Origin of the sequence: Thermus tenuipuniceus (genome assembly GCF_002964845.1) — a bacterium.
In the GTDB taxonomy this organism is placed as follows: domain Bacteria; phylum Deinococcota; class Deinococci; order Deinococcales; family Thermaceae; genus Thermus; species Thermus tenuipuniceus.
Map to the genome: position 1 here is coordinate 1 of NZ_PRDA01000019.1, position 54,548 is coordinate 54,548.

54 protein-coding genes, 5 tRNA genes and 2 pseudogenes are annotated in these 54,548 nt (G+C 64.2%); 15 read left to right on the top strand and 46 right to left on the bottom strand.

Annotated features, from left to right (window positions below):
• Positions 1-111 precede the first annotated feature (111 nt).
• A tRNA-Cys gene (locus C2847_RS08260) sits at positions 112-186 on the top strand.
• A 7-nt stretch (positions 187-193) separates the two neighbouring features.
• Positions 194-270: transfer RNA gene (locus C2847_RS08265), tRNA-Val, on the top strand.
• A gap of 32 nt (positions 271-302) precedes the next feature.
• Here C2847_RS08265 and ttuA read toward each other — a convergent pair.
• From ttuA to C2847_RS08310, 9 genes are all read right to left on the bottom strand, one after another.
• Positions 303-1,268 carry a tRNA-5-methyluridine(54) 2-sulfurtransferase gene (ttuA, locus tag C2847_RS08270; RefSeq protein ID WP_105317951.1) on the bottom strand — a complete coding sequence of 322 codons (966 nt, stop codon included), beginning with the start codon at positions 1,266-1,268 and terminating at the stop codon, positions 303-305.
• Position 1,269: 1 nt separating this feature from the next.
• A complete protein-coding gene (ttuB, locus tag C2847_RS08275; protein ID WP_038041666.1) occupies positions 1,270-1,467 on the bottom strand; it encodes a sulfur carrier protein TtuB in 198 nt (65 codons plus the stop codon).
• 4 nt (positions 1,468-1,471) lie between these two features.
• Positions 1,472-2,599 carry an acetoin utilization protein AcuC gene (locus C2847_RS08280; RefSeq protein WP_105317952.1) on the bottom strand — a complete coding sequence of 376 codons (1,128 nt, stop codon included), beginning with the start codon at positions 2,597-2,599 and terminating at the stop codon, positions 1,472-1,474.
• Positions 2,593-3,219, bottom strand: a complete 627-nt coding sequence (locus tag C2847_RS08285; protein WP_105317953.1) for a CBS and ACT domain-containing protein — start codon at positions 3,217-3,219, stop codon at positions 2,593-2,595. The genes C2847_RS08280 and C2847_RS08285 overlap by 7 nt, the downstream gene beginning before the upstream one ends.
• 47 nt (positions 3,220-3,266) lie before the next feature.
• On the bottom strand, positions 3,267-4,250 hold the full coding sequence (locus tag C2847_RS08290; RefSeq protein WP_105317954.1) for an ABC transporter ATP-binding protein: 984 nt from the start codon (positions 4,248-4,250) through the stop codon (positions 3,267-3,269).
• Positions 4,247-5,266 (bottom strand): ABC transporter ATP-binding protein, encoded by a 1,020-nt coding sequence (locus C2847_RS08295; protein WP_105317955.1) that lies wholly within the window; start codon positions 5,264-5,266, stop codon positions 4,247-4,249. The genes C2847_RS08290 and C2847_RS08295 overlap by 4 nt, the downstream gene beginning before the upstream one ends.
• 72 nt (positions 5,267-5,338) lie before the next feature.
• Positions 5,339-6,697 (bottom strand): ABC transporter permease, encoded by a 1,359-nt coding sequence (locus C2847_RS08300; RefSeq protein ID WP_105317956.1) that lies wholly within the window; start codon positions 6,695-6,697, stop codon positions 5,339-5,341.
• 9 nt (positions 6,698-6,706) lie between these two features.
• Complete coding sequence (locus C2847_RS08305; protein WP_105317957.1) at positions 6,707-7,690, bottom strand: ABC transporter permease; 984 nt, start codon at positions 7,688-7,690, stop codon at positions 6,707-6,709.
• A gap of 55 nt (positions 7,691-7,745) precedes the next feature.
• Positions 7,746-9,497, bottom strand: a complete 1,752-nt coding sequence (locus tag C2847_RS08310) for an ABC transporter substrate-binding protein (protein ID WP_105317958.1) — start codon at positions 9,495-9,497, stop codon at positions 7,746-7,748.
• A gap of 457 nt (positions 9,498-9,954) precedes the next feature.
• On the opposite strand from C2847_RS08310, the gene C2847_RS08315 reads away from it, so the two are divergent.
• From C2847_RS08315 to C2847_RS08330, 4 genes are all read left to right on the top strand, one after another.
• Positions 9,955-11,022 carry a zinc-binding dehydrogenase gene (locus tag C2847_RS08315; RefSeq protein ID WP_105317998.1) on the top strand — a complete coding sequence of 356 codons (1,068 nt, stop codon included), beginning with the start codon at positions 9,955-9,957 and terminating at the stop codon, positions 11,020-11,022.
• Between the two features lie 115 nt (positions 11,023-11,137).
• Positions 11,138-12,151, top strand: coding sequence for an NAD(P)/FAD-dependent oxidoreductase (locus C2847_RS08320; RefSeq protein ID WP_105317959.1), 1,014 nt, complete (start codon positions 11,138-11,140; stop codon positions 12,149-12,151).
• Positions 12,152-12,219: 68 nt separating this feature from the next.
• A complete protein-coding gene (locus tag C2847_RS08325) occupies positions 12,220-12,768 on the top strand; it encodes a LabA-like NYN domain-containing protein (RefSeq protein WP_105317960.1) in 549 nt (182 codons plus the stop codon).
• Positions 12,769-12,771: 3 nt separating this feature from the next.
• Positions 12,772-13,791: a hypothetical protein gene (locus C2847_RS08330; protein WP_105317961.1), complete on the top strand. Its 1,020-nt coding sequence runs from the start codon at positions 12,772-12,774 to the stop codon at positions 13,789-13,791.
• Here the strand turns inward: C2847_RS08330 and C2847_RS08335 are convergent.
• Both C2847_RS08335 and C2847_RS08340 read right to left on the bottom strand, forming a co-directional pair.
• The gene (locus tag C2847_RS08335; protein WP_105317962.1) at positions 13,788-14,312 is read right to left on the bottom strand and encodes a DUF402 domain-containing protein; all 525 of its coding nucleotides are present in this window, start codon (positions 14,310-14,312) and stop codon (positions 13,788-13,790) included. The genes C2847_RS08330 and C2847_RS08335 overlap by 4 nt on opposite strands.
• Positions 14,309-14,500, bottom strand: coding sequence for a YgaP family membrane protein (locus C2847_RS08340; protein WP_038045571.1), 192 nt, complete (start codon positions 14,498-14,500; stop codon positions 14,309-14,311). Before C2847_RS08340 ends, C2847_RS08335 begins: the two co-directional genes overlap by 4 nt.
• Before the next feature lie 188 nt (positions 14,501-14,688).
• Here C2847_RS08340 and C2847_RS08345 point away from each other — a divergent pair.
• Together C2847_RS08345 and C2847_RS08350 are read left to right on the top strand one after the other, a co-directional pair.
• Positions 14,689-14,765, top strand: a tRNA-Ile gene (locus C2847_RS08345).
• Between the two features lie 87 nt (positions 14,766-14,852).
• A complete protein-coding gene (locus tag C2847_RS08350; protein ID WP_105317963.1) occupies positions 14,853-15,182 on the top strand; it encodes a tRNA-binding protein in 330 nt (109 codons plus the stop codon).
• A 23-nt stretch (positions 15,183-15,205) separates the two neighbouring features.
• On the opposite strand, the gene C2847_RS08355 is transcribed toward C2847_RS08350, so the two are convergent.
• Positions 15,206-16,237 carry an SIS domain-containing protein gene (locus C2847_RS08355; protein ID WP_164835681.1) on the bottom strand — a complete coding sequence of 344 codons (1,032 nt, stop codon included), beginning with the start codon at positions 16,235-16,237 and terminating at the stop codon, positions 15,206-15,208.
• Between the two features lie 75 nt (positions 16,238-16,312).
• Here C2847_RS08355 and uvrA point away from each other — a divergent pair, with 75 nt between their 5' ends.
• Positions 16,313-19,171 (top strand): excinuclease ABC subunit UvrA, encoded by a 2,859-nt coding sequence (gene uvrA / locus C2847_RS08360; protein WP_105317965.1) that lies wholly within the window; start codon positions 16,313-16,315, stop codon positions 19,169-19,171.
• On the opposite strand, the gene C2847_RS08365 is transcribed toward uvrA, so the two are convergent.
• The 4 genes from C2847_RS08365 to C2847_RS08380 are packed head-to-tail and all read right to left on the bottom strand — an operon-like array spanning position 19,168 to position 22,945.
• Positions 19,168-19,806, bottom strand: coding sequence for a TetR/AcrR family transcriptional regulator (locus tag C2847_RS08365; protein WP_105317966.1), 639 nt, complete (start codon positions 19,804-19,806; stop codon positions 19,168-19,170). The two genes, uvrA and C2847_RS08365, sit on opposite strands and share 4 nt — an antisense overlap.
• A 25-nt stretch (positions 19,807-19,831) precedes the next feature.
• A complete protein-coding gene (locus tag C2847_RS08370) occupies positions 19,832-20,326 on the bottom strand; it encodes a DJ-1/PfpI family protein (protein ID WP_038032190.1) in 495 nt (164 codons plus the stop codon).
• Between the two features lie 9 nt (positions 20,327-20,335).
• A complete protein-coding gene (locus tag C2847_RS08375) occupies positions 20,336-22,063 on the bottom strand; it encodes an FAD-dependent oxidoreductase (protein WP_105317967.1) in 1,728 nt (575 codons plus the stop codon).
• Between the two features lie 27 nt (positions 22,064-22,090).
• Positions 22,091-22,945, bottom strand: coding sequence for an NAD(P)H-dependent flavin oxidoreductase (locus tag C2847_RS08380; RefSeq protein WP_105317999.1), 855 nt, complete (start codon positions 22,943-22,945; stop codon positions 22,091-22,093).
• 36 nt (positions 22,946-22,981) lie between these two features.
• Here C2847_RS08380 and C2847_RS08385 point away from each other — a divergent pair, with 36 nt between their 5' ends.
• Positions 22,982-24,154, top strand: coding sequence for an MFS transporter (locus tag C2847_RS08385; protein ID WP_105317968.1), 1,173 nt, complete (start codon positions 22,982-22,984; stop codon positions 24,152-24,154).
• Here the strand turns inward: C2847_RS08385 and C2847_RS08390 are convergent.
• Genes C2847_RS08390 through C2847_RS08410 form a run of 5 tightly spaced genes read right to left on the bottom strand, consistent with a single transcriptional unit; the run spans position 24,140 to position 29,572 of the window.
• Entirely contained in the window at positions 24,140-25,546 is a 1,407-nt protein-coding gene (locus tag C2847_RS08390; RefSeq protein ID WP_105317969.1) for a glycosyltransferase family 2 protein, read from the bottom strand. The genes C2847_RS08385 and C2847_RS08390 overlap by 15 nt on opposite strands.
• Positions 25,543-26,682, bottom strand: a complete 1,140-nt coding sequence (locus C2847_RS08395; RefSeq protein ID WP_105317970.1) for a HEAT repeat domain-containing protein — start codon at positions 26,680-26,682, stop codon at positions 25,543-25,545. The genes C2847_RS08390 and C2847_RS08395 overlap by 4 nt, the downstream gene beginning before the upstream one ends.
• Complete coding sequence (locus tag C2847_RS08400) at positions 26,666-27,028, bottom strand: response regulator transcription factor (RefSeq protein ID WP_105317971.1); 363 nt, start codon at positions 27,026-27,028, stop codon at positions 26,666-26,668. The genes C2847_RS08395 and C2847_RS08400 overlap by 17 nt, the downstream gene beginning before the upstream one ends.
• A gap of 9 nt (positions 27,029-27,037) precedes the next feature.
• Positions 27,038-29,212, bottom strand: coding sequence for an ATP-binding protein (locus tag C2847_RS12840; RefSeq protein ID WP_105317972.1), 2,175 nt, complete (start codon positions 29,210-29,212; stop codon positions 27,038-27,040).
• A gap of 42 nt (positions 29,213-29,254) precedes the next feature.
• Positions 29,255-29,572: a cupin domain-containing protein gene (locus tag C2847_RS08410; RefSeq protein ID WP_105317973.1), complete on the bottom strand. Its 318-nt coding sequence runs from the start codon at positions 29,570-29,572 to the stop codon at positions 29,255-29,257.
• A 57-nt stretch (positions 29,573-29,629) separates the two neighbouring features.
• Here C2847_RS08410 and C2847_RS08415 point away from each other — a divergent pair.
• Positions 29,630-29,706, top strand: a tRNA-Pro gene (locus tag C2847_RS08415).
• Positions 29,707-29,777: 71 nt separating this feature from the next.
• On the opposite strand, the gene fba is transcribed toward C2847_RS08415, so the two are convergent.
• From fba to glpX, 7 genes are read right to left on the bottom strand one after another with little or no spacing between them, the layout of a single operon-like run.
• On the bottom strand, positions 29,778-30,701 hold the full coding sequence (gene fba, locus C2847_RS08420; RefSeq protein ID WP_105317974.1) for a class II fructose-1,6-bisphosphate aldolase: 924 nt from the start codon (positions 30,699-30,701) through the stop codon (positions 29,778-29,780).
• A complete protein-coding gene (rpe, locus tag C2847_RS08425; RefSeq protein WP_105317975.1) occupies positions 30,682-31,350 on the bottom strand; it encodes a ribulose-phosphate 3-epimerase in 669 nt (222 codons plus the stop codon). The genes fba and rpe overlap by 20 nt, the downstream gene beginning before the upstream one ends.
• A 9-nt stretch (positions 31,351-31,359) precedes the next feature.
• A complete protein-coding gene (locus C2847_RS08430; RefSeq protein ID WP_105317976.1) occupies positions 31,360-32,325 on the bottom strand; it encodes a phosphoribulokinase in 966 nt (321 codons plus the stop codon).
• Positions 32,315-33,199 (bottom strand): AAA family ATPase, encoded by an 885-nt coding sequence (locus tag C2847_RS08435; protein ID WP_105317977.1) that lies wholly within the window; start codon positions 33,197-33,199, stop codon positions 32,315-32,317. Before C2847_RS08435 ends, C2847_RS08430 begins: the two co-directional genes overlap by 11 nt.
• A 60-nt stretch (positions 33,200-33,259) precedes the next feature.
• On the bottom strand, positions 33,260-33,685 hold the full coding sequence (locus C2847_RS08440; RefSeq protein ID WP_105317978.1) for a ribulose bisphosphate carboxylase small subunit: 426 nt from the start codon (positions 33,683-33,685) through the stop codon (positions 33,260-33,262).
• Between the two features lie 17 nt (positions 33,686-33,702).
• Complete coding sequence (locus tag C2847_RS08445) at positions 33,703-35,151, bottom strand: form I ribulose bisphosphate carboxylase large subunit (protein ID WP_105317979.1); 1,449 nt, start codon at positions 35,149-35,151, stop codon at positions 33,703-33,705.
• An 11-nt stretch (positions 35,152-35,162) separates the two neighbouring features.
• The gene (gene glpX, locus C2847_RS08450; protein WP_105317980.1) at positions 35,163-36,137 is read right to left on the bottom strand and encodes a class II fructose-bisphosphatase; all 975 of its coding nucleotides are present in this window, start codon (positions 36,135-36,137) and stop codon (positions 35,163-35,165) included.
• A gap of 70 nt (positions 36,138-36,207) precedes the next feature.
• Between glpX and C2847_RS08455 the strand changes: the two genes are divergently transcribed.
• Positions 36,208-37,113: a LysR family transcriptional regulator gene (locus C2847_RS08455; protein ID WP_105317981.1), complete on the top strand. Its 906-nt coding sequence runs from the start codon at positions 36,208-36,210 to the stop codon at positions 37,111-37,113.
• On the opposite strand, the gene C2847_RS08460 is transcribed toward C2847_RS08455, so the two are convergent.
• From C2847_RS08460 to C2847_RS08505, 9 genes are all read right to left on the bottom strand, one after another.
• A complete protein-coding gene (locus C2847_RS08460) occupies positions 37,091-37,531 on the bottom strand; it encodes a phosphate-starvation-inducible PsiE family protein (RefSeq protein WP_105317982.1) in 441 nt (146 codons plus the stop codon). The genes C2847_RS08455 and C2847_RS08460 overlap by 23 nt on opposite strands.
• Positions 37,532-37,535: 4 nt before the next feature.
• Positions 37,536-37,805, bottom strand: a complete 270-nt coding sequence (locus tag C2847_RS08465) for a hypothetical protein (RefSeq protein ID WP_105317983.1) — start codon at positions 37,803-37,805, stop codon at positions 37,536-37,538.
• Between the two features lie 9 nt (positions 37,806-37,814).
• Positions 37,815-38,087, bottom strand: coding sequence for an annexin VII (locus C2847_RS08470; RefSeq protein WP_105317984.1), 273 nt, complete (start codon positions 38,085-38,087; stop codon positions 37,815-37,817).
• A complete protein-coding gene (locus C2847_RS08475) occupies positions 38,075-38,383 on the bottom strand; it encodes a Dabb family protein (protein WP_105317985.1) in 309 nt (102 codons plus the stop codon). Before C2847_RS08475 ends, C2847_RS08470 begins: the two co-directional genes overlap by 13 nt.
• Positions 38,368-39,123 carry an HAD-IA family hydrolase gene (locus C2847_RS08480; protein ID WP_105317986.1) on the bottom strand — a complete coding sequence of 252 codons (756 nt, stop codon included), beginning with the start codon at positions 39,121-39,123 and terminating at the stop codon, positions 38,368-38,370. The genes C2847_RS08475 and C2847_RS08480 overlap by 16 nt, the downstream gene beginning before the upstream one ends.
• Positions 39,108-39,917 carry a class II fructose-bisphosphate aldolase gene (locus C2847_RS08485; RefSeq protein ID WP_105317987.1) on the bottom strand — a complete coding sequence of 270 codons (810 nt, stop codon included), beginning with the start codon at positions 39,915-39,917 and terminating at the stop codon, positions 39,108-39,110. The genes C2847_RS08480 and C2847_RS08485 overlap by 16 nt, the downstream gene beginning before the upstream one ends.
• 9 nt (positions 39,918-39,926) lie before the next feature.
• A complete protein-coding gene (locus tag C2847_RS08490) occupies positions 39,927-40,616 on the bottom strand; it encodes a 2-phosphosulfolactate phosphatase (RefSeq protein ID WP_105317988.1) in 690 nt (229 codons plus the stop codon).
• On the bottom strand, positions 40,613-42,568 hold the full coding sequence (gene tkt / locus C2847_RS08495) for a transketolase (protein ID WP_105317989.1): 1,956 nt from the start codon (positions 42,566-42,568) through the stop codon (positions 40,613-40,615). The genes C2847_RS08490 and tkt overlap by 4 nt, the downstream gene beginning before the upstream one ends.
• Before the next feature lie 592 nt (positions 42,569-43,160).
• Positions 43,161-43,397: a DUF433 domain-containing protein gene (locus C2847_RS08505; protein ID WP_341865803.1), complete on the bottom strand. Its 237-nt coding sequence runs from the start codon at positions 43,395-43,397 to the stop codon at positions 43,161-43,163.
• A 129-nt stretch (positions 43,398-43,526) separates the two neighbouring features.
• Between C2847_RS08505 and C2847_RS08510 the strand changes: the two genes are divergently transcribed.
• Positions 43,527-43,603: transfer RNA gene (locus C2847_RS08510), tRNA-Arg, on the top strand.
• A 56-nt stretch (positions 43,604-43,659) separates the two neighbouring features.
• Here the strand turns inward: C2847_RS08510 and C2847_RS08515 are convergent.
• The 4 genes from C2847_RS08515 to nth all read right to left on the bottom strand — a co-directional run bounded on the left by C2847_RS08515 (position 43,660) and on the right by nth (position 48,366).
• Positions 43,660-45,198 (bottom strand): DEAD/DEAH box helicase, encoded by a 1,539-nt coding sequence (locus tag C2847_RS08515; RefSeq protein ID WP_105317990.1) that lies wholly within the window; start codon positions 45,196-45,198, stop codon positions 43,660-43,662.
• Between the two features lie 75 nt (positions 45,199-45,273).
• Positions 45,274-46,488, bottom strand: a complete 1,215-nt coding sequence (locus tag C2847_RS08520; protein ID WP_105317991.1) for a molybdopterin molybdotransferase MoeA — start codon at positions 46,486-46,488, stop codon at positions 45,274-45,276.
• Between the two features lie 29 nt (positions 46,489-46,517).
• Positions 46,518-47,672, bottom strand: a complete 1,155-nt coding sequence (locus C2847_RS08525) for an MFS transporter (RefSeq protein WP_164835682.1) — start codon at positions 47,670-47,672, stop codon at positions 46,518-46,520.
• Between the two features lie 40 nt (positions 47,673-47,712).
• The gene (gene nth, locus C2847_RS08530) at positions 47,713-48,366 is read right to left on the bottom strand and encodes an endonuclease III (protein ID WP_105317992.1); all 654 of its coding nucleotides are present in this window, start codon (positions 48,364-48,366) and stop codon (positions 47,713-47,715) included.
• 23 nt (positions 48,367-48,389) lie between these two features.
• On the opposite strand from nth, the pseudogene C2847_RS12945 reads away from it, so the two are divergent.
• Positions 48,390-48,756, top strand: a pseudogene (locus C2847_RS12945) (ASCH domain-containing protein).
• Here C2847_RS12945 and C2847_RS08540 read toward each other — a convergent pair.
• Together C2847_RS08540 and proS are read right to left on the bottom strand one after the other, a co-directional pair.
• Positions 48,722-50,139, bottom strand: a pseudogene (locus C2847_RS08540) (GNAT family N-acetyltransferase). The pseudogenes C2847_RS12945 and C2847_RS08540 sit on opposite strands and share 35 nt — an antisense overlap.
• A gap of 5 nt (positions 50,140-50,144) precedes the next feature.
• Positions 50,145-51,578 (bottom strand): proline--tRNA ligase, encoded by a 1,434-nt coding sequence (proS, locus tag C2847_RS08545; protein ID WP_105317993.1) that lies wholly within the window; start codon positions 51,576-51,578, stop codon positions 50,145-50,147.
• 54 nt (positions 51,579-51,632) lie between these two features.
• On the opposite strand from proS, the gene C2847_RS08550 reads away from it, so the two are divergent.
• Positions 51,633-52,853, top strand: coding sequence for a 2,3-bisphosphoglycerate-independent phosphoglycerate mutase (locus tag C2847_RS08550; RefSeq protein ID WP_105317994.1), 1,221 nt, complete (start codon positions 51,633-51,635; stop codon positions 52,851-52,853).
• 38 nt (positions 52,854-52,891) lie between these two features.
• On the opposite strand, the gene C2847_RS08555 is transcribed toward C2847_RS08550, so the two are convergent.
• Genes C2847_RS08555 through C2847_RS08565 form a run of 3 tightly spaced genes read right to left on the bottom strand, consistent with a single transcriptional unit; the run spans position 52,892 to position 54,528 of the window.
• Entirely contained in the window at positions 52,892-53,869 is a 978-nt protein-coding gene (locus C2847_RS08555) for a DHH family phosphoesterase (RefSeq protein WP_105317995.1), read from the bottom strand.
• Between the two features lie 13 nt (positions 53,870-53,882).
• Entirely contained in the window at positions 53,883-54,281 is a 399-nt protein-coding gene (locus C2847_RS08560) for a PIN domain-containing protein (protein ID WP_244187389.1), read from the bottom strand.
• A 4-nt stretch (positions 54,282-54,285) separates the two neighbouring features.
• Positions 54,286-54,528, bottom strand: a complete 243-nt coding sequence (locus C2847_RS08565) for a YlcI/YnfO family protein (RefSeq protein WP_105317997.1) — start codon at positions 54,526-54,528, stop codon at positions 54,286-54,288.
• Positions 54,529-54,548: the final 20 nt, after the last annotated feature.

Here is a 54,548-nt window from a genome sequence, read left to right on the forward strand (position 1 = left end):
TTTCTGGCTAGGATGCAGGAGGGGTCGGTTCCCCAAGGTGTCTCAAATGTGGTGGCCAATTACACATTCTTGACAGACTTTTTCCCAGCGTGCTATCCTGACTTACGGCTTGGCGCCGTAGCCAAGTGGTAAGGCAGAGGTCTGCAAAACCTCCATTCGCCGGTTCGAATCCGGCCGGCGCCTCCAAAACCTTGGGCGCGTAGCTCAGGTGGCCAGAGCACTACCTTGACACGGTAGGGGTCGGTGGTTCAAGTCCACTCGCGCCCACCAAGAACCCCCGGGGCCAGCCCCGGGGGATTTCCTCATCCCAGGCGCGCCACCGGCGCCAGGGGGTGGAACTCGACCTCCTCCGGGAGAAGGCGCCGCTTCTTGGCCCGGCGGTACACCGCATCCCACATCCGGCAGAAGGAACACACCGCCCCCGTGGTGGGGTAGCCGCAGCGCTCGCATTCCCGCAGCTGCACTTCCTCGGCTACCTGCATGCGAGGTTGGATTCTATCCAAAAAACCCTCCAGGAAGCGCAGCTTGGCCCCGGGCATCTCCCGCTCCACCAGGTTTAGGGCCTCCTTGTAAAGGAGGCTCTTGGCCCCCTTGGCGTTGGGGCACTCCTCGTGCAGGTAACGGATCCCCCTCAAAAGGGTATAGGAGAGCACCTCCCGCTCGCTAAAGCGGTAAAAGGGCTTGACCCGGGCCGCTAGGCCCGGCTTCTCGGGCAGCACCGGCTCCTGGCGGACCAAGGCGTCCTCCTGGGGGTTCAGGAGGTTGCCGAAGAGGACCGCCGCCTCGTCATCCAGGTTGTGGCCGGTGGCCACCACCCTAAAGCCCCCCTCCACCGCCACCTGGTTGATGATGTAACGCTTGGAAAGCCCGCAGGCAGAGCAGGCTACCCGCCCCGAAAGCTGGGCCAGCTCCGGCACCCCGAAGCCGTAAGCTTGGCGGAGGTCCACCACCAGGAGTTCTAGGCCCCGCTCCCGGGCGAAGGCCTGGGTGACCTCGAGGCTCCTCTCCGAATACTCCCCGATGCCCAGCTGCAGGTGGAGGCCCACCGCTTGGTACCCGAGGCGGTGGAGCACGTCCCAAAGGGCCAGGGAATCCTTGCCCCCGGAAACCGCCACCAAAACCCGCTCGCCCGGTTGGAGCATCCTGTAACGGCGGATGGCCCTCTCGGTCTCTCTTACGAACCAGTCCAGATAGTGCGCCTTGCAGAGGGCAAAGCCCCGGGCGCGGAGTTCCACCTGCGCCTTCTCCCCGCAGACCTTGCAGACCATCCTAACCCCCAGAGATGGCGGAGAGGACCTCGAGGGTCTCCCCTTCCCCCACCCTCTCATCCAGGGTGAGGAGCTCCTCCCCCCGGATCACCACCACCGTCTCCGGATTCAAACCCAGCTCCAGGAGGATCTCCTTTAGGGGCCTATCCCCTTTTACCTCCACCTCCTTGCGCTCGGGCAGGCGCAACACCAGCTTCATCCCGCTAGTGTACCAGGTGGGGGCGCACCAACTCCATGAGCCTTTCCAGGGTAAGGCGGTTCCGCTTCTCTATCTCCTGCCTCCTGGGAATCTCCGGGTAAGGCGCTTCAGGATCGTGCAGGGTGGGGGTAAGGGGTTTGTCGAGCCTCGCCTCCCACTCCCGAAGCCACCCCTCCGGCAGGCGCTCGGGAAGGGGAAGGCCATGGAAGACGTGGTAGAGGAGGGCCCAGATCCGCACGGTGGCGTCCAGGCTGTACCCGCCCCCCAGGGTGACAAGCACCCTCCCCCCCGCATAGGCCTCGGCGTACTCCAGGATGAGGGGGAAGATGCGGGCATAGGCCCGGGTGGTGAGGAGAAGGTCGGCCAGGGGGTCCAAGAAGTGGGCATCGGCCCCGGCCTGCACCACCAGCACATCCGGGCGGAAGGCCCCAAGAGCCCAAGGCACCAGGGCCTCAAAGACCTCCAGGTAGCTTTCGTCCTCGGTGAAGGGCTCCAGGGGCAGGTTGAGCTTCCTCCCCACCCCCTCTCCCCGCCCGATCTCGTGCACGTGGCCCGTTCCGGGGAAAAGGTACCGCCCCGACTCGTGGAAGCTCAGGGTCAGGACCTCCTTCTCCTCGTAGTGGATCCACTGCACCCCATCCCCATGGTGGACGTCTATATCCAAGTAAGCCACGCGAAGCCCAGCGCGGGTCAGGTGGCGGATGGCCACGGATAGGTCGTTGTACACGCAAAAGCCGCTGGAGCGGTCGTACTGGGCGTGATGTAGACCCCCACCCAGCTGGAGCACCCGCTTCTCCCCCGCCAGGATCCGCCGGGCTCCCTCCAGGGTGCCCCCCACCAGGATCCTGGCTGCCCGGTCCATGCCGGGAAAGACCGGGGTGTCCCCCGTGCCCAAACCATAGTGCTCCAAATCGGGCACCCCCTCCCCCCGGCTTGCCGCCTCCACCCGCCGCACCAAGCGCTCGGAATGTACGGAAAGCACGTCCTCCCGGGTGGCCTCTTTTGGAACCAGGGGTTCGCGCCACACCCCCAGGGCTTGAAGAAGGGAGGTGAGCATCTCCAGGCGCACCGGGCTGAAGGGGTGGCTGGGACCGAAGTTGTACAGGCGGTACTCGTCCCGGTAGATCACCATGGCTTCTTGGGGGGCCAGAGCACCTCAAACCCCTCCTGGCGTAGCCCCTCCGCAAGAAGGTGGGTTTCCAAGGTATTCACCCGCACCACCGCCCGCACCCTATCCCCATCCTCTGGATACGAGAGGAGGGAGTGGATGTTGATCCCCCGGCCCGCCAAAAACCCCGTGAGCCGGGCCAGTTCCCCCACGCGGTCGGGGAGGCGCACCTCGAGGCGGCCCGAGGGCTCCGTGACCCCGGTGAGCTTAAGGAGCGCGTCCAGAAGGTCAATCCCCGTGACGATCCCCACCAAAGCGCCATCCTCCAGCACGGGCAGGCAGCCGATCTTCCTTTCCCGCATCACCCGGGCGGCCTCTTCCACGGGATCCAGAGGGTGGGCGGTGACCACCTCCTGGGTCATCACCTCCGCCACGCGGGCGCACCCGGGGCAAGGCCCCTTGGGGTTCAGGTGGCTGGTGGCCAGGCGGATATCCCGGTCGGTGATGATCCCCACCAGCCTTCCCTCCTCCATCACCGGCAGGTGACGGATGCCCTTCTCCAAAAGGAGGCGGTAGGCCTCCTCGAGGGTCACCCCGGGCTCCACCGTGATCACGGGGAAGCGCATCACGTCCTGGACCAACATGAAAAAAGTATACCCCGGCGGGATCGCCGGGGCCTTGTCCCCAACACCTACAAGATATCGTCCCGGATGCAGGCCTTGAAGTGGCCGGGGGCCACCTCCTTAAGCTCCGGCACCACCTGGGCGCACTCGGGGAGGGCGTAGCGGCAGCGGGTGCGGAACACGCATCCGGAGGGTGGATTGATGGGCGAAGGGATATCCCCCTGGAGGACGATTCTCTCCCGCTTCACTGTGGGGTCGGGGATGGGTACCGCCGAGAGCAGGGCCTCGGTGTAGGGGTGCTTGGGATTGCGGTAAAGCTCCTTCGAGGAGGCGATCTCCATCACCTTGCCCAGGTACATCACCGCCACCCGGTCGGAGATGTACTCCACCACCGCCAGGTCGTGGGCGATGAAGAGGAGGGTCAGGCCCAGCTCCTCCTTAAGGTCCTGGAGGAGGTTCACCACCTGGGCCTGGATGGACACATCCAAAGCGGAAACCGGCTCGTCGGCCACGATGAAGTCCGGGGCCACCGCAAGGGCGCGGGCGATGCCGATCCTTTGCCTCTGGCCTCCCGAGAACTCATGGGGGTAGCGGCGCATGTGGTCCGGGGAAAGCCCCACCAGCTTAAGAAGCTCTGCCACCCTTTCCGTGCGTTCCTGGGGCGTCTTGCCGATTCCGTGGATGATGAGGGGCTCGGCGATGATGTCCCCCACGGTCATGCGGGGGTTCAAGGAGCTGAAGGGATCCTGGAAGATGATCTGCATGCGGCGGCGGTAGGGGCGAAGTTTGTCCTTGGGCAGGTCCGTGATGTCCTGTCCCTCAAAGAGGATACGCCCCCCCGTGGGCTCGATGAGGCGGAGCAGGGTCCGGCCCACCGTGGTCTTACCGCTTCCCGACTCCCCCACCAGGCCAAGGACCTCCCCTTTCTTAATGGCAAAGGAAACCCCGTCCACCGCCTTCACGCTCCCCACCACCCGGGAAAGGATCCCGCCGCGGATGGGGAAGTGCTTCTTAAGGTCCCGGATTTCCAGGAGGACATGGTTTTCCCTCATGCCCGCACCTCCCGGATCTCCCGCCAGCGCACGCACCGCACCTGGCGGCCGTCACCCGTGTCCTCCAGGGGTGGCACCTCCCGGTCGCAAAGGCCCTCCACGTAGTGCTTGCACCGGGGATGGAAGGCGCATCCCGGGGGCAGGTACAAGGGGTTGGGCACATTGCCGGGGATGGCCTCGAGGCGCTCCCTCCGCTCCGCCGCCAGGTCCAGCCGGGGCACAGAGTGCAGAAGCCCCCGGGTGTAGGGGTGCAGGGGCTCTTTGAAAAGGGGCACCACGTCCGCCTCCTCCACCGCCCGCCCCGCGTACATCACCACCACCCGGTCCGCCATCTCCGCCACCACCCCCAGATTGTGGGTGATGAAGAGGATGCTCATACCGATCTCCTCCTGGAGCTTCTTCATGAGCTCCAGGATCTGGGCCTGGATGGTCACGTCCAAAGCCGTGGTGGGCTCGTCGGCGATGAGGAGGGAGGGATTGCAGGAAAGGGCCATGGCGATCATCACCCTTTGCCGCATCCCTCCGGACATCTGGTGGGGGTAGTTGGCAAGCCGCTTCTTGGGCTCAGGGATCCCCACCAGGTCCAGCATGTGGGCCGCCAGCTCCATGGCCTCTTTGCGGCTTTTCCCCTGGTGGAGCATAATGGCCTCGGCGATCTGGTCCCCCACCGTGTACACGGGGTTTAAGGAGGTCATGGGCTCCTGGAAGATCATGGCGATGTCGTTGCCCCTGATCCTCCGCATCTCCACCTCAGATAGCTTGGTCAGGTCCCGGAGCTCCCCATCCTTGCCGCGGAAAAGGATCTCCCCGGCCACGATCCTACCCGGAGGCGTGGGAATGAGCCGCATGATGGAGAGGGCCGTCACGCTCTTCCCGGAACCCGACTCCCCCACCACCGCCAGGGTTTCCCCTTTGTGCACATGGAAGGAAACCCCGTCCACCGCCTTCACCACCCCATCATCGGTGAAGAAGTGGACTTTAAGGTCTCTCACCTCCAGTAACCGCTTTTCGTCCATGCGTACTCCTTTGGGCACTGCCGTCTAAACACCTCATCCGTTATACGCCATACTAGGTCAAAAGAGAAGAGCCTACTGCCTCCGCCTGGGATCCAAGGCATCCCGCAGGCCATCGCCCAGGAAGTTCCAGGACAGCACGGAAAGGAAGATGAAGAACCCGGGCCATAGCACCCAGGGGCGATCGGTGAAGGAGGCAAACCCCCCCTGCTGGGCCGCCTGCAGGAGAAGGCCCCAGCTGGTGTAGGGCTCCGTGACCCCAAGCCCCAGGAAGGAAAGCCCACTTTCCCCCAGGATGAAGCCGGGAATGGTCAGGGAAAGGCTCACGATCACGTAGCTGGCGGTGGCAGGCAGGATATGGCGGGCGATGATGCGCCCATCCGAAGCCCCCAAGGCCCTGGCGGCCTGCACGTAGTCCATCTCCCGCACGGAGAGGACGATCCCCCGCACCACCCGGGCCAACCCCCCCCAGCCGATGAAACCCAAAAGCCCCACCACCAGGTAAAAGGTGAAGAGGGGATCGATGTTGGTGGGAAATACCGCCCTCAAGGAGATGAGGAGGAAAAGGCTGGGGATGGCGGCGATGATCTCCACGGTGCGCATGATGAGGTCGTCAGGATCGAGCCTTAAGGGCTCCCGGAAAACCTTCCACAGGATAAGAAGGGCCCCCCCCAAACCCAGGGCCAGGACGAACCCATCCACCACAAGGGAAAAGACACCCTTGCCGGGGCTGAGCCGCACAAAGGACCAGGCTAAGAAAAGAACGCCAGCGGCCACAGCCAGCCAGAGAAGAAGGCCCACAAGCCCAAGCGCCCACCTCCAGCCGCGCCAGGCTCGAGGGGGGAGGGAAAGGGCAAAGGGCCGCCCCGAAAAGTAGCCGGCGATGCCCCCCAGCAAGAGCCCCAGGGCGAAAGAAACCAAAGCGGAAAGGATACCGATGGTAAGGGATACCTGCCCCCCGTAGACGATCCGGCTGAACAGGTCCCGGCCAAAGTTATCCGTACCCATCAGGAAGATGCGCCCCGGGGGATCCACCCCAAAGAGCCTGAGGTCGGAGCGGAACACCTTGAAGACGGTGTAAGGCTGGTCGGGGGTTCGCACGAAAAAGCGCAGGTAGAACTTGCCCTGCGATGGATCCTCCTCGTAACGGGGCTGGAGGGTTACCGGATCAATGCTGCGTTTGGTGGCGTAGACAAAAGGCCAACTGAGCCTTCCCGTCTCGGGGTCCACAAAGTGGACCCGCGTGGGCGGGTGGTTTCCCTTGGGGGGATAGAGCTCATAGTAGTTGGGATCGTAGGGGCTGAAAAAGCCGGCGAAGGCGGCCATGAGGTAAAGCACCAGAAGTATGCGCCCGCCCCAGACCGCCAGGCGGTGCTTGCGAAACTGGCGCAAAACCAGCTGGGTTCGGGTGGGAGAAGGCGAAAGGCGTTCCACAACTCACCCCTATTCGTAGCGGATCCTGGGGTCCACCCAGGCCAGGAGGAGATCGGAGATGAGGTTGCCGATCATCAAGAGGACCAGGCTCACCGTGAGAAAACCGGCGATCACGTAAAGGTCCTGGTTGGCGATGGCGTCCAGGAAAAAGGGGGTAATACCCGGCCAGGCCATAACCACCTCCACGAACCCCGCTCCCGAGATCAAGCTGGGAAGAAGCCCACCCAAGGTGGCCACAAAGGGAATCACCGCGTTGCGAAAGGCATGCTTGTAAAGGACCACCCGCTCAGCCAAGCCCTTGGCCCGGGCCGTGCGGATATAGTCCTGGGATAGGACCTCCAGCATCTGTCCCCGCATGAGGCGGGAAAGCCCGGCGATATCGTTGGCGGTGGCCACCAGCACGGGTACCACCGCATGCCAGGCGATGTCCAGGATCTGGCGCAAGGGCGGCATCTGCTCAAAGCCGCTGCTGGTCATGCCGGAAACCGGAAAGATAAGGGTACCCGTGCGGAACTTTATCTGGAGAAGCACGTAGATGGCGATGAGCGCCAGGAAAAAGCTGGGCACGGAAAGCCCGATATACGCCAGAAAGGAAAGGATCCTGTCCCCCAAGGAGTACTGGCGCACCGCCCCGTAGACCCCGATGGGAATGGCTACCAAGTACAGAAGAAGGGTGGAGGGGATGACGATCACCATGGAGTTCACCACTCGAGGCCAGATCACCTCCAGCACCGGTGCCTGATAGGCAAAGGAATATCCCAGGTTCAGGTGCAACAGGTTATCCATCCAAAGAAGGTACTGCTCGTAGATGGGGCGATCCAGGCCGAACTGGGCCCTAAGGCGGGCGATGGTCTCCGGGGTTATCTTGGGATCCAGTTCCAGCTGGGTCAGGTAATCCCCCGGGGCCAGCTGGATGATGAGGAAGGCCAAGAAGGTAGCCCCGAAGAAGGTGGGGATCAGGTACAGGATACGGCGAAGGATGTATGCGGTCATGGCTTCCCAAAGTATCCCCGGGGCCGATAGACCCCGGGGATACCCTACGGCTAGCTCATTTCTTGATGAAGGTCAGCTCCAGTTCCCGCTGGCCCCAGATGCTGCTGATGATGGCATCGGGGTGCTCCCCACCCAGGCGGTTGTTCCAGGCGGGGTGGTAGTTGGGCCCGGCGATGTAGATGACGGGGAGGAGCTGGGCCTCGATCTCCTGCATGCGGTAGCCGATCTCCACCCGCTTCTTGAAGTCCAGCTCGGTGCGGCCACGGGAGTAAAGGGCATCCAGCTGGGTTTCCCTGGGATCCAGGCACTGGCCCGACTTGTTCCACATGTGCAGGTTGCCCTTGCAGGGCACCACGTTGGAACCGAAGGGCCAATCAAGACCGCCGCCGGAGAGGCCGATGATGATGGCGTCAAAGGGCCGGTCGGGGCCAGAGGACAGGAGCTGGCCCACCAAAGTGTTGAAGTCGATGGCGGTGAAGTTCACCTTCACCCCCACCTTCTTGGCCTCGTCCACGATCAGCTTGGCAATCTGCTCCCGCTGGGCGTTCCCGGCATTGGTAGAAAGGTTGAACTCAAGCCTCCGGCCCTTGGAGTCTACCAGGTAACCGTCCTTATCCTTCTTGGTGAAGCCCAGCTCCGCCAGGAGTTTGGCCGCCTGCTGCAGGTTGTACTCGTACTTGGGCACCTTGGGATTAATCCACTGGGTGAGCACGGGGTAGACGCTGCTGTACATGGGGGTGCCCAGGCCGCCGTAGACGATGTCCACCACCGCCTGGCGGTTCACGATGTGGCTCATGGCCCGGCGGAACTTGTCGGACCGGAAGAGGCTTTGCTTGAAGGGGTCCGAGGCCTTGTTCCAGTTGAAGACCATGAACTGGCTGGAGGCCACCGGGGAGGCGTTCACCTTGATGGTGGCGTCCAGGCGGCCCTGCTGGATGGCCTGGCGGATCTGGGAGATGTGGTCCACGGTGGCAGGGGCCATGAGGTCGATGTTCCCCGCCAGGAACTCCGCCAGCTGGGCGTTGGTGTCCTTGACGATCTTGATCTCGTAGCGGTCCAGGTAGGGCAAAGGGTTGCCCGCCTCGTCCTTGTTCCACTCCCCAAAGGCGGGGTTGCGCTTCAGGACCAGGCGCTCACCCGGGCGGTAGCTTTCGATGAGCCAGGGTCCGCCGGAGACGATGTTTTCCGGCTTCTCGTTCAAGGTCCACATCTTCTTGATGCCCTCGGCCCCATCCTTCTGATAGACGGGCCCAAAGATGTGGGCTGGCCAGGGCTCAAAGCTGGCCACGGCAAAGGCTTCCGCATCCGTCTTGGGGTAGATGAAGCGGAGGGTGTAGTCGTCAATCTTCTTAAGGGTGATGGGCTTGCCGTCGATGAAGAAGGAGTCGTAGCTGTTGGACCCCACCGCTTTATCCGTGTGGATGCGCCAGGTCATGATCCAGTCGTCGGCGGTGATGGGTTTGCCATCGGACCACTTCATGCCCTTGCGGATCTTGAAGGTGATCTCCAGCTTGTTGGGGCTAATGGTCCAGGACTCAGCCATATAGGGAATCCAATCCCCGGTGGTGGGATCGCGGGTCACCAGGCCCCTACCACCGGAGATGATCTCCGGAACGTTCCCTGCCTCTGCGGTGATAAAGGGGTTAAAGGTGCGGTAGTCGGAGATAACCGCCGCCCGTAGGGTACCGCCCCGCTTGACCTCAGAGGGTTTGGCCACCGTCCACTTCTGGGGCCAAACGAAGGGCTGGGCGCTGGCCACTCCTGCCAGGGCTATAAGACCCACCAAAACTGCTAAGGTTCTTCTCATATCGTCTGCCTCCTCTGCTGCCTTACGCTGGACAGGGTACCCGGTTATTCTGGACTCTGTCAAGGGTGTTCCCCCTAAGCCCCGGTAGGTTTCACCACCACGGCACTCAGGTGGTTTCACCCCTGAATCATCAGTATTAAATACGCATGCATAGTCTGTCAAGAAAATCATGCACTATCCTCCAGAATGCGTCGGACGTTACGCACCTATTTGGCGATAAAGGTAACTTACTGACATGATAGTAACGGACATATAGTCACCCTATACTTTACACACTGTATCCGGACCAGATCTCCCCACCTCCCATGGCAAGGAATTCAAACAGATTCTTAGAACAGGTGTTGTGTCTAGCCTTGAGGGGGGTTGAGCGGTGTGAAGGTGACCTTCTGGTGGAAAGGTACCTACCTTGACCCCCGGTGCCAGCACGTGAAAAAATCCCCTCTATAAGGGGGTGATGATGAAAGCAGTGGTCATGGAGGCTCGAGGGGGTCCAGAGGTCTTAAAGGTAGCCGAAGTGCCCACCCCTGAACCCGGCCCCAAGGAAGTAAGGATCCGCGTCAAAGCCGCAGCCCTCAACCACCTGGACATCTGGGTCAGAAAGGGAGTGGCCAGCCCCAAGCTTCCCTTACCCCACATCCTGGGAGCCGATGCCTCGGGGGTGGTGGACGCAGTTGGGCCTGGGGTAACGGGCTTTGTCCCCGGGGACGAGGTGGTGGTCAACCCCGGCCTTTCCTGTGGCCACTGCGAGCGGTGCCTGGCGGGAGAGGATAACCTCTGCCCCAAATACGAGATACTGGGCGAACACCGCTTTGGAGCTTACGCCGAGTACCTGGTGGTACCCGAGGTGAACCTCCTCAAGAAGCCACCCAACCTTTCCTTTGAAGAGGCCGCCGCCATCCCCCTGACCTTCCTCACCGCCTGGCAGATGGTGGTGGACAAACTCCAGGTGCGGCCTGGCGAGGATGTTCTGGTCATGGCGGCGGGTAGTGGGGTGAGTGTGGCCGCCATTCAGATCGCCAAGCTCTTCGGGGCTCGGGTCATCGCCACCGCAGGCTCGGAGGAAAAGCTCAGGAAGGCCAAGGAGCTGGGAGCCGATGAAACCGTGAACTACACCCACCCCGACTGGCCCAAGGAGGTGCGCCGCCTAACCAGCGGGAAAGGCGCCGACAAGGTGGTTGACCACACGGGGGCCCTTTACTTTGAAGGGGTGATCCGGGCCACCGCCAATGGCGGCAGGATTGCCATCGCAGGGGCTTCCTCGGGATACGAAGGCACCCTCCCCTTCGCCCACGTGTTCTTCCGGCAACTTTCCATCCTGGGCTCCACCATGGGCTCCAAAAGCCGCCTTTTCCCCATCCTGCGCTTCGTGGAACAGGGAAGGCTAAAGCCCGTGGTGGGGCAGGTACTTCCCCTCGAGGAGGCTGCGGAGGGACACCGCCTCCTGGAGGAGCGGCGCATCTTCGGCAAAGTAGTGCTACGGGTGGACCAGTCCTCTCCAGGCGAGAGCAAGACCCCACCTCAATAGCAGGCTGGCGGACCATAGGGCGAAGATTAAGGATGGGGTCAAGACCTTTGTCCCTAACCGGAAGCCGCCGCCCATAGGGTTTCCTTAAGGGTAGAATGCAGGTCGAGGTGAGGCTATGGAGCACACCGACGTGATCATCATCGGGGCGGGCCCCGCTGGGCTTTTTGCGGGCTTCTACGTGGGCATGCGGGGGCTTTCCTTCCGCTTCATCGACCCCTTGCCCGAGCCTGGGGGGCAACTTTCCGCTTTGTATCCGGAGAAATACATCTACGACGTGGCGGGCTTTCCCAAGGTGTACGCCAAAGACCTGGTGAAAGGGTTGGTGGAGCAGGTGGCTCCCTTCAACCCCATCTACAGCCTGGGGGAGCGGGCGGAAACCCTAGAAAAGGAAGGGGACCACTTCAAGGTGACCACCTCCTCCGGGAACGCCTACACCGCAAAGGCGGTAATCATTGCCGCCGGGGTGGGTGCCTTTGAACCCAGGCGCCTGGGTGCCCCGGGGGAAAAGGAGCTGGAGGGCAAGGGCATCTACTATGCGGTGAAGACCAAGGCCGAGTTCCAGGGCAAGCGGGTCCTCATTGTGGGAGGTGGGGATAGCGCCGTGGACTGGGCCTTGAACCTTCTGGGCACCGCTAAGGAGATTACCCTGATCCACAGGAGGCCCCAGTTCCGGGCCCACGAGGCTAGCGTGAAGGAGCTCTTCAAAGCCCATGAGGAAGGGCGCCTTACCGTGCTCACCCCCTACGAGGTACGGCGGATTGAAATTGAAGGGGATACCCAGGTGCGCAGGGCGGTGATCTTCCACAACGGGACCCAGGAGGAAAAGGAACTCGAGGTGGACGCCGTGCTGATCCTGGCGGGCTACCTCACCAAGCTGGGGCCCTTGGCCAACTGGGGGCTGGAGTTGGAAAAGAACAGGATCAAAGTGGACACCACCATGGCCACCAGCGTCCCCGGGGTCTACGCCTGCGGCGACATCGTCACCTACCCGGGGAAGCTTCCCCTGATCGTGCTGGGTTTTGGCGAAGCCGCCATCGCCGCCAACCACGCCGCCGCCTACGCCAACCCTGCCCTCAAGGTGAACCCTGGCCACTCCTCGGAAAAGGCCGAGGAGAAAGCACCGGCCTGAGATTCCTCCCCGCCTTTCACGGGCCCTAGGGTAGCCCGGGGCCTGGCTTTGTCCTAAGATGGGGGCATATGCGGGTTGCCCTTTTCATTGACGGATCCTACATGTACCTGGCCACCAAGCGCCTGGGTTGGAACGTGGACCACCGCCGGGTCCTGACCCAGTTCGCCACCCCGGAGCAGCTTTACAACGCCTTCTACTACGTGCCCATCACCGATCCCGAGGACGAGCGTCAGCAGCGCTTCATCGACGCCTTGGTCTTCATGGGCTACACGGTGCGAAGCCGCTTGGTCCGGGGGGAAGCCCGGTTCGAGGCCATGATGGCCACGGACCTGCTCACCACCGCCCCCCGCTGGGACCGGGCCATCGTGGCCAGCGGCTCGGGGGAGCTGGCCCACACCTTTGCCGCCTTACGGGCCTTGGGGAAGGAGATCCATCTCCTGGGCGTCCACGAGCTGGCGGACCTCGAGCTTCGCAACCAGGCGGACCGCTTCCTAAACCTCCCCGAGTGGCGGGAGGTGCTGGAGAGAACCCTGGGGGGCCGCCGCACCTACGCGGGCTACCCCGTGGAGGCCACGGTGGAGGTGCCCCCCACCCCGGTGGAAGACGCCCAGCCCTGACCTATGCCCCCGGGCCCCTGGCTGGTGCTGCTGGCAGCGGGCCTTTTCTACCTGGCCCTTCCCATCCCCCCTACCCTACCCCCCTCCCCAAGCCTCAGGGACCTTCTCCCCTACCCAAAGGAAGAGCGGGAGGCTTGGGTGAGCTTCCACCTGAGTTTGAAGGCCAGCCTACACCTGCTCTTGGGGGAGAAAGCGGCCCGGGCCTACGACCGCCTGCTGCGCCTCGAGCTCAAAAACCAGCGCTCCGGCAAGCGCGCCGCCTACCCAGAGCCCAAAAGCGCCCTCCTGGCGGCCAAGCGCTGGGTGGAGGCCATCGGCCAGGCCAAGCGGGGCCAGAAGGTGGACCTCGAGGGCCTGCCCACCGCCCCCCACCACGTGCTTCCCTACGCCCGGGAGATCCGCGCCGCCGCCTCTGCCCTCGGCATTCCTTATGGGGTGCTGGCCGCCATTGTGGATAACGAACAGTACGGGGGGGACAAGGCCTTGGGGCTTTCCCGGGGGGTGCGGGAGGTGGCGGACGGCTTAGCCCAGGGCCTGGCCGAGGTTCAAGGCCACGCCCCCTTGAGCCGTAGCCTGGGTTTAGCCCAGATGAGCTGGGAGGACACCCTCAAGCAGCAGGAACGTTTACGCCTCTTTGGGGCCTGGGACCCAGCCAGACCCTTCCCCAAGACCGAGACCGAGGCCAGGAAGGCCCTCGAGGATCCCTACTTAAACCTCCTCTTCACCGCAAGCCGGCTTCGAGGCTACTTCAACGCCCTTCTCGGCCTCCCCCCAGGAGATACCCGCCTTCTGGATGACCCCTGGCTCTACTACCTGGGCCCCGCCTGGCACAACTACCCCTTGCGGGCCCAGAACCTGGAAACCTGGGAGGATAGCTTCCACGGCTTTTTCAAGGGCCTCCTCTACCAGGTGGTCCTGGAAGGACGCTGGCACCTCGAGGGGCACATCCTTATTCCCCTTAAAGCCTGGGGGTCTGGAGCACAGGATCCCGCTCCCTCTTCCCTCCCCATCCTCACACCCTAGATTCGTTCCATCCAGGGAAGGGGCTCCCCGGGAGGCAGCACCGGCCACCTTCCCTGCTGCACGTGGTGAAGGATGGCCTCCACTGCCTTTTCCGCCTCCTCCACCCAATGCCTGGGGTAAAGGGAACGTTTGGCCAAAAACTCCTCCCGGTCGAAGACCTGGCAGACGTGGTCGGCCCGGCACCTCACATCCAGCTCGAGGTCATACTGGCGAAACCCCTTTCCCGTCCACTCCGCCGGGGTTTGCACGTTCCAGTAATACTCCAGTACCCGCCCCTCCCTCACGTCCGGCCCCCCGGAGTACCAGGCCCCAGGAAAGAAGGCCACATAGGCATCGTGGTCCAGCGCCACCACTTTCCCCTTGGCCACGTGGTGAAAGGTTCCGCCTTGCGGCAAAAGGGTCAAGACCCCTTCGGGCCTCACCTCCACCACCTTGGCCTCCCAGAAGTAATGCAGGCTATCCCCCGGGAACTTCCAAAACTCCACCCGCACGGTGTCCCCGGGGAACAAGGGCCAGGTCACTTCTTGGTGCTGATGCCCAGAACCTTATAGAGGGCGCAGAAGCCGGTGATGGCCGTGAAAAGCAAAACCACCCCCACGATGCCCAGAATCCAGTTCCAAGGCGAGGCCGACTGGAAGGCGAAGTAGAAGAGGACCAAGGCCAGGACGAAACGGATGACCCGGTCGGTGGTGCTCTCGTTCACCGCCATGTTCCACCTCCACCTTCTAGTCTATACCCAAGGCCAGCCGTACACCTGGATCTAGGTACCCCGTTGGGGCTTGCGCCCCGACGGGGACCCCAAAAAGGCCACGGAAAAGCCGCATCCGCCCTTGCCGACGGAGCAACCTTCATGCAGGGGCACTTAGGCCACCTTGTGCTACAATGGGCCTTTGGCTAGGGCCGTTAGCTCAATCGGTCAGAGCGGCCGGCTCATAACCGGTTGGTTGCAGGTTCAAGTCCTGCACGGCCCACCAGCTCCAGAACGGTAAAAACCCCGCCTCCTTGCGGAAGCGGGGAAGCTTTTTCCCAATGAGAAAAGCTTTTCCTGCCAGAATCTAGATATGGAGGCCCTGCACGCCTTCCAAACCCTGGACCTGCGCATCGGCCGTATCCTGAAAGCGGAACCCCACGAGAAGGCCCGCAAGCCCAGCTACAAGCTTTGGATTGACCTAGGACCTTTGGGGATCAAACAAAGCTCCGCTCAGATCACCGAGCTCTACCGCCCAGAGGACCTGGTGGGCCGCCTGGTGGTGTGCGCGGTGAACCTGGGAACCCGCTCCATCGCAGGCTTCCCCTCCGAGGTGTTGGTCCTGGGAGCTAAGGATGCGGAGGGCCGGGTGGTCCTCCTCACCGTGGAACGGGAGGTGCCCCTGGGAGAAAAGGTCTTTTAACGGGCCCTGGGAGAAAAGGTCTTTTAACGGGTCCGGGTCACCTTGGTGAGGTTCCGGGGCCGGTCCGGGTCCAGACCTCGGGCCCGGGCCAGGGCCTCCGTCTTAGGGTAGAAGGCCTGGGCCAGGAGGAGAGGGGTGGTTTCGGGCTCAGAGGCCACGGGAAGCGCCAGGGGGGAATCCGCCAGGGCCAGGGCGTCGGGTTCAGGGGAGAGGACGAGAAGATGAGCCCCTTTCGCCTTTAACCCCTCCAGGGTGGAAAGAAATGCATCCAAAGCCTCATCCCCTTGCACCAAGGCCAGCACCGGAAAGCCAGCCTCCAATAGCGCTTGGGGCCCATGGAGAAACTCCGCCGCCGAAAACCCCTCCGCATGAAGCCCCGCCACCTCCTTCAGCTTCAAGGCCGCCTCGAGGGCCACAGGGTACGTGAACCCCCGCCCCAGGACGAAAAGATTTTCCGCATCCTCCAAGTAGTCCAGTTCCCCTGAGGTTTCCCAGGCCCGGTGCAGGGCCTCGGGTAAGGTGGGAAGGGCCTGGCGCAGGCGGGGTTCCTCCACCAGGTGGGCCAAGAGGTGGAGGGTGGCGGCCAGCATAGCAAGAAAGCTCTTGGTGGCGGCCACCACCTTCTCCTCCCCGGCATGAAGGGGAAGGACCACCTCGGCTATTTGGGCCAGGGGGCTCTCCTCCCGGTTCACCAGGGCCACGGTGAGAACCCCCTGGGACCGGTAGGCGCTTACCGCCTCCAAAAGGTCGGGGCTTTCCCCGCTTTGGCTAAAGGCGAGAAGCAAAGAGGGGAAAGGCACCCGGGGCCTGGCTCGGTAAAGGGTGAGGACAGAAGGGGCCAAGGAGAGAACCGGCCACTCCAATCGGGCTTCGAGAAGGTATTTGGCAAAAAGGGCCGCATGGTCGGAACTCCCCCGGGCCACGGTCAGGGTGAAGGCCGGGGGGCGCTTCCTCAGGAAGCTGGCCAGGCTCCGCACCTCCCCCTCGTTCTCCCTAAGGAGGCGCTCTATGACTTTGGGAGCCTCCTCCGCCTCGGTACGCATCCAAGAGGCCATAGGTTCACTATAGGGCACGGAAAGCCCCCTCCTGCCACCTGGTCCTTCCCAGAAGGTAGTGGTATACTTCCACGGATGGACCGCATCGTCATCCGGGGGGCACGGGAGCACAACCTCAAAAACATCAGCCTGGAGCTCCCGCGGGGCAAGTTCATCGTCATCACCGGGGTTTCCGGCTCGGGCAAGAGCACCCTGGCCTTTGACACCCTCTACGCGGAGGGGCAGCGGCGCTATGTGGAAAGCCTCTCCAGCTACGCCCGCCAGTTTCTGGGGGTCATGGACAAGCCCGAGGTGGAAAGCATCGAGGGCCTCTCCCCCGCCATCTCCATTGACCAGAAGACCACCAGCCACAACCCCCGCTCCACCGTGGGCACGGTGACGGAGATCCACGACTACCTCCGCCTCCTCTATGCCCGCATCGGCACCGCCTACTGCCCGGAGTGCGGCCGCCCCATTGAGAAGCAGTCCGCCAGCGAGATCACCGACCGCCTCCTGAAGAACCCCCCGGGCACCCGGGCCATCCTCATGGCTCCGTTGGTGCGGGGGAGGAAGGGAGAGTACCGCAAGCTTTTCCAGCAACTCATGAAGGAAGGCTACGCTCGGGTGCGGGTGGACGGGGTCATCTACCTCCTGGAGGAGGCCCAGAACCTCAACCTGGAAAAGTACGAGAAGCACGACATTGACCTGGTGATCGACCGGGTGGTCCTTAAGGAGGAGGAACGCCCCCGCATCGCCGAGGCGGTGGAGCTTGCCCTCCTTAGGGGCGAGGGACTCATGCGGGTCCTTTACCCGGATTCCGGCCAGGAGGAGCTTTTCTCCGAGAAGTTTGCCTGTCCCGAGCACGGAAGCGTCCTGGAGGAGCTGGAGCCCCGCATCTTCTCCTTCAACGCCCCCTACGGGGCCTGCCCTGCCTGCTCGGGCCTGGGTTACAAGCAGGAGTTCGACCCCGAGCTCATCGTGAACCCCGAGCTTTCCCTGGCCGAGGGGGCCATCCTGCCCTGGGCCCGGGGTAGGGACACGGGGCGGAGCTACCTTTGGGACCGGCTCAGGGCCCTGGCGGAGCACCTGGGCTTTGACCTCAAAACCCCCTTTAAGGACCTGCCGGAGGAGGCCAAGCAAGCCGTCCTCTACGGCCTTCCCGAGCCCTTTGAGGTGGTCTTTCGCCGGGGAGGCAAGGAAACCTTCCGGGTGGAGGTCCACTACGAGGGGGTCATCCCCTGGCTGCAGAAGCGGTACCAGGAGGCGGAGTCCGAAGGGGTCAAGGAGGCGCTGGAAGGCTTCATGTCGCAAAAGCCCTGCCCGGTGTGCGGGGGCACCCGCTACAAGAAGGAGGTGCTCTCCGTAAGGGTGGCGGGCAAGAACATCGCCGAGGTTTCGGCCCTGCCCGTTCGCGAGGCCCTGGAGTTTTTCCGGGACCTCGAGGCCCATCTCTCCCCCTTCCAGGCCCAGATCGCCCGCCCCATCCTGCGGGAGATCGTGGAGAGGCTGGGCTTTTTGGTAGGGGTGGGGCTGGACTACCTCACCCTGGACCGAGCGGCCAACACCCTCTCCGGGGGTGAGGCCCAGCGGATCCGCCTGGCCACCCAGGTGGGGTCGGGGCTCACCGGGGTGCTTTACGTGCTGGACGAACCCAGCATCGGCCTCCACCCCAAGGACAACCAGCGCCTCATCCAGACCCTCAAGCGGCTCCAAAGCTTGGGCAACACCCTGATCGTGGTGGAGCACGACGAGGAGACCATGCGGGCCGCGGACTGGATCGTGGACATGGGACCGGGGGCCGGGATCCACGGGGGGGAGGTGGTGGCCCAAGGTCCCTTGGAAGAAATCCTGCGAAACCCCAGAAGCCTCACCGGGGCCTACCTAAGGGGAGAGAAGAAGATCCCCGTGCCCAAGGAACGCCGCAAGGGGAACGGAAAGTGGCTGGTCCTCCGGGGGGCCCGGGAGCACAACCTGAAAGACGTCACCTTGAAAATCCCCCTGGGCCGCTTCGTGGCCGTCACCGGCCCCTCGGGCTCGGGGAAGAGCACCCTGATCCACGACGTCCTTTACGCCGCCTTGGCGCAAAGGCTCATGCGGGCCAAGACCACCCCAGGGGCCTTTGACTCCCTGGAGGGCCTCGAGCACCTGGACAAGGTGATCGAGATCGACCAATCCCCCATCGGCCGCACCCCCCGCTCCAACCCGGCCACCTACACCGGGATCTTTGACGAGATCCGGGACCTCTTTGCCAAGACCCCGGAGGCCAGGAAGAGGGGGTATGGTCCAGGCCGCTTCTCCTTCAACGTGAAGGGGGGGCGGTGCGAGGCCTGCGGTGGGGACGGCACGGTGAAGATCGAGATGCTCTTTTTGCCCGACCTCTACGTGCCCTGCGAGGTGTGCAAGGGCAAGCGCTACAACAAGGAGACCCTCGAGGTGAAGCTCAGGGGCAAGAGCATCGCCGACGTCCTGGACATGACCGCCGAGGAAGCCCTGGAGTTTTTCCAGAACGTGCCCACCATCGCCCGCAAGCTCCAGCTCATGGTGGATGTGGGCCTGGGGTACATGCGCCTGGGCCAGCCCTCCCCCACCCTTTCCGGGGGCGAGGCCCAGCGGATCAAGCTGGCCACGGAGCTGGGCCGCAAGGCCACGGGCCGCACCCTCTACATCCTGGACGAGCCCACCACCGGCCTTCACTTTGACGATGTGGCCAAGCTTCTCAACGTGCTCCACCGCCTGGTGGACGCCGGCAACACCGTGGTGGTCATCGAGCACAACCTGGACGTGGTGAAGACCGCAGACTGGGCGATCGACCTGGGCCCCGAGGGGGGCGACCGGGGCGGGGAGATCGTGGCCGAGGGTACCCCGGAGGAGGTGGCCCTCACGGGCAGCCCCACAGGGGTCTTTTTGGCCAGAATCCCCGAAATCGCCGAGCGGCTGAAGGTGGCCGCGGACTAAGCCTTGGCTTTGGCGGATTTCCTGGAAACCTGGGCGGGCTGGCTTCGGGCTAGAATCCCTTCCAGAGCTAAGGACAGGGATTTTTCCACCTCCTCCCCGAAATCCCGGTTAGGGGTATAGGCCGCCCAGCGCAAGGCGGCGAGGAAGTAAAGGTCGGCCAAGGTGCGGCCCATGCGCTCCAGGGAAAGGTCCTGCCGCACCACCCCCTTTTCCCGCAAGGGCTTCAGGACCTCGGCGATCAAGTCCCCCAAAGGCAGGGCCAGGAAGGCGGCCTTGGCCCGGACCGGGTCGGGGTTTAAAAGCTCGTAGAGAAGAGGTAAAAGAAGGTCCTTCTCCGCCTGGGTAAAGGCGGCAAGCCTCTGGAAGAGGAAGCGGAGGAGGGCCATGGGATCCTCTTCCTGGTCCAGGCGCCGCCTTACCTCCTCTCTGAAGCCCGCCAGAAGCAGGCTTCCGTATTCCAGGAGCACGGCTTCCTTATAGGGGTAGTAGTTGAAGAAGGTACCCCGGGACACGTGGGCGGCCTTGGCGATATCGGTGGCGGTGGTTTCCCGGAAACCCTGCTGACGGAAAAGGGCCATGGCTGTCTGGAAGATGCGCTCCCGGCGCCGCTTTTTCTGATACTCCCTCACGGCCATGGGGGTAGTGTACTACCGTATAAACTTAAAGTTCAATCGCTTTTTGCGCCCAGTCCTCTAAAGCCTTAAGCAGGGATAACCCCCCCAGGGTGGTATAGACCTTGGCCTCCCGGTGGAAGGAACCATCCGCCACCTGGTAGCCCTGCTTGGCCAAGGCCTGGGCCACCTCCCCTGGGGCCGCCACCCGGGAAGGAAGCCTGCCCACCTCGGCCAGGAAGAGATGGGCGTTGAAACCCAGAAACACCGCCTCTAACCCCTCCCATACCTCCTCCACGAAGGCCACATAGGAGGGATCCCGGGCCATCCGGCCCGGCCTTTTAGCCCCCGGGATGAGGAGGGCTTCCGGGGGCGGGGCCGCGGGAAAGGCGTAGGTGGGGGTCCAGACGGAGCCCGCCAGGGCCGGGGTTCCCTTGCGGCCCTTGGCCACGGTATAGGCGGGAAGCCCCAGGCGCTTGGCCGCCTCGAGGGCTAGGGCCGCCTCCAGCTCGGAGAACTCGGGGAGGAGCAAGATGGCTAGCACTTTAGACCATTATGGCAGAAGCCGGTAGAGGAGAAGCGCCGCCTCCCCCCGGGTCACGGGATCGGCACCCGAAAGCTTGCCCTCCCCCAGCGCCTGCAAGATCTGGTTCAGGGTGAACCGCTTCAACGGCTTTTGCAGTTCCTCCCGGAAAAGCTCCCTGGCCTTTAGCACCACCCTAAGGCGTTCCTCAGGCCCTTTTACCCGGTAGTAGTGCTCCAGGTTGGCCAAAAAATCCCCCAGGAGGATGGGTTCGGAAAGGCCCAGGGAACCCTTTAGGTAATAGGGGCCAGCGAACAGCCCCCGCCTCAGGAGGGCCACCGCCTCCCGATACCCTGGCCTTTCCCTTTCCGCCTCCACCCGGCTTCCCTCGGGGGAGGAAAGCCTGGCCCCCCTTTGGGCAAGCCGCTTGCGCAGGGCCTCGAGGGCCTGCCTGCTTGCGGCCAACTCGTGAAAATCCGCCAGGGGCACCTTCATAAGCCCTGCTTGCGGGGCCCTCCGCAGGAGGGCCACCGCCACCCCTGCCGCTTCCCCCAAGGCCATCTGCAAGGGAACCACCCGGGCGGAAAAGGCGGCCACACTATCAAACCCCGCCGCCTGGGAAACCACCAGGAGGTTTCTCAACTCCTGGGGCACCAGGCTCCGGAAGGGCACCCCGTAGGGTGCCGGGGTACCCAAAAGGTAAGGGGTTTCCCCCGGGAAGTAGGCCTGGCCGTCCAAGGGGTACCCCCCCAGGGCCACGGCATCGGGAAAGGTCCGGCCCAGGAGGACTTCTTCAGCCTTAAGGCGGTAAAGGGCCTTCAGGTGGCGGCTTTCCCGGATATAGAGGCTAGGGGCCACCCCGGCCAGGCGGGCGGTGCCAAAGAGGAGGGGATCCTTCTCCCGCAGGTAGGCCACCACCCGCTCGGCCTCGAGGGCCGCTTCCAGGCGCATGCGCTCCAGGCTTAAGGGATCCGCCCCTTCCACCCCAAAGAGGAGAAGGGCGTTGACCAGCAGGCTCCCATCGTCCTGGCGGGCCAGGTTCAAGCCTCGGAGGGCATAGCGGCTGGGATCGGAGGGTAGGTAACCCCGCGCCAGACCCGCAAAGCCCCAGCCGCTCCTCCCCCAGGCCCCCGCCCCCGTACGCTGCACCTGGCCCTCGTAGTTGAGGGCCAGAAAGACGGCACCCCAGGGAACCCCCTCCAACCGGAAGACCAAGGTGGCCGCCATGCTCCTCTGGTCCAGACCCGTGTCCTCCCTCCCCTGGGTGAAGCTGGCCCCGGCGCGAAAGGCGAGTTCCGCGGTATCGGTGGCATCCACGAAATAGGGAGCCTGAACGGGGCCCTCGGGGGTCGCCACCAGGGCCAGGCGGCTTGCCTCCACCTCCACCCGGTCCAGGGGCACCTGCAACCGGACCTCCACCCCCGCCTCCCGGAGCATGGCCCATAGGGCCTCCTCCGCCCGCTTCACATCAAAGGAGGCCTCCTGCCCAATACGGCGGTAGAAGTCACGAAAAAGCCCTCCCTGGAGAAGGCCCTCCCGGTCCTTGGCCAGGTCCAGGGTGGCCAGCCACCCTTGGGTGAGAACCCCTCCTACCCCCCGCCCGGGTTCCAGGAGGAGGACCCTAAGGCCCTCCTGGGCCGCGGCCACGGCCGCCGTCACCCCTTGAGGGGTAGCCCCGTAAACCACCAGGTCGTACTGGGCGTAGGCCAAACCTAGGGAGAGGATGAAGGCAAAAAAGGCGCGCACGGCGGAAAGCATCCTCGCGAAAGCTTCCGGTGTATATGATCAGGGCAGGCTTTGCCTGGCCTCCTGGTACTCGGCCACCAGCCGTGCCACCACCTCCCTGGCGGAAGGGAGATCCCGGATGAAGGCCACCCCGTGCCCGGCGGAATAGACTTCCTTCCAAGCCTTGCCCCCACCCTGGCGGAAGCGCTCCAGGGATTCCCGAAGGAAGTTGGCGGGCACCCCGGTGACCTCCGGGGTGTATTGGATGTCCTCAGGGGTGGCCCTCAAAAGGGCTTCCTTGTACTCCAAAGGAGCCTCGGACTCCAGGGTGGCGATGAAGCGGGTGCCGATATAGGCACCATCCCCCAGGGCCAAGGCGGCGAGAAGCTGCCTTCCCGTGGCGATGCCCCCGGCGATGAGCACGGGCACCCCGAGCTCCTCCCTAAGCCAGGGGCCAAGGACAAAGGGGCTCACCATCCCGGCATGCCCCCCAGCCCCAGCGGCCACCGCCACCAGGGCGTCGGCCCCGGCCTCCACCGCTTTTCTCCCGTGCCTTAAACCCACCACATCGCACCAGACCACGCCGCCATAGGCCTTGACCCGCTCCACCACCCGGGTGGGGTCCCCTAAGGAGGTGACCACCAAAGGCACCTTCCGCTCGGCCACCGCCTCCAGGTCCTCCTCGAGGCGGGGGTTATCCTTCAGGATGAGGTTCACCCCGAAGGGAAGCCCTAGGGGAAAGGTCTCCAAAAACTCCCGAAAGCCAGCGTGGGTGCGGAAGTTGAGGCTGGGGATGACCCCGATGGCCCCCGCCTCGGCCACCGCCTGAAGGAGCCTGGCCCCGGAAACCAGGAACATGGGGGCAGCCACGATGGGATAACGGATACCCAACATGCGGGTGATGGCGGTTTCCATGGGGAAGATTTTACCGGGTTCAAGGATAATCATGGGGTGGAACCGGAGCGCTCCCTCAGGCTTTCCATCTGGGAAGGCACCCTAGCCATCTTGTTCCTCAACTGGAGCACGGGGGTGATCGTCACCGGGTATGCCCTGGCCCTGGGCGCTTCCCCCCAAGCCCTGGCCCTTCTGGGAGCCCTTCCCTTCCTGGCCCAGCTCCTAACCCCCCTGGCCCTTTCCCTGAGGGGAAGCCGCAAGGCCCTGGCGGTGCGGCTCAACTTTTTGGCCCGGATGCTCTTCCTGCCTGCTGCCCTGGCCGCCTTTTTGCCAGAAGGCTTGAGGGTGCCGACCCTTCTTCTTTTTGCCGGCCTCTCCCAGCTTCTGGCTGCCCCGGTAGGGGTCCTCTGGCTCTCCTGGATGGCGGACCTGGTGGCCGAGGAAAGGCGGGGACGCTACTTCGGCTTCAGAAACGCCCTCTTGGGCCTGGTGGGCACCCTGGGGAACCTCATGGGGGGTATGGTGGCCGACCGCCTTCCTTCACCCCTGGGCTACCAGGTTGTTCTCCTTCTGGGGGTGGGGGCCGGACTTCTTTCCGTCTTGCTTCTCCGCCTCCAAAGCGAGCCTTCGGAATCCCCCGCCCCTCCCGCCCGAAAGGCTCTCGGGATCGCCTGGCAGGACCTGGCCTACCGGCGCTACCTGGGCCTGGTTTTTCTCTGGTACGGGGCGGTCATGGTGGGAGGACCCTACGTCATCCCCTACTTCGTACAGGTGGGTGGCCTTTCCATGACCGAGGTGGGTCTTTGGACGGTGATCTCCGCCTCAAGCGGCCTCCTCTTCGGACCCATGTGGGGCCGGATGGCGGACCGGGAAGGTCACAAGGCCGTCCTCTTCCGCACGGCAATGGTGGCAGCCTTGATGCCCCTCCTCTGGCTTTCGGGGTCCAGGGCCTTTCCCTGGCCCATATGGCTTTCCGCCCTTGCCGATGCCCTGGCCTGGAGCGGTCTGGGAACTGCCCTGGCCAATGCGGCCTTGGCCCACGCCCCCAAGGAAGCCAGAAACGGCTACCTGGTCCTCTTCTGGCTGGCCCTGGGCCTGGGGGGGCTTTTGGGAAGCCTGCTGGCGGGAAGCGCCGCCAGCCTGGGCCTGGGGCCAAGCCCTTACCACTTCCCCATCCTCCTTTCCCTAGCCTTGCGCCTTGGGGTGGCCCTCCGCTTACGCAGACTCTAACCCCTTGCGCCGCATCTCCCCCCAGACCCCCCGTTTCCGCCAGACTTGGAAGGTGGCGAGAAAACGCTCCCAGGCCAGGATCTGCCGGTAGCCCAGGCCCTCGAGGATCGCCAAGAAAAGGAGCGCCAGGCGGTCCCTTAGCCGGGGATAGCGCTTGAGGAGTAAGGTCTCCATGCCCACCGCCAGCTGGGAAAGAAGCACCCCGTAGGCCATGGCCAGGAGAAAGAAGAGGAAGGCAAACTGCGCATTGAAAAGGCCAAGGAGGTAGAAAACCGGGAAAAGCACATACCCCAACACCTCCACCACCGGGGCCAGGGCCTCGAAGAGGACGAAATAGGGCATGGCCAGAAGGCCGAGCCGGCCATACCGGGGGTTGAAGAGCATCAGCCGGTGGTTCCAGAGCACCTCCCATAGCCCCCGGTGCCAGCGGTTCCGTTGCTTCCTAAGGGTGGCCCAGTCCGCGGGCACCTCGGTGTAGCAGATGGGATCCGGGGTGTACACGATGCGGTACTCTCGCCCCTCCTCCCGGGCCCGGCGGTGGAGGCGCACCACCAGCTCCATATCCTCCCCCACGGTGTCCGTGCGGTACCCCCCAACCCTCAAGGCCTCCTCCCGGCGGAAAAGGCCAAAGGCCCCTGAGATAATGAGCAGGGCCCCCATGGCGCTCCAGCCCGCCCGGCCCATGAAAAAGGCCCGGGCGTACTCCATGATTTGCATCTTCTCTAGAAAGCCCCGGGGAAGGTGCAGGGCCTCCACCACGCCCTCCCGCACCACCGCCCCGTTGAGGGGCCGTATGGTCCCCCCCACGGCCAGGACGCGGTCGTCCTCCAAGAAGAGGCGGCTTGCCCGGAGAAGGGCCTGGGCATCCAGGAGGCTATCCGCATCCACGGCGCAGAAGAGGGGGTAGCGGGCCAGGTTGAGCCCGGCGTTTAGGGCGTCGGCCTTGCCCCCATTCTCCTTGTCCACCACGATGAGGTTGGGGTAGACCAGGGAGCGGTAGACCGCCCGCACAGGTTTGGTGGGAAGCACCCGGCGGTAGACCCATTCCACCTCCACCAGGCGGAAGGCCTCCTTGAGCACCTCCAGGGTCCGGTCCTTGGGCCCATCCGCCACCACGATCACCTCAAACTCCGGGTAGTGCAGGCTCAAAAAGGAGCGCACCGAGTGGGCGATGGTCTTCTCCTCGTTGTAGGTGGGCACCAGGATGGACACGGGCAGGTAAGCCTCCCGTTCCAAAAGGTCCTTCAGGGAAAGCTCGGAAAGCTCACGGGCATAGCGGGCCACCACGCCCAGACCAAAGAAGGCGAAGAGGGCATAGAAGAAGTTCAAAAGAGCGAAATACCACAGGATCACCACCTGGTAAACGAACAAAGAATCCAAAAGGAGGTTCATGCCGTCTCCCGTAACACCTGCTGGGCCATGGCCCGGCCAAAGGGATCGGGGTGGCTTTCCGCAGCCCGGGCCAGGAAGCCCTTGTTCATCCACAAAAGCCCTTCCGCCGCCGCCCGGCGCACGTAAAAAGAGGGGTCGGAAAGCATCTTCCACAAGGCTCGCCGGGCCAGGTCGTTACCCAAAAGGGCCATGAGCCGGGCGGCATGGGCCCGCAAGAACTCCCGGTCGTCCTTTAAGGCTGCCAGCAAAAGCCCCTCGTAGCCCTGGGGTGGGTAGCGCAGGCGGTAAAGGGCACGCATGGCCGCCGCTTTAAGCTCGGGATCCGCATGGTCCAAGAAGGGAAGGACCCTTTCCACCAAGGGCACCTGCTTAAGCCGGCCTATGGCCTCCAGGGCCGCCCACACCTCCTCCCTTCCCCCCCGGGAAAGAAAGGCCTCCACCACGGGTGTCGCCCGCTCCTCCAGGAGGAGGAGGACCTCCAGGAGGGCCCCGCGGGGTAGACCCGCCTGGAGGAGAGCCTCCGCCAGCCGTCCAAGCCCCTCCCCCTGGGCCACCCGGGCCCCCGCCCGGGCCGCCCCCAGGCGCAGCACGGGATCCCGATGGGAAAGGTAGGGGAGGATGGCCTCCAGGGTTTCCGGCAAACGGGCCTGGGCCAGGGCATCCAAAGCCTCCAGCCGGGCAGGCCGGGAGGCCCACCGGCTTTTCAGAAGACGGATCCAGTGGGGATAAACCTGGCGGAGCCAGTCGGCTATCCGCTCGGAGGACTCCCCCTTGAGCATCTCCCGTAGGTTCAAAAGGGCCTCGAGGGCCGGACGGGGCCAAGGGGGCGGTGGAGGCGGCTCCCCGCTAAAGAGGGCTTGGGTGAACTGGGTGAGCCAGTCCTCATAAGCCCCTCGGTCCAGAAGCTCCTTGCTGGCGGTGTAGGCGTGGTAGAGGAGGATGTAAGCAGAAAGGCAAACCAAGGCCAGTCCAGTAAGGCCCAGCGCCTGGAAGAGGGCGCGGTAGACTACCGGGTAACCGAACAGGTTAAAAAGCCGCCCCGAAAAGGCCACCACCAACCCTCCCAGGGCCAAGGCCTCGAGGAGGACCACCAGCACCACCAGGAGGGCATAAAGCCGCTCACCGCGCCGCCACATAGCGCTCCAAGCGCCTTACAAGCTCCCCAGGGCTGAAGGGCTTGGTGAGGTACTCCTGGGCCCCCAGGGCCTGGGCCTCCTTCAAGCTCCGCTCCTGCTTAAGACCGGAAAGAACCAGGACAGGGGTGGTCTTGTGGAGCTCCTTCCGCAAGTAGCGAAGAAGGTCCAAACCAGACCCCCCCGGCAGGTTGATGTCCAGAAGGATGGCATCCCAATCCCCGTCCAGCGCCGCCTTGGCCGACGGATAGTCCCGGGCCAGGTGGGGCTCGTACCCCTCCCGCCTTAGGGCCAGTTCCAACACTTTGGCCACCGTGGGGTCGTCTTCCACCACCAAAACCCGAGCCACGTCTTTATCTTAAGGGAGCGGCTGAGGAAGCCTTTGCAGCAGGGCCTTCACCTCAGGATCCGGGTTTCGCCTAACCTCCTCCTCAAGAAACCTCCTCGCCTCGGGCACCTTCCCCTGCTCCAACAGGGCCTTGGCCAAGGTAAACCGCGCCAAGGGATAGTGGGGTTCCACCGCCAGGACCTGCCGGGCAAGGAGCTCTGCCTCCTTGGCCCGGCCCAGGGCCAGGACCACCTCGGCAAGCCCCCAGCGGGCATCCAGGCTCCCGGGATCCCCGGCCAAAACCAGACGGTAGCTCTCCTCCGCCTCCCCATAGCGCTTCATGTGGTAAAGGAGCCTGGCGTAGCGCACGCGGATGTCGGGGCTGTCCAAAAGGGCCAGGGCCTTCTCGTAAAGGGGCTTAGCCTCGGTGTGGCGGCCTTGCAGGTAAAGGGCAAAGGCCAGCTCGCCCAAGGCCTCCGCATCATCCGGGAAAGCGGACACCGCCTGGCGCAAGAAGGCTTCCGCTCCGGCTGGGTCCTGGGGAAGCCGTTTCCTGCCCTCGTAGAAGCTTCTCCGCTCCCGGAAGGGCACGGGGTCCGAGGGGTAGCCCTCGAGGCCCACTTCATCCAAGGCCATGGCCCGCACCTGGCTCAGGCGGTCCGCCTGGGGCAGGTAGCGGAACAGGTTGCCCTCCACCTTGGCGGAAAGGACCACCGCCTCCCCGCTCCGCACCTCCACCCGGAAGGCCCGGGTCCCCTCAGGACCCAGGAGGCGGAAGACCACCTCCCCCTCAGGACCCGGCACCGGACGCACCAAGGGAGCAGCAAGAAGCTTCCGCCTAACCCCCTTGCCCAAGACCGCCCCTTCCCCGGCAGGAAGCGTCTCTTGCCCCAAGGCCACCTTCCCCCGGTACAGGGAAAGCCGGGCTCCGCCTTCCCGGGAAAGACGGAGGTGGGTCCCGGTGGGCCGCACCCGGCCCTCCGGGGTGGAAAGGGTCAGGGGCAGGGGTTTTTCCCGCACGGCCTCCACCCCTCCTCCTTCCAGGCTCACCTGCACCCTATTCCCCCCACCCCAAAGGCTCCGCCAGCGCCGGGCTTCCCCTTTAGCCTCGGGGCTAAAGGCCAGCTCCAGCCCGGGAAGCCGCACCACCTCCCCCGCCGGCACCTCCCCGAAGGCCTTGGAACCCAAGGGAGCAGGGAGGATGGGCAGGCGGGCCAAGGCGATCAGGGCCACCATGAGGAGAAGAAGCCTTCCCACCAGGGCCCTTTGGCCCGGCCGGGGCCTGGGCAAGAGGAGAAGGAAGGTGCTTCCCTGGCCGAGACGGCTTCTTAAGCGCACCTCGCCCCCATGGGCCTCGAGGACCCGCTTCACCAGGGCAAGCCCAAGCCCTGTCCCCTCCACCTCCCCCCGGGTGGAGGCCCGGTAGAAGGGTTCAAAGACCCTTGCCTGCTCCTCCTTGGGGATGCCGGGGCCCGTGTCGGAAACCGCAATGCCGTACCGCTCTGGGCCCACCAGCAGGCGCACCGCCACCCGCCCCCTTTCCGGGGTGTACTTGACGGCGTTGTTGACCACATTGAGCACCGCCTGGTACAGCCACTCCCGGTCCCCGTAGACCCAGGCCTCCCGCTTGGGCAGGATCAGCCGCAGGGCAATGCCCCTCCTTCGGGCCAGGGGGCGCATCTCCTCCGCCACCTGCAGAAGGAGGGCCTTCAGGTCCACCCGCTCGCTTTTCAGGCGGACCCCTTGGCCCAGGCGCAGGTACTCCCGGGCCTTGTTGAGGAGGTCCTGGATGCGCCGGGCACTCTTCTCGGCGATGGAAAGAAGCTCCTTGGCCTCCTCCGGCAGGCCCTCCACCTCCAGGGTGAGCTCGAGGGCTCCGAGAACGCTCATGAGAGGGTTTTTGATCTCGTGGAGGAGAAGGCCGAGGAGCCTCGAGGTTTCCTCCTGGCTTTTCAGGAGGGCCAGTTCCCTCTCCCTAAGCTCCAAAACCTCCCGCAAAACCTTAAGGAGAAGCCGAAGGGCCTCCCTTACCTCTTGGGAGGGGGGTGGCCCCTCCCAGTAGAGGGCGATCTCGCCCTCCTCCCAAAGCTTCTCCCCCCTCAAGGGCTCTTCGGGAAGGACCTCCCCCCGGAATAGGACCCGCACCGGGTAACGGCGGAGGACCTCCGCCAAAAACCCCAGGTCGGCGGGCAAGGCTTTGACCATCGGAAGAAGGCTACTCCAAAGGCTTGAAAACCCCGTGAAAGGCTAGGGCTTCGGGGCCATCACCACCAGGAGAAGGGCGGGGTTGGCCGACTCGTTCCGCACCCCATGGGTCTCCCCGGAGCGAGCCAAAGCCGCCATCCCCGGAACCAAAAGAACCTCCTCCTTCCCGATGCGCACCACCACCTCGCCCTCTAAAACATAGTAGACCTTATCGGAGCCCTCATGGGCGTGCACCTTTTGCGCCTGACCGGGAAGGAGAGCGTAAAGGTCAAAGAAGAACTTGTCGGACTCAAACACGGGGATTTTGGCCATTTTTTCTGGGTTATACCGCACCAGGCTCTTGAGGTCTTTAATCTCCATGGCCCCAAGTCTACTTGACGAAAGCCCAAGCGGGGCACTACACTAACCTTTGCGCGCCGGGGAGTAGCGCAGCCTGGTAGCGCACACGCTTGGGGTGCGTGTGGTCGTCGGTTCAAATCCGGCCTCCCCGACCAGAAACCCCCGCCCACACGGGCGGGGGGTTGTCTTTGGGGCTCCCACCCTGGCACAGCCAGGGCGGGGTGGGTTATGCCCGACCCACCGTGCCCATCAGCTCGAACTTCTCCCGGATCACCTGCTTCAGGTAGTCCCGGCCCTTCCCGATGATCTTGCGGGGGTCAAACTCCTTGGGGTTCCCCACCACCACCTCGCGGATCCCCAGGGTCATGGCCAGGCGCAGGTCGGTGTCGATGTTGATCTTGGCGATGCCGTTGGGAATGGCCTTTTTGATGTCCTCGTCGTGGATGCCCGTGGCCTCCTTCAGCTCGGCCCCCGTGGCCAAGAGCTTCTCCTTGAGCCAGGTGGGGACCCCGCTGGCCCCGTGGAGCACCAGGGGGATATGCACCCGTTTGCTGATCTCCTCGAGGCGCTTGTGGTCAATGTAGGGCCGGCCCTTGCCCTTGTAGGCCCCGTGGCTGGTGCCGATGGCGATGGCCAGGTAGTCGATGCCCGTCTCCGCCACGAAGCGCTCCGCCTCCTCGGGATCGGTGAGGAAGGCCTCCGCCTCGGACACCTGGATGTTGTCCTCAATGCCCTGAAGCCGGCCCAGCTCCGCCTCCACACTCACCCCCACCGCGTGGGCCGCCTCCACCACCTTCTTGGTCTCGGCCACGTTTTCCTCAAAGGGGTGGTGGCTGGCGTCAATCATCACGCTGGTGAAGCCCGCCCTCAGGGCCTGCATCACCATCTTGAAGTCGGCCCCGTGGTCCAGGTGGAGGACCACGGGCACCTTGGTGCGGCTGGCCATGTCCTTCACCAGGTTGGCCAGGTTCTCCATCCCCGCGTACTTCCGGGCTCCATCGGAAACCTGGATGAAGACCGGAGCCCTCAGTTCATCGGCCACCTCCAGGATGGCCTGGGTAATCTCCAGGTTGTTGGTGTTGAAGCTGGGAACCGCATAGCCTTCCCGCCGCGCCTTGTCCAAAACCTCCTTACCTATCGCCAAGGGCATAGAGCACCTCCTTTAGCTCCTTAAGGTTATCAGCCACGGGCCGCTTGTTAAAAAGGGCGCTTCCCGCCACGGCCACGTCTGCTCCTGCCCGGTACACCTCGGCCACGGTATCCCGGTTCACGCCCCCATCCACCTCAATGAGGCAAGAGGGATTCAGCCTATCCCGCATCTCCTTGAGCCGGCGAAGCCTTCCCGTGGAGGTGGGAATGTATTTCTGCCCCCCAAACCCCGGGTTCACGCTCATGAGGAGGGCCAGATCCAGCTCGGGCAACAGGGGCTCAAAGGCCTCGAGGGGGGTAGCAGGGTTGAGGGCAAGCCCCGCCTTCTTACCCAGCTCCTTCACCTTCTGCACCGCCCGGTGAGCATGGGGGGTAGCCTCAAAGTGGACGGTGATCACATCGGCTCCAGCGCGGGCGAAGTCCTCCAGGTACCTCTCCGGCTGCACGATCATCAGGTGCACGTCCAAAGGCAAGGAAGTCACCCGCCGCACCGCCTCCACCAGAAGGGGCCCGAAGGTGAGGTTGGGGACGAACACCCCATCCATCACGTCCAGGTGGATCCAGTCCACCCCTGCCGCCTGGGCTTCCTCGATCTGGTCCTTCAGCCTCGCCAGGTCCGCCGTGAGGATGGAGGGCGCAAACTTGAGCATCCTTTCCCCCTAGGCCACCCGCAGGTGCCCCCGCTCGATGGCCAGCTCCCGCATCTTAACCAGATAGTAGGCGATGATGAGCTGGGTCAGGGCCAGGGGATAGCTCTGCCCCGCCTTATCCCAGAAGGTACCCACCAGGCTGGGGTCGAAGTGCTCGGCATGGTGGCCCAGATGATCCCAGATGATGCGCTCAAAGGCCTGGGCCTGCTCGGGGGTCACGTGGCCGGTGATGTCCAGGATGTCCGCCTCCTTCCGGGTTTCCAGGCGGATCAGGGCCTCGTCCTCGTAGGCGGAGTGGAGCACCTCCGAGAGGTCCAGGCGGGGCAGGGTGTGCTTGAGGGTGATCCTTACGTTCAGGGTGCTGGGGTTTTCCGGATCGTAGCCCACGGGGCGGTAGAAGCGCACGATGATGTCCGCATGCTCCTTCTGCGGCCAGATAAAGGCCCGGGAATCGGGCATGCGCCTTTCGATGTCGGCGATGACCTCCTCCGGGGTGTACCCCCGCTTGGCCACATCCCGCTTCACCTTCCATTCCCGCCTGAGCTCCTCCTCGGGGTCCAGGTAGACGGTGAGGTGGTAGCGGCTCCTCAAGGCCGGGGAAAAAAGGGTAAGGAGCCCCTCCAGGATCACCACCCGGGGAATGAGCCTGCCCTCCTCCTCCACCGCCCGCGGCGCCGGAACGTACACCGGCGGGTCAAAGGTGCCCGTGGAGTGGTTGTACACCGGCTTCAGGATGGGTTCCCCCTCGGAAAGAAGCCTCACGTGCTGCTCCATGATGTCCATGTAGTTGCACTCGGGGTTCAAGGGGGTGATACCCAGCTCCTTGCGCTGCTTGCGGTCGTACTTGTGGTAGTCGTCCACGCAGATGTTGGTGGTGCGCTCCACCCCCAAAAGCCGGGCGATCCCCGCAGAAATGGTGGTCTTCCCCGCCCCCGAGTCACCGGCAATGCCCAACATGAAAGGCCTATGGGGCATCTTCCTCCTCCCTAAAAACCGAGCTGGCGTAGATGTCGTCGGCGGTGAGGGTCATGAGCTCCTCTAGGGTCACCGGCCCCGCCTTCTGGTAAAGCCGGTAGGCCTGCCGAAGCTTGAAGCGGTCCAGGGCATTGCGCACGCTCCGGGCATAGGCGAAGTTGGGAAGGCGCATGCGGCGTTCCAGGTACTCCAAGAAGGCCTTTTCCGCCTCCTCGGTGAAACGATAGCCCTGCCGTTCCAGCATGAGCTTGCCGATCTGGAAGAGTTCTTCGGCGCTATAGGGGGGAAACTCTATGTGGTGGGCGATGCGGGAGCGCATCCCCGGGTTTAGGGTGAAGAACTCCTCCATGCGGTCCTTGTACCCTGCCAGGATCACCACCAGGTCCTCCCGCTGGTTCTCCATCACCTGGAGGAGGATCTCGATGGTTTCCTGGCCGTAGTCCCGCTCGTTTTCCGCCCGGTAGAGGCTATAGGCCTCGTCGATGAAGAGCACACCCCCCATGGCCCGCTTCAGGACCTCCTTGGTCTTGGGGGCGGTGTGGCCGATGTACTGGCCCACCAGGTCGTCGCGGCTGGCCACCACCAGGTGGTCGCGACGGATGTAGCCCAGCTTGTGCAGGATGGTGGCCATCCTCAAGGCCACCGTGGTCTTGCCCGTGCCCGGGGGGCCCACAAAGGCCATGTGCAGGGTAGGCCGGTCGGCGGTAAGCCCCAGCTCCCGGCGAAGCCGGTCCACGGAGAGGTAGGCGGCGATCTCCCGGATCCGCTGCTTCACCGGCCTAAGGCCCACAAGCTCCTGGTCCAAGGTATCCAGCACCGCCTCGATCTCGGGGTTTTTCACCACCGCCAGGTTTTGGCCTTGGGTTTCCTGCATAACCCTCCTTGATTTAGCTAAGGGGCCCCGGGCACGGCCGGGACCCCCAGACCCTTGGGACTACTCCTGGTAACGCTCGCCTTCCAGCCTCATGGTGACGTAGGGCTCCAAGGTGTATTTCAGCCTGCGCCCATCGCTCCAAAGCTGCCGGTGCAGGCGGAAGCCAGGCTCTTTCTTAGGCCGGTGGGCGATGAAGGACACCCTTTGCGCCTGCCACATGGGGGAGGGATCGTAGCCGTTGATCTTGATGTAGTGGTTGGGGAAGGCCTCGCGGCACTTCTGGAACTCGTACATGGCCGCCGCCGCGTCCTCCAGGTCAAACATGGGCAGGCCCCACATGTTCCAGTAGACGTTGTAGGGGCTAGGGTCGTCGGTGTACTCGATGGAAACCGCCCAGCCGTTTTTGATGATGTACTCGATCTGGCCCCGGATCTCCTCGTCCGCCAGGTCGGGCAAGTAGGAGAAGGTACCTTGGGTAATCCGCATCTTCCTCAGCTCCTTTCTTAGCTGGTGGGGGTGGGAAGCACGTCCGGGGTATCGGTGGAGGCAAAGTCAAAGGTGACGCTACCCCAGGTATCCAAAGCCGCCGCCAAAGCTGGCGAGTGCTGGGCCGCCTTCTTGAGGATCTCGGGACCTTCGGCCAGGATGTCCCGGCCCTCGTTGCGGGCCTTAACCATGGCCTCCAGGGCCACCCGGTTGGCCGTGGCCCCCGCCTGGATGCCCATGGGGTGGCCGATGGTGCCGCCCCCAAACTGCAAGACCACATCGTCCCCAAAGAGGGAGAGGAGGAGGTGCATCTGGCCGGCGTGGATCCCCCCGGAGGCCACGGGCATCACCGCGGGCAGGTACGCCCAGTCCTGGTCAAAGTAGATGCCCTTCACGGGGTCGGCCTTCACGTACTGCTCCCTGAGGATGTCGTAGTAGCCCCGCACCAGGTTGGGATCGCCTTCCAGCTTGCCCACGGCGGTGCCGGCATGGATGTGGTCCACCCCCAGCATCCGCATCCACTTGGCCAGGACCCGGAAGTTGATGCCGTGGTTTTTCTGGCGGGTGAAGGTGGCGTGGCTGGCCCGGTGGAGGTGGAGGATCATGCCGTTCTTGTGACACCAGTTGGAGACGGACTGCAAGGCGGTGTAGCCCATGGTGAGGTCCACCATGACGATGATGGAGCCGATCTCCTTGGCGAACTCCAACCTCTCGTAGACATCCTCCATGGTGGCGGCGGTGACGTTCATGTAGTGGCCCTTGCGCTCCCCCGTGACCTGCTCCGCCTTCATCACCGCCTCCTGGGCGTAGAGGAAGCGGTCCCGCCAGCGCATAAAGGGCTGGGAGTTGATGTTCTCGTCGTCCTTGGTGAAGTCCAAGCCCCCCGCCAAGGCCTCGTAAACCACCCGGCCGTAGTTGCGCCCGGAGAGGCCCAGCTTGGGCTTCACCGTGGCCCCGAGGAGGGGGCGGCCGTACTTGTTCAGCATGTCCCGCTCCACAGGGATGCCGTGGGGAGCGCCCTTGAAGGTTTTCAGGTAGGCCACAGGGATGCGCAGGTCCTCGAGGCGCAGGGCCTTAAGGGCCTTGAAGCCGAAGACGTTCCCGATGATGGAGGAGGTCATGTTGGCGATGGACCCCTCCTCAAAAAGCGCCAGGTCGTAGGCGATCCAGGCGAAGTACTGCTCGGGATTGCCGGGAACGGGTTCCACCCGGAAGGCCTTGGCCCGGTACCGGTCCAGGTAGGTGAGGCGGTCGGTCCAGACCACCGTCCAGGTGGCCGTGGAGGACTCCCCAGCCACCGCCGCCGCCGCCTCCTCGGGCTCCACCCCAGGCTGGGGCGTCACCCGAAAAAGGGCGATGGTGTCCGTATCCTTGGGCTCATAGTCCGGGTCCCAGTAGCCCATCTGCTTATACTCCAGGACTCCGGCCTTGCTGTACTTACCTTTTCCCGCGTATCCTGTTGCCATTTCCACACCTCCTAATAGGCCACGGGGCTGATGCCCCGAAGCTTTTCAAGCTGGTGCCAGGCTTCCACCTTCCTGAGGGTCCGGGTGGCCCCGCGGATGACCAGGCTCTCGGTCCAGGCCTGGCTTTCCCCATAGCGCACGCCCTTTAGGAAGGGGCCGTCGGTGATGCCGGTGGCGGCAAAGTGGGTGTCCTCGGCCGAGCAGAGTTCGTCCAAGGTATACACCCGATCCAGGTCATAGCCGGCATGCACCACGTTCCAGCGTTCCTCCTCGCTTTGCGGATCCAGGCGCATCTGCATCCCACCCCCTAAGGCCCGCACCGCCACGGCGGCGATCACCCCCTCTGGGGTGCCCCCCGTGCCCATGAGCACGTCAATACCCGTGTTGGGTAGCACCGCGGCCAAGGCCCCGCCCACATCCCCATCGGTCTGCAGGCTGATCCGGGCCCCGGCCATCCGGATTTCCTCAATAAGCCGGCTGTGGCGAGGCTTATCCAGGACGAAAACCGTGAGCTCCCGCACCTCCTTTTTCAAGGCGCGGGCGATCTCCTTTAGGTTGTCGGCCACCGAGGCCTTAAGGTCAATGGCCTCCTTGGCTTCCGGGCCCACCACCAGCTTGGCCGCATAGAAGGCGGGTCCCGGGTTAAAAAGAGAGCCCTCCGGAGCTGCGGCGATGACGCTGATGGCCCCCGGGCGACCCAAGGCAAGGAGCCTCGTGCCCTCCACCGGGTCCACCGCCAGGTCCCAGGAAGGGCCCCGGCCTTGGCCCAGAACCTCGCCGTTGTAGAGCATGGGGGCCTTATCCTTCTCCCCTTCCCCGATCACCACCCGGCCGCGGAAGTCCAGGCTGTTGAGGAGGAGGCGCATGGCCTCCACCGCCGCCCGGTCCCCCCCTTCCTTGTCCCCCCGGCCCACATACCGGGCCGAGGCCAAAGCAGCGGCCTCGGTAGCCCGCATCAGGTCCAGGCCCAGGTTGCGCGTGGGCATAGCCATGCGCTTACCTTAGAGGGGGCATTTTATTATTGCAATCATATGTTTTCGGCTATAACATAAGCCCATGCTCATATCTAAAAACGCTAAACTGCCGAACCCTGCCGCGTTACGGGTCTTTGTCACGGTGGTGGAGGAAGGTGGGGTGGGCCGGGCAGCCCTAGCCTTGGGCATCACCCAGCCCGCGGTAAGCCAGTACCTGAGGGCCCTGGAGGAACAGGTGGGCCACCCCCTGTTTGAGCGCCCGGGGCGGCACCTGGTCCTCTCCCGCGTGGGCGAGGCCCTCCTGCCCGAGGCCAGGCGGGTGGTGCAGGCCCTGGAGGAGTTCCAGCGGGTTTCCCAGGCCATGGGCCGGTTGGAACTGGGGGAGGTTACCCTGGGAGCCGCCACCACCATGGCCACCTACGTGCTTCCCCTTTTCCTAAAGAACTTCCACGACGCCCATCCCGGGGTAAGGGTGCACGTGGAAAGCGGCTCCTCCGAGCGCCTGGCGGAGCGCCTGCTCATAGGGGAAGTGGAGTTCGCTGTGTTAGAGGGTGTAGAGCATTGGGAAGGCTACGAGCGCCACCTTTTTTACGAGGATGAGCTGGGCCTCATCGTGCCCCCCGACCACCCCTGGGCGGGGCGGGAAACCGTGCCCCCAGAGTGGTTAAAGGAGGAAACCCTCATCGTGCGCAAGCCCGGCTCCATGACCTGGCGGGCCCTGGAACGGGCCTTTGAGCAAGCGGGCTTGGAGCTTAACCCTACCTTCTACACTGACAACAACGAGGTCACCAAGCGCCTGGTGCTGGCGAAAGCTGGGGTCGGGATCGTAAGCCGGGTGGTGGTCCAGCCCAACTTAAAGGTGGGGAACCTCCGAGCCCTAAGGCTGGCTGCGCCCGTGGGGGAGATCCGCCGCTACTTCTGGCTGGTGCACCCCAAGAGCGTGGCCAACCCCGCAGCCCAGGCCCTCATCGCCCTGCTTCGCTCCTAGTAAGGCGCATGGCCAAGGCCAAGGCCACCACCATGAGGGAAAGAAGCCCCAGCTCGGCCAAGACCGCCATGAAGGCGGGATCCGCCAGGTCAAACTTCTCCACCGCCTCTGCGGTCAGGACCAGGATGCGGCGGATGGCGGCGATGAGGCCGATAACCAGAAAGGGGGTGGCCTCGAGGGTCCCTTCCTTGGCGAAACGCAGCAGGGTGTAGAGGATTTCCGCCAGCATCAAGGCAAGAAGCACGCGGTCCAAAAGGCTCAGGGCCACCTCCCCGTAGTCCCCCCTCATCAGGTGGTACACCCCCTCCACCAAGGTGGAAAGGAGGAGAACCGCCGCCCCGCCGGCGATGAGAAAGCCAGCGAAGAGGTAGATTACCGTTTCCGTTATCTGGAGAACCCTGTAAGCGTCCCGCTTCACCGTTTTAGTCTACATCGTTGAGGTAGGTGAAATCCCCCTGTTCCTCCAAAAATTTCTGCATCTCGTAGGGGGAGCGGATCCCCTCCTCCCCTGGGAAAGGACCTTCCATCCAGTGGGGCGGGGCCTCTGGGGGCGGGGTCTGGAAACCGTAGAGGTAGTAGAGGGCCCAGTAGCCATGGGCGTCCTTCAAAATCACCGCATCCCCGTAACCATCCTCCAGCACCTTCACCGCCTGCTTCCTGGCCTCCTGGTAGGGCATTTCTGAGTAATCCATATACACCCCCTACTTGGACTCGTTGATGAAGAGGGTATAACCATTGTCCTCCAGCCAACGGGCCTGATCGTAAGAATCCAGGAACTCCTCGGGGGAAGCCTTGGGTCCTTCCACCCAGTCCGGGGTTTCGTCTGGATCCGGGGCCTTGCGCCCGTACCAGCTGTAGAAGTAGTAGAGGGCGTAGTATCCTCCCTCCCCCTCGAGGACCAATCCCTCCCCTATTCCATCCACCAGGACCTTCAAAGCCCTGGCCTCCGCCTCCCGGTGGGCTAGCTGCCGCATGGCACCTCCGTGATCACCAGGTAATCGGTGGTGATCCGGTCCTGGGCCATGGGGCGGAAGACCTTGTTGGCAAACTCCACGTGCAAGGGATGGTCCCGGTAGAACTCCACCACCTCAGGCCCCTCAAAAAGGATAGAAAGCCAGTAGCGGTAGCGGGCCCCTTCGGCAAGAGCCTCCCCATAGCGCAACCCACAAACCCCGGGAATCTGCAAGAGGACCTCCCGGGCCTTCCGCACCATCTCCCTCACCTCCTTCGGACTGGCCTCGGCGTTGAACACGATCAGGTGCTCCACCACTTTTTCACCTCCTCCAGGTAGGAAAGGTCCACCACCACCCTCTCCCCGGACCTCGGCCCCTGGAGGACGGGCGCAGGGTTCCCGGGCTCCCCCAGGTGGGGAAGAAGGGCGTGGGCTTCTTGGTAGTCCTGGTCCAGGGTATAAAGGCTAGGGGTGATGAGCACGGGGAAACCCGCCCCCAGGGCGCTCAGGAGACCATTGCGGGAATCCTCCACCACCAGCCCCTCTTCCGGGGCCAAGCCCAGGCGCTCCCGGGCCAGGAGGTAGATGCCGGGATCCGGCTTCTTCCTTGCCACCACATCCCCGGCCAAAACCAGGGAAAACCAGCCCGATAGACCCGCACCCTCCAAGAAGGCCTCGGCGTTTTCCGGGCTGGTGGTGGTGCAAAGGGCTAAGGCCACCCCTGCCTCCCGGGCCTCGAGGAGAAGCCGGCGCACCCCCGGGCGCAACGCGACCCCCTCTTCCCGCAAAAGCTTCAGGTAAAGGTCCGTCTTGTAGCGGTGCACCTCGGCGATCTCCTCCCAGGAAAGCCCAGGTGCCCCCGGGGTTTCCTCCAGGGCCCGCTTAAGGCGCTCCTTCCCCCCGGTGGTCCAAAGGAGGCGGGCGTAGGTTTCCTGGTCCCAGTAAAGGGGAAGGCCAAAGTGGGCAAAGGCCCGGTTGAAGGCCTCCCGGTGGAGTTCCTCAGTCTCCGCCAAGGTGCCGTCCAAATCCCAAAGAAGGGCCTTCAGCTTCCCCACCATAGGCGCATCCGGGCCATGGCCAAATCCTTGAGGCCCTCCTTCATGGCCGCCATCAGGCCCAGGTAGTCTTCCGCTCCCACCCTCCTGAGAACCGAGGCCGCCTCGAGGGCCAGGTCGGCATAAAGGTTGATCTTTCGGATCCCCCGGTCCACCAAAGCCCGATAGTCCTCCGGGCTTAAGCCCGAAGCCCCGTGGAGGACCAGGGGCACGGGAAGGTGGCCCAGCTCCTCCAACAAGGGCAGATTGAGGCGCACCGGCCCCTTGTGCAGGCCGTGGCGGGTGCCAATGCTCACCGCCAGGGCGTCCACCCCGGTCTCCTCCAGGTAGCGCCTGGCTTCCAAGGGGTCGGTGTAGGCCACGGGCTCATGGGAAACCTCCCCCCCGTAACCTCCCGGCACTGCCCCCACCTCCCCTTCCACCGTAGCCCCATAGGCCCGGGCCACCTCCACCGCCAGGCGGGTCAGTTGGATGTTCTCCTCGAGGGGCAGATGGCTTCCATCGAGCATCACGCTGGTGAAGCCCTGTTTTAACGCCCGTACCACCTCCTGGAGGCTTTCCCCATGGTCCAGGTGTAGGGCCACGGGTACCTTGGCCCCCTCCGCCAAATGGCGGAGCCCAGGTGCCAGGGCTTCCAGGGGCGGCCCCCCTAGGTGTAGGGCCACGCTGAGAATCACCGGAAGGCCCAGGGTTTCTGCGCCCTCCAGGATGGCCTCCGCCCACTCCAGGCCTACCACGTCAAAGGCCCCCACCGCCCGGCCCTTTTCCGGCAGAACCTCCCGCAAGGTGGCCAGCATCCCTCCCCCCTATACCCCAAACACCATGCCTTCCCCCCGCATCCCCAGGAAGCGGGGGACCACCCTATGGACGTCCACCCGAGCGCACTCGGCCACATCCTCCCCAAGCCCCACCGCCACCAAGGCCTTGGCGGCCTCGCTGGCTGAGAGCACCGGCAAAGGCGGGTTCTCCGCCAAGAAGAGGGCTAGATGGGCCATTTCTCCCACAGGAGTAAACCCCAGGGCTTGCAACCGCCTTCCGATGACCCCAGCCGTGTAAAGGTCATCCAGGGCTATGTTGCCCTCCTTGCCCGCACAGAGGATAGCTACTTCCCCGCCTGCACCTGCCGCCACCTCCGCCACCGCCTGGGCGTTTTGCAAGGAACCCAGAAGGATATACCTAGCCCCTAAGGCCGCATGGGCGGCCCGGGTGCCGTTGGTGGTGGCCATGACCACGGTCTTCCCCACCACCCTTTCCACCTCCCGGGGGGAGTTGCCCAGGTCAAACCCCTTTGGGGGAAGCCCTCCCACTTCCCCGGCCAGGACTTCCCCATCCTGGCGTAAGGCCCGTGCGGCCTCCACTCCCGGGGCTAGAACCAGGGCCTTGGCCCCAGCCCTTAGGTAAAGGGCGGCGGTGGTGGTGGCCCGGATGACATCCACCACAATGGCCATTCCCGCATAAGCCTCAGGACGAGGGAGGGGATCTACCCAAAACCTCATAGGAGCTCTTCCAAAGCCGCCGCCACCCGCTCCGGGGTAAAGCCCAGCTTCTCGTAGACCTCGGGGTAAGGGGCGCTGGCCCCGAAGCGGTCCAGACCCACCACCTTGTGGGCGTACCGCTCCCAACCCAGGGTAGCCCCTGCCTCCACCGCCACGGTGGGGAGGCCTGGGGGAAGCACTTCCCGCCTATACTCCTCCGGCTGGGCGGCAAAGAGTTCAAAGGAAGGCAGGCTCACCACCCGCACCCGGCGGCCCTTCTCCGCCAAAAGGACCCTGGCCTTCAAGGCCAGGTGCACCTCGCTTCCCGTGGCCACGATCACCCCTTCGGGGTCCTCTACATCCTCCAGGATGTAGCCTCCCTTGAGGGCCCCCTTGGCCTTTTCCGGGGAAAGGAGAGGAACTGCCTGGCGGGTGAGGATGAGGGCCGTGGGACCTTCCTTGCGGCTTAGGGCCACCCGCCAGGCGTAGAAGGTCTCGTAGGCGTCTGCGGGACGAATCACCCAAAGGCCCGGCATGGCCCGGAGGCTCATGAGGTGCTCCACGGGCTGGTGGGTGGGGCCGTCCTCCCCCAGGGCGATGGTGTCGTGGGTGAAGACGAAGATCGTGGGGGTGCCCATGAGGGCCGCCAGGCGGATGGCGGGGCGCATGTAGTCGGAAAAAACTAGGAAAGTGCCCCCATACGCCCTATAGCCCCCATGAAGGTTAAGGCCGTTGAGGATGGCCCCCATGCCGTGCTCCCGCACCCCGTAGTGGATGTACCGCCCCGTGGGGTTTTGCGGGGAAAAGTCCGCCATGCCCTGGGCCTGGGTGTTGTTGGAGGGGGTGAGGTCGGCGCTCCCGCCCAAAAGCTCGGGCATCCCGGGAACGATGGCGTCTAGGGCCTTGCCGCTCGCCGCCCGGGTAGCCACGGGCTTGTCAAAGGCTGGGGGCTCCTCGGGAAGGGAGGGAAGATCGCCCTTTAAGCGGCGCAGAAGCTCCTGGTGCAGGTCGGGATAGGCCCGGGCATAGGCCTCCATGAGCTCTTCCCAGGCCTCCTGCCAAGCCCTTCCCTTCTCCCGCATGTCCATGTGCCGGTAGACTTCCTCGGGAACCTCAAAGGGCGGGTAGGGCCAGCCCAGGTTCCTACGGGTGGCCTCCACCGCCTCCGGACCCAAGGGTTCCCCGTGGGCCTTGTGGGAGTCCTGTTTGGGGGAACCGTAACCGATGTGGCTCCGCACGGCGATGAGGGAGGGCCTTTCGTCTAGCTGGGCCAGGCGGATGGCGTGGCGGAGGGCCTCGAGGTCGTTGGCATCCTCCACCCTGAGGGTGTGCCATCCATAGGCCCGGTAGCGCGCCAGGACATCCTCGGTAAAAGCCAGGTCGGTGGAGCCGTCAATGGAGATGTGGTTGTTATCCCAAAACACGATGAGCTTGGAAAGCTTCCAGTGTCCTGCCAAGGAGCTGGCCTCCCCGGAAACCCCCTCCATCAGGTCCCCATCCGAGGCCAGCACGTAGGTGTAGTGGTTCACCACCTCGTAGCCCGGGCGGTTGAACTCGGCAGCCAGCTTCCTCTCCGCCAGGGCCAGGCCCACCGCGGTGGATATACCCTGGCCCAAGGGACCGGTGGTCACCTCCACCCCTGGGGTGTGGCCATACTCGGGGTGGCCCGGGGTCTTGGAACCCCACTGGCGGAAGCGCTTGAGCTCCTCCAAGGGAAGGTCATACCCCGTGAGGTGGAGGATGGCGTAAAGAAGCATGGAGCCATGCCCTGCGGAAAGGACAAACCGGTCGCGATCCGGCCAGTTCGGGTCCAGGGGATTGTGGCGCATGACCTCCCGATACAGAAGATCGGCCAGGGGAGCCATGGCCATGGGCATACCGGGGTGGCCGCTTTTGGCCTTTTCCACAGCGTCTATAGCCAAAAACCGGACGGCGTTCACCGAAAGGCGGGTGAGGTCCTTGGTCTCGGTCATGTTGCCTCCAGGGTACGCCCCCGTGAAGGAGGGCACAAGCGGAGCCAGGGAGCCCTACTATAAGCCAAGGCTTATGTAGAACCCCGTTTCCCCCGGTGAAAGACTATACCCTCTTCCACCCTTCTCCCTCCTTGCTGAGGCTCCGGGCTAGCTTTTAGGGGAAACCCCGAGTGGCCATAGTCTGCTGGCGGGTGCCAAGAGGGGTTTCCCTGCAGAGGGAAAAGCAAGCGGCCATCGAGCCTGCCGGCGTTCTGGGCCGTTTGGCCATGGCCCGGACTTCGGGCTAGGGGGCATTAGGGGAGATTCCGTAATTCTCAAACCTTTACCGGTAAGTACGGAAAACGCTTGAGCCAGTTGGGAACCTTGTTCCTGTAGAGCCCATACCACCCGGGCCGACTTTTCCTTCGGCTTTAACCCCTCAAGACGAAGAAGCCTCGCTCCCCCGGGAACCAAACCCTGGAGAAACACCAGCCCGCCAAAGTCCTTGTCGGTGATGAGAAGGAGAGCCTCCCTTTCCTTGGCCAAGGCCACATACAGGACCTCGAGGCCCTCAGCCCGTAGCCGCGCCCCAACCGGGGCGTCTACCCCTTTGTCAGCGACAATCTTCACGCCACCTTCTCAGGGACCGGGCAGTACACCTCTGCCCCGAGGGTTTCGGCCGCATAGAGCACAGATCCTCTGGCGTAAGGCGGGGGTGGGCAGCCAGAACCTCCTTGGGTGTTTCCCCGGCAGCCAAACGGCGGAGGACCTCCTCCACGGTGATCCGGGTACCGGCCACCACGGGCTTACCCAGCATCACCTCGGGATCCCTGATGACCCAGGCTTCCATGTGTCCTCCAGTACGCCACCCCGAACCTCTCGGTAGCGGATAGCAAAGGTGTTTTCCAAATCGCTCCCTTACCCGAGGACCATCCGCTTGCCTTGGCCCCCCAGGGCTGCTAGAATCCTCTAGGTGTGGGCGCCCGTAGCTCAGCAGGATAGAGCGGGGGCTTCCTAAGCCCTAGGCCGGGGGTTCGAATCCCTCCGGGCGCACCAAGGCCAAAAACACTTCCCCCCTCGCTACCGAGGGGGGAAAGCCTTTTTTCCTAGTCTCAAGAGCGCACCGGACGCCTGCCGCGGGCTGGCGCCTCGGGCAAAACCTCCACCCGCTTAGCCCTCTCCAGCTTCACCCCCTGCACCTCGGCTAGGCGGGGGAGGTCCTGGGGACGGAGGTCCACGTAAAAGCCCTCCTCTCCCTGGGCGATCTTGCCCACCTCGAGGCCCACTTCCTTAAGGAGGGCCACCAACCGGGGCAGGGTGAGGCGGGGACCCGTGGCCTTGAAGGTAAGCCAACCCTCCTCGCCCGTGAGGAGGCTTTTCTCCCTGGGGGCCCCCCCCAGAAGCAGGGCCATGAGGGCCGCCACCACCTCCACCCGCCCCTCGGCGAACAGACGGCTGGCAAAGTCCTGGTACAGCTTGTAGTCCCTCTCGGGCACCCGGGCGAGACGGGCCAGGAGGTGGTGCCACTTGGCCTCGAGGACTTCTTCGGGCGTGGGGGGATTCACCCGCTTGAAGGTGCGGCCCACGGCCCTTTCCAGCTCGGAAAGCTCCCGCCTTTCCCGGGGGCCGTAGAGGATCACCACCTCACCTCCCCGCCCGGCCCTGCCCGTGCGCCCCGAACGGTGCTGGTAGGTTTCCGGCTTGTCGGGGAAGCGGTAGTGCACCACCAGGTCCACCTCCGGGATATCCAGGCCCCGGGCGGCCACATCCGTGGCCACCAAAACCCTTACTTCCCCTTCCCGAAAGGCCCTCATGACCCTTTCCCGATCCGTCTGGGAAAGATCCCCGTGGATGGCCCGCGCCGGGTGCCCGAGGCGAAGAAGCCCCGCGGCCACCTCCTCGGTCTCCGCCTTGGTGCGGGTGAAGACGATGGCCCGCTTAGGGGCCTTGACAAAAAGGATATCGGAGAGGAGGGAAAGGCGGTCCCCAGGGACAGGAATGGCCTCCTCTTGGTAGGTGACGCCCTCCTCCCGCACCACGTTGATGACCACCGGGCTTTTCATGTACCGCTCCGCCAGCTTCTTGGCCCAGGAGGGCAGGGTGGCGGAGAAAAGAAGGGTCTGGCGCTCCTTAGGGGTGGCGGAGAGGATGGCCTCCACCTCCTCCTCAAAACCCATGGAGAGCATCTCATCGGCCTCGTCCAAAACGGCGATCCGCACCTGGGAAAGGTCCAAGACCCCTTGCCGCAAGTAGTCCAGGGCCCGCCCCGGGGTGGCCACCACCACATCGGCCCCCCGGGCCAGCTCCTCCTTCTGCTTGCCGTAACCCGTGCCCCCGTACACCGTGACCACCTTGAGGTGGGGGGCCACCGCCTGCAACTCCCCGGAAACCTGAAGGGCCAGCTCCCGGGTAGGGGTCAGCACCAAGGCCCTGGGGAGGCGGCCCCGCTCCTTGGAGGCCTCGAGGCCTTGGGCGATGGGCAAGGCAAAGGCCAGGGTCTTGCCGGTGCCCGTGCGGGCCTGGCCGATGAGGTCCTTGCCCTCGAGGGCCAGGGGCAAGGCCGCCGCCTGGATGGGGGTGGGGGCGTTGATACCCCGGCGCAAAAGGGCTTCCTTAATCTCGTCCTTCAGGGGAAAGTCTTTGAACTCCATTCTCTCTCACTTCCCGGGCCCCACCCGCGCCCGAAAAGGAGGGGCAAAGCCCGTAAACCTTTCAAGTTTAGTGAACTAGAGCACGAATGTCAAGGGAATGACCTCCACCCTCTCCCCTTCCCTGGCATCCTGGTCGGGGGGGAGGACCACCAGGGCGTTGCCCAGGGCCATGGAGCGCAAAACCCCGCTGGACTGGCTCCCGGTGGTGCGCACCACAAGCTCCCCCTCAAAGGAGAGCACCCCGCGGCGGAAGACCTTTTTACCCTGGGCACTCTTAAAGGGGGTAAGGACCCTGGCCTCGAGGAAACGGTAGGGGGGCTCGGTGCGCCGAAGGAGCCGGTAGAGGAAAGGCCTCCCATAGAGGAAAAAGGTCACCATGCTGGAAACCGGGTTTCCGGGTAGGCCCAGCACGGGAAGCCCATTCAGTCGGGCAAGGAGCAGGGGCCCCCCGGGCTGCTGCTTCACCTTCCAGAAGACCACTTCCCCCGCTGTCTCCAAAACCTTACGCACCACATCGTACTCCCCCATGGACACCCCCCCCGAGGTAAGGAGGAGGTCCAGCCGCCCTGCCCCCTCGAGGCGGGCGAGCACCTTTTCCGGATCGTCTTCCACCTTGCCCAGGAGGACGGGCTCCCCTCCAGCCTCCCACACCAGGCCCAGGAGGCTATAGGCGTTGGAGTTGTAAACCCCCCCATAGGGCAAGGGTTCCCCCGGCTCTACCACCTCGTCCCCCGTGGTGAGGATCCCTACCCGGGGTCGCCGGAAGACCTGCACCTGGGGGTAGCCCATGGCCGCCGCCAGGCCCAGCCTTCCTGGGGTGAGGAGGTCCCCCTGCCGCAGGTAAATCTCCCCCTTCCGCAGGTCATCCCCCTGGGGCCGGATGTCCTTGGCGCTGGCCGGGGCGAAGAGGAGCACGTAATCCCCTTCCCGCCGGGTGTCCTCCACCCGGATAACGGCATCTGCTCCATCAGGGATAGGGGCCCCGGTGTAGGCGGCCACCGCCTCCCCCTTCCCCACCCGTCCGGCAAAGGGCCTTCCCGCCGGCGACTCCCCGATGACCCTGAGGCGCACCGGGTTCTCCCGGCTCGCCCCCAGGGTGTCCTCCTCTCGGCAGGCGTAGCCATCTATGGCGGTGTCGTCCTGGTCGGGATGGTCCACCAAGGAAACCAGGTCCTCCGCCAGGACGCGGCCATAGGCCTCCTTCAGGGGTACCTCCTCCACGGGAAGCTCCCCCTTGGCCTCCACCAAGACCAGCTCCAACGCTTCCTCCACGCTGATGCCCGTGCGCATAGGCCCAGTCTAGGGCAAAGCCCAAGGCCTCAGGAAGAAGATTCCCGGTAGGCCGCCTGCAAGCGGCCAAAGGTCCAGGGCCAAAGGGCAATCCCCACGGCGTAAAGACCCAGGGTAAGGGCAAAGAGGTAGTTGAAGGCGACAAGGCCCCAGGCCTCCTGCACCATACCGGACAAGGCACTCCCCAAGGCAAAGAGAAGGCTCCAGAGGGCGGACTCCATCAGGAAGAAGCCCGGGCGCTCGTCTTCCTCCAAGTAGTCCATCACCAAGGCGGCGTACACAGGCCCGGCAGCGTTCATAAGGGCTCCCCGGATGAGGAGGGCCACGGTAACGAGGGATAGCCAAGGCACCCAGGCCAGGATGGCCATAAAGGGCAGGGACAAGGCCTGCACGAACACGATGGCCCCCAGTTTCCCAAGCCGGCGCACCAGAAGGGGCTGGAGCAACATGGCCACCCCGGTGGCCAAGGCGGAAAGGGCAAAGACCAGGCCCGTGGTTCCGTAGCTGAGGCCAAACTTTTCCCGAAGATACAGGTTCAAGAAAGGGATGACCAGTCCAGCCCCAAACCCGATCACCGCCTGGGGCAAAAAGAGGCGCAGCCAAATCCCAAACCGCCCCCTCAGCCTGGGGGGTGTTCCCTGCCCTTCGGGAAGACCAACCAGAAAGGGAAGCGTCAGGAGGAAAAAGGGAAGGGCAAAGAGGATCACCCACCTGGCCCCCACCCATTCGGAAAGGGCACCGGCCAAAAGGGTGGAGAAAAAGCCCGAGGCCGTGGTCAAAGCCGCCTGCAGGCTGAAAAGGGAAACCCGCCTCTCGGCAGGGATCAACCGGGCCATGAGAGGTGCCCCCGCCCCCTGCACCAAGGCTCCCGCCAGCCCGTATCCTGCCAACGAGGGGAACACCAGCAGACCAAACCCCAAAAGAAGCCCGCTTCCCACCGCCAGGGCTAAGGCCAGAAGAAAGCTCTTCCGGTAGCCCAGATGGGGGATAAGGTAGGCCAGGGGCAGGGCAGAAACCACGCCCACCAGAAGAAGCAGAGCCTGGGCAAGCCCTATGGCTTGGCGACCATAGCCCAGGCCCTCGAGGTGAAAGTTCAGGAAAAAGTAAATAAGGTTAGCCCCAAAGGACCAGAGGAAGCTGGCCGCGAGGAAGCGATAAGCTAGTGAACCGAGTATATACCTCACAAAACCCTTCTCTGAGGAAACAAGCCTGGATCCAAGGCCCCTACCCCTGCCGGCTTGGGCAATGAGGCGCTAGAGAACAGGCCCCGCACCGGGGCTTACGGGCCAGGCACACGTACCTGCCGTGAAGGACCAGGGCGTGGTGAACAAAAACCCAGTCCTCCTTGGGGAAAAGCCTCTCCAACTCGGCCCCGATCTTCTCTGGGCTCACAGCCTGGGAGAGGCAGAGCCTTTTGGCCAGGCGGGCCACATGGGTGTCCACGGCAATGCCCGGCACGCCAAAGGCCGCCCCCAGGACCACGGTGGCCGTCTTCCAGCCCACCCCCGGTAGCGCCATCAAGGCTTCCTTTTCCTTGGGTACCTCCCCCCCATGCTCCTCCACCAGCCTTCTGGCTAAGGCCACCAGGTTTTTGACCTTGGTGCGGTAAAGACCGATGCGCCTGATGTAGGGTTCGACCTCCTCGGGAGTCGCCTTGGCCAGGGTCTGGGGGTCGGGAAACCGGGCAAAGAGGGCCGGGGTGGCCTCATTTACGCTTTTGTCCGTGGCCTGGGCGGAAAGCACCGTGGCCACCAAAAGCTGGAAGGGGTTATTGTGCTTTAGCTCCGTTTTAGCCCCCGGATACGCCACCTTCAGGGCCTTCAGGATGGCCAAGGCCCGCGCTTTCTTCTCCTTTTGCCCTTCCTTAGGGCAACCCACGGAGTCTACTCTACAATGAGGGCGTGGAAAAGCCCAAGCTGGGCCTCATCGTGCGGGAACCCTACGCCAGCTTCATCGTGGACGGAAGGAAGACCTGGGAGATCCGCAAACGCCAGACCCGACACCGGGGTCCCTTGGGGATCATCAGCGGGGGGGTATCTCATCGGCCAAGCGGACCTGCTGGACGTGCAGGGACCCTTCACCGTGGAGGAGCTTCTGGCCCACCCGGAAAAGCACCTGGCGGAGGAAGCCTTTCTCAGGACCTATGCCGGGGAACAGCCCCTTTACGCCTGGATTTTGCACAACGCCTTCCGCTACGAAAAACCCCTCTTCGTACCCAAAAAACCCGGTCGGGTCATGTTCGTGGATCTTTCCGAGGTATGGCCATAAGCCCCCCGTACCCCACGAAGACCAGGAGGTCGGGATCCAAGGAAGCGATCACCTCCTGGCGGTGGGTGGCCACCACCAGGGTGATCCCCGCCTGGCGCACCAGCTTCCCAAGACCCAAGGCCACCCGCCTGGCGGTGGGCACGTCCAGGTGAGCGGCAAACTCGTCGATCAGGAGAAGGTCAGGGCGCTGGGCCAGGAGGAGGGCCAAGCGGTAGCGCTCCCGCTGGCCCGTGGAAAGCTCCTTCGGCCTGGCCCGGTAGAGCACGGCGTCGGAAAGCCCCACCCGGTTCAACACCTCAATGGCCGCCCCCACATCCTGAAGCTGGCGGTAAAGCCGCTCCAAGATGGGCTCCTGGCCAAGGTCCACCTCCCGCTCCCCGGGGATATAGGCCACCCGCTTGCCCTCGGGTACCTCCACCTCTCCCCCTCCGGGAGCTCCCCCAGGAGGAGGCGAAGGAGGGTGGTCTTCCCCACTCCGCTGGCCCCGGCCAGGGCCACCACGCTGCCCGGGGGAACCTCGAGGTCCACCTCCCTAAGGATCGCTCGCTCCAGCACCCGGGCCTTGACCCCGAAGGTCACAAGGGTTTCCTGCACCTCTGGGGAAAGGTCGGAAAGGTCCAGGTGGCTCCGGTAGCCTTTACGAACCCCCACCAGCCGGATAGACCCTGGAAGCCCCCGCACCCTCCCGAAACGGGAAACGAAAAGCCTTCCCCCATGGACCCTGGCGTAAGGGCCTTCCTTCAAAAACCGATCCAGGTAGTGCTCCGCCTCCTCCGTAAGGGGATAGGCCAGCACGGGCCTTCCCGAGGCGGTGTCGAAGAGGTAGCGGAAGCCCACCTTCTCAAAAAAGGGGTGGTAGCGGGCCATCTGGGCCACGGTGTACACCAGGTGTTTCTCCCGCCTTCCCTCGGGCACAGCCCGCTCCTTCACCCAGGCCAAGGCCAGCTCCACCAAAAAAGCCCCTAGGCCCTCCGAGCGGTAGTCGGGGTGCACCACCACCCGGGCGATGCGGCTGGCGGCGGTGTGCACTCGGTCCAGAGCGCTTTCCCAGTCCTTCCCGCCCTCAAAGGTCGGGCGGAACCAGTCCTTGGGAAAGATACGCTCCCGGATGTTCCGCTCCACGCCCCCAGGAACCCTGCCCCCTAAGGGGCTTTCCCTCACGTGGTCCAGCGTCCTGGAAAATAAGGGCCACAAGGGGAAAGCCCCCTCGAGGGCATACTCGTCAAAGTCCAGAAGGGGTTTGCGGTATTCCGTGGCGAGCCTGACCCTGTCCCCGGGGCGGAGCCATTTGGCCGCATCCCCGGTCATGCGAAGCCTCAGGCCCCCCTCGAGGACAACCTCCCCAAACCAGCGCCAGTAAACCCTCCGCCCCAGGACCCTCATGGGCGCTAATAGGCCTTGGCGAAGAGCACCCGCTTGCCGTAGGCGCTCTTCCGCCCGCAGCGGACGCACACCCCTTCTTCCGCCTCCCCCTCAAAGGGGATGCAGCGGGTGGTGGCGGTGGTCTCCTCCTGGATGGCCTTCTCGCAGGCCCGGTCCCCGCAATGGAAGGCCAGGGCAAAACCCTCCTGCACCGCCTCCTTGAACTCCTCGTAGGTGTCCACCTTGCGGGTGTGGGTTTCCCGGAACTCCAGGGCCCGTTGGTAAAGGGCCTGGTGGAAGGCATCCAGCTTCTCGGGTAGCACGGTGGGAAGGACTTCTAGGGCCAGGCGCTCCTTTCCCCCCAGGCGGCTGGCCAGGACGGCCTCGCCCGCCTCGAGGTCCTTGGGGCCAAGCTCAATGCGGAAGGGCACCCCCTTAAGCTCCCACTCGTGGAACTTGTAGCCTGGGGTGTACTGGTCCCGGTCGTCCAGGTGCACGCGAAGCCCCGCCTGGAGAAGGCGCCGCTTCAGGTCAAAGGCCGCCTCCAGAACCCTCTCCCGGCTTTCCTCCCGGTAGATGGGCACGATGACCACCTGGATGGGAGCCAGGCGAGGAGGCAGGATGAGCCCCTGGTCGTCCCCGTGGGTCATGATGATGGCCCCGATGAAGCGCCAGGAAAGCCCCCAGCTGGTGGTGTGCACGTACTTCACCTGGAGGTCTTTGTCCTGGAACTTGATGTCAAAGGCCCGGGCGAAGTTCTCCCCCAGGTAGTGGCTGGTGCCCGATTGCAGAGCCTTGCCGTCCCGCATCAGGGCCTCAATAGTGGTGGTGTAGACGGCCCCGGCGAACTTCTCCTTTTCCGTCTTCATGCCCTCCACCACGGGGATGGCCGCGTACTCCCGGGCCAGCCTGGCGTAGACGGAAAGCATCCTGCGCACCTCCTCCTCGGCCTCCTCCCGGGTGGCGTGGGCGGTGTGCCCTTCCTGCCATAGGAACTCGCTGGTGCGGAGGAAGGGCCTTGTGCGAAGCTCCCAGCGCACCACGTTGCCCCACTGGTTGAGAAGCTGGGGCAGGTCCCTATAGCTTTTGATCCACTTGGACCACATGTAGCCGATCACCGTCTCCGAAGTGGGGCGCACCGCCAAGGGCTCCTCCAGCTCCTCCCCCCCGGCATGGGTGACCACGGCCAGCTCCGGGGAGAAGCCCTCCACGTGCTCGGCCTCCTTCTTCAGGAAGCTCATGGGGATGAAGAGGGGAAAGTAGGCGTTTTGGTGGCCAGTTTCCTTGAACATGCGGTCCAAAATCCCCTGGATGTTTTCCCAAAGGGCATAGCCGTAAGGCCGCACCACAATGGTGCCTCGGACCGGTCCGTAGTCAGCGAGCTCGGCCTTTTGGATGACCTCGAGGTACCATTCGCTGAAATCTTGGCTTTGCGGGGTTAGGCCCTTCTCCTTCGCCATACCCGCACATCTTACCTCAGGAGAGGAAAACCCCCAGCTCGGTAAAATGGCCCCATGGACCTCTTCCCGGTTCTCAAGGAGTTGCATCAGAAAAGCCCAAGGAAAATCCTCCTAGTGGTCTTAGACGGGGTGGGGGGGCTTCCCCCCGAGTCCGGGGGGCCCACGGAGCTGGAAGCGGCCAGGACCCCAAACCTGGACCGCCTGGCGGTGGAAAGCGCCCTGGGCCTCCTCACCCCCGTCTACCCCGGCCTTACCCCCGGAAGCGGCCCCGGGCACCTGGCCCTTTTCGGCTACGATCCCTTCCGCTACGTAGTGGGCCGGGGGGCGCTCTCCGCCCTGGGCCTGGGGGTGGACTTCCGGGAAGGGGACGTGGCCTTAAGGGGGAACTTCGCCACCTTAGGCCCAGATGGACAGGTTCTGGACCGCCGGGCGGGCCGCCCCAGCACGGAGGAAAACCAACGGGTGGTGGCCAAACTCCAGGAGGCCATCCCCCGCATTGAGGACGTGGAGGTCTACTTCTACACGGAAAGCGAGCACCGCTTCCTGGTGGTCCTCCGGGGCGAGGGCCTGGGGGATGGCATCACGGACAGCGACCCCCAGAAGACCGGCCTCCCTCCCCTGAAGGCCCAGGCCCTGGACGAAGCCTCCAGAAAAACCGCTCGGATCGTGAACCTCCTTTCGGAGCGCATCCAGGAGGTGCTCAAGGATGAACCCGGGATCAATGGAGCGCTTTTCCGAGGCGCCTCGAGGCGGCCCTCCTTCCCCAGCATGGCGGAGGTCTACGGCCTGAAGGCAGCGGCCATCGCCAGCTACCCCATGTACAAGGGCCTCGCCGCCTTGGTGGGCATGGAGGTCCTGCCCGTGGAGGGGGAAGGGGACGCCCACGAGGGGAAGCTGAAGGCCTTGCAGGAAAACTGGGAACGCTACGACTTCTTCTACCTCCACTTCAAGAAGACCGACGCCAAGGGAGAGGACGGGGACTTCTGGGGCAAGGTGGCGGAGATCGAGCGCTTTGACGCCCTCTTGCCGGAGATCCTGCGCCTGGACCCTGACATCCTGGCCATCACCGGGGACCACTCCACCCCTGCCCTCCTCAAAGGGCATTCCTGGCACCCCGTGCCCCTTCTCCTCAAGGCCCCTTACCTGCGGAAAGACGGGGCCTTGCGCTTCACGGAAGGGGAGGCGGCCAAGGGAAGCCTCGGGCACCTCCGGGGGGTGGAGCTCATGCCCCTCCTCCTGGCCCACGCGGGGAGGCTCTTGAAGTACGGGGCCTGAGGTGTAGGGTTCCCATCCTGGCCCAGGCCACGGGAACCCTACAGGTAGCCCGCCCGCTTGAGCTCCTCCGCCACCGCCTCGAGGACCTGCTCATAAGCCCGGTCCAGGTCAACGTCCTTTAAGGTGGCCCCAGCGGCGGGCACATGCCCCCCACCCCCAAGCTTCACGGCGATGTTCTGGGCGGAAACCCCACCCCGGGAGCGGATGGACACCTTCACCCCCTCCTCCCGCCTGCGCAGGAACACGGAAACCACGCTCCCCTCCACGTAACGGATGAGCCCCACGAAGTCGTCGGAGTCCTCCTCCTCCCGCTTGGCATCCTCGGGAAGGTGAGCGGTGACCAGGAGCCCCCCGAAGTGGAAGGCCACCGTGGAAAGCACCTGTCCCATGAGGCGGAAGTAGGAGGGGGGGCGGAACTGGAGCCTATCGGTAAGCTCGGCCAACTTCACCCCGTACCCCACCAACTCCGCCGCCACCCGCAGAACCTCGGGGGTGGTGTTGGCGAAGCGGAAGTTGCCGGTGTCGGTGAGGATGCCGGTGAGCACCGGGGTGGCGATCTCCGCCGTCCACTCCACCCCCAGGAGATCAATGAGGTCCTTCACCATCTGGGCGGTGGCCGCCTTGGAGGGGTCCACCACGGCAATGTGGCCGAAGCGGGGGTTGGTGCCGTGGTGGTCAATGTTGATGACGAAGCCCTCCACCGGTACCCCCACCACCCGGGAAGGCTCAGCGCTGTCCAGGGCCACCAGGGTGGCCCCTACAGGGAGCTTCGCCACGGGGTCCGAGTACTCCTCCTCCTTGGGCAAAAAGCGCAGGAACCTAGGGGGCTCGGCCACCCAATAGGCCTCTTTGCCCAGGGCTTTAAGGGCCCGGTATAGGCCTAAGGAGCTACCGATGGCATCCCCATCGGGGTCCACGTGGGTGGCGATGTAGATGGGGCCTTCCACCGCCTTCAAGACCTCGGCCACCAGGCGCATCTTCTCCCAGTACTTGGGGTCGGGGACGTTCCCGTCCATAGGCCATACCCTATCACGCAAAGGGGTTTCTCACCTCTAACCCTCCATAGGCCCCAGGGTGGAGGTCCTCGCTCCAGACCACCCGGGCCTTTAGGGCCCGGGCGCTTTGCAGGATGAGGGCATCCCAGAAGGAGATCCGGTGGCGCTCTGCCAGGTGGGTGGCCTTAAGAACATCCCCCAGGGTGGGCTCGTGCACCCAGGCCTTACCGAGGTCGGTCAGGATCTGGCGGGCCACCTCCGGGGAAAGGGGGGCTTGGAGCTTACGGGTGGTGACCACGTAAAACTCCTGGAGCACTTGAAGGGATAACGCCAAGCGCCTTGCCACCATAAGGCGCTCCAGGAGCGCAAGGGCTCGCTCCCGTTTGGCCGGGGAGGAGCGGTCGTAGGCGTAGACCAAAACGTTGGTATCCACAAACTCAGGAGGCTCTATCGTGCACCTCCTCCCGGGAGGGCAAGGGCATGCCCCCGGTATCCAGGATCCCCTGACGCATCCAGGAAAGTTGCCGACTAAAGGCCTCTTCTAGACCCTCCTCCCGCTCCACCTCCTTCTCCAAAAGCTCCGCCACCCAGGCGTTTAGGCTCAAGCCCCGCTTCAGGGCCAAGGCCCGGGCCCGGCGCACCAGCTCTGGGGGAAGCCTTAAGGTTAGGTTCCGGCTCATGCCCTTAGGTTAGCACAACA

What these genes read in the sequence shown, in the direction of transcription:
- ttuA (WP_105317951.1), bottom strand. Translation starts at nt 1,268, where the DNA reads ATGGTCTGCAAGGTCTGCGGGGAGAAGGCGCAGGTGGAACTCCGCGCC.
- ttuB (WP_038041666.1), bottom strand. Translation starts at nt 1,467, where the DNA reads ATGAAGCTGGTGTTGCGCCTGCCCGAGCGCAAGGAGGTGGAGGTAAAA.
- C2847_RS08280 (WP_105317952.1), bottom strand. Translation starts at nt 2,599, where the DNA reads ATGGTGATCTACCGGGACGAGTACCGCCTGTACAACTTCGGTCCCAGC.
- C2847_RS08285 (WP_105317953.1), bottom strand. Translation starts at nt 3,219, where the DNA reads ATGTTGGTCCAGGACGTGATGCGCTTCCCCGTGATCACGGTGGAGCCC.
- C2847_RS08290 (WP_105317954.1), bottom strand. Translation starts at nt 4,250, where the DNA reads ATGAGGGAAAACCATGTCCTCCTGGAAATCCGGGACCTTAAGAAGCAC.
- C2847_RS08295 (WP_105317955.1), bottom strand. Translation starts at nt 5,266, where the DNA reads ATGGACGAAAAGCGGTTACTGGAGGTGAGAGACCTTAAAGTCCACTTC.
- C2847_RS08305 (WP_105317957.1), bottom strand. Translation starts at nt 7,690, where the DNA reads ATGACCGCATACATCCTTCGCCGTATCCTGTACCTGATCCCCACCTTC.
- C2847_RS08310 (WP_105317958.1), bottom strand. Translation starts at nt 9,497, where the DNA reads ATGAGAAGAACCTTAGCAGTTTTGGTGGGTCTTATAGCCCTGGCAGGA.
- C2847_RS08315 (WP_105317998.1), top strand. Translation starts at nt 9,955, where the DNA reads ATGAAAGCAGTGGTCATGGAGGCTCGAGGGGGTCCAGAGGTCTTAAAG.
- C2847_RS08320 (WP_105317959.1), top strand. Translation starts at nt 11,138, where the DNA reads ATGGAGCACACCGACGTGATCATCATCGGGGCGGGCCCCGCTGGGCTT.
- C2847_RS08325 (WP_105317960.1), top strand. Translation starts at nt 12,220, where the DNA reads ATGCGGGTTGCCCTTTTCATTGACGGATCCTACATGTACCTGGCCACC.
- C2847_RS08330 (WP_105317961.1), top strand. Translation starts at nt 12,772, where the DNA reads ATGCCCCCGGGCCCCTGGCTGGTGCTGCTGGCAGCGGGCCTTTTCTAC.
- C2847_RS08340 (WP_038045571.1), bottom strand. Translation starts at nt 14,500, where the DNA reads ATGGCGGTGAACGAGAGCACCACCGACCGGGTCATCCGTTTCGTCCTG.
- C2847_RS08350 (WP_105317963.1), top strand. Translation starts at nt 14,853, where the DNA reads ATGGAGGCCCTGCACGCCTTCCAAACCCTGGACCTGCGCATCGGCCGT.
- C2847_RS08355 (WP_164835681.1), bottom strand. Translation starts at nt 16,237, where the DNA reads ATGGCCTCTTGGATGCGTACCGAGGCGGAGGAGGCTCCCAAAGTCATA.
- uvrA (WP_105317965.1), top strand. Translation starts at nt 16,313, where the DNA reads ATGGACCGCATCGTCATCCGGGGGGCACGGGAGCACAACCTCAAAAAC.
- C2847_RS08365 (WP_105317966.1), bottom strand. Translation starts at nt 19,806, where the DNA reads ATGGCCGTGAGGGAGTATCAGAAAAAGCGGCGCCGGGAGCGCATCTTC.
- C2847_RS08375 (WP_105317967.1), bottom strand. Translation starts at nt 22,063, where the DNA reads ATGCTTTCCGCCGTGCGCGCCTTTTTTGCCTTCATCCTCTCCCTAGGT.
- C2847_RS08380 (WP_105317999.1), bottom strand. Translation starts at nt 22,945, where the DNA reads ATGGAAACCGCCATCACCCGCATGTTGGGTATCCGTTATCCCATCGTG.
- C2847_RS08390 (WP_105317969.1), bottom strand. Translation starts at nt 25,546, where the DNA reads ATGAACCTCCTTTTGGATTCTTTGTTCGTTTACCAGGTGGTGATCCTG.
- C2847_RS08395 (WP_105317970.1), bottom strand. Translation starts at nt 26,682, where the DNA reads ATGTGGCGGCGCGGTGAGCGGCTTTATGCCCTCCTGGTGGTGCTGGTG.
- C2847_RS12840 (WP_105317972.1), bottom strand. Translation starts at nt 29,212, where the DNA reads ATGGTCAAAGCCTTGCCCGCCGACCTGGGGTTTTTGGCGGAGGTCCTC.
- C2847_RS08410 (WP_105317973.1), bottom strand. Translation starts at nt 29,572, where the DNA reads ATGGAGATTAAAGACCTCAAGAGCCTGGTGCGGTATAACCCAGAAAAA.
- fba (WP_105317974.1), bottom strand. Translation starts at nt 30,701, where the DNA reads ATGCCCTTGGCGATAGGTAAGGAGGTTTTGGACAAGGCGCGGCGGGAA.
- rpe (WP_105317975.1), bottom strand. Translation starts at nt 31,350, where the DNA reads ATGCTCAAGTTTGCGCCCTCCATCCTCACGGCGGACCTGGCGAGGCTG.
- C2847_RS08430 (WP_105317976.1), bottom strand. Translation starts at nt 32,325, where the DNA reads ATGCCCCATAGGCCTTTCATGTTGGGCATTGCCGGTGACTCGGGGGCG.
- C2847_RS08435 (WP_105317977.1), bottom strand. Translation starts at nt 33,199, where the DNA reads ATGCAGGAAACCCAAGGCCAAAACCTGGCGGTGGTGAAAAACCCCGAG.
- C2847_RS08440 (WP_105317978.1), bottom strand. Translation starts at nt 33,685, where the DNA reads ATGCGGATTACCCAAGGTACCTTCTCCTACTTGCCCGACCTGGCGGAC.
- C2847_RS08445 (WP_105317979.1), bottom strand. Translation starts at nt 35,151, where the DNA reads ATGGCAACAGGATACGCGGGAAAAGGTAAGTACAGCAAGGCCGGAGTC.
- glpX (WP_105317980.1), bottom strand. Translation starts at nt 36,137, where the DNA reads ATGCCCACGCGCAACCTGGGCCTGGACCTGATGCGGGCTACCGAGGCC.
- C2847_RS08455 (WP_105317981.1), top strand. Translation starts at nt 36,208, where the DNA reads ATGCTCATATCTAAAAACGCTAAACTGCCGAACCCTGCCGCGTTACGG.
- C2847_RS08465 (WP_105317983.1), bottom strand. Translation starts at nt 37,805, where the DNA reads ATGGATTACTCAGAAATGCCCTACCAGGAGGCCAGGAAGCAGGCGGTG.
- C2847_RS08470 (WP_105317984.1), bottom strand. Translation starts at nt 38,087, where the DNA reads ATGCGGCAGCTAGCCCACCGGGAGGCGGAGGCCAGGGCTTTGAAGGTC.
- C2847_RS08480 (WP_105317986.1), bottom strand. Translation starts at nt 39,123, where the DNA reads ATGGTGGGGAAGCTGAAGGCCCTTCTTTGGGATTTGGACGGCACCTTG.
- C2847_RS08485 (WP_105317987.1), bottom strand. Translation starts at nt 39,917, where the DNA reads ATGCTGGCCACCTTGCGGGAGGTTCTGCCGGAAAAGGGCCGGGCGGTG.
- C2847_RS08490 (WP_105317988.1), bottom strand. Translation starts at nt 40,616, where the DNA reads ATGAGGTTTTGGGTAGATCCCCTCCCTCGTCCTGAGGCTTATGCGGGA.
- tkt (WP_105317989.1), bottom strand. Translation starts at nt 42,568, where the DNA reads ATGACCGAGACCAAGGACCTCACCCGCCTTTCGGTGAACGCCGTCCGG.
- C2847_RS08505 (WP_341865803.1), bottom strand. Translation starts at nt 43,397, where the DNA reads ATGGAAGCCTGGGTCATCAGGGATCCCGAGGTGATGCTGGGTAAGCCC.
- C2847_RS08515 (WP_105317990.1), bottom strand. Translation starts at nt 45,198, where the DNA reads ATGGAGTTCAAAGACTTTCCCCTGAAGGACGAGATTAAGGAAGCCCTT.
- C2847_RS08520 (WP_105317991.1), bottom strand. Translation starts at nt 46,488, where the DNA reads ATGCGCACGGGCATCAGCGTGGAGGAAGCGTTGGAGCTGGTCTTGGTG.
- proS (WP_105317993.1), bottom strand. Translation starts at nt 51,578, where the DNA reads ATGGCGAAGGAGAAGGGCCTAACCCCGCAAAGCCAAGATTTCAGCGAA.
- C2847_RS08550 (WP_105317994.1), top strand. Translation starts at nt 51,633, where the DNA reads ATGGACCTCTTCCCGGTTCTCAAGGAGTTGCATCAGAAAAGCCCAAGG.
- C2847_RS08555 (WP_105317995.1), bottom strand. Translation starts at nt 53,869, where the DNA reads ATGGACGGGAACGTCCCCGACCCCAAGTACTGGGAGAAGATGCGCCTG.
- C2847_RS08565 (WP_105317997.1), bottom strand. Translation starts at nt 54,528, where the DNA reads ATGAGCCGGAACCTAACCTTAAGGCTTCCCCCAGAGCTGGTGCGCCGG.